This is a genomic window from Danxiaibacter flavus (assembly GCF_041060425.1).
Classification (GTDB): Bacteria; Bacteroidota; Bacteroidia; order Chitinophagales; family Chitinophagaceae; genus Danxiaibacter; species Danxiaibacter flavus.
The window spans coordinates 441,904-499,574 of record NZ_JAULBC010000006.1; the positions used below are offsets into that span (position 1 = coordinate 441,904).

Annotated in this window: 47 protein-coding genes (1 of these 47 running past the window's edge); 16 read left to right on the forward strand and 31 right to left on the reverse strand. The window is 41.4% G+C overall.

What is annotated here, in order from left to right:
- Positions 1-357: 357 nt before the first annotated feature.
- On the reverse strand, positions 358-1,305 hold the full coding sequence (locus QTN47_RS18940) for a quinone oxidoreductase family protein (protein ID WP_369330977.1): 948 nt from the start codon (positions 1,303-1,305) through the stop codon (positions 358-360).
- 127 nt (positions 1,306-1,432) lie between these two features.
- Between QTN47_RS18940 and QTN47_RS18945 the strand changes: the two genes are divergently transcribed.
- Positions 1,433-1,873 carry a winged helix-turn-helix transcriptional regulator gene (locus tag QTN47_RS18945; protein ID WP_369330978.1) on the forward strand — a complete coding sequence of 147 codons (441 nt, stop codon included), beginning with the start codon at positions 1,433-1,435 and terminating at the stop codon, positions 1,871-1,873.
- Positions 1,874-1,940: 67 nt separating this feature from the next.
- Here QTN47_RS18945 and QTN47_RS18950 read toward each other — a convergent pair whose 3' ends face one another.
- The 3 genes from QTN47_RS18950 to QTN47_RS18960 all read right to left on the reverse strand — a co-directional run bounded on the left by QTN47_RS18950 (position 1,941) and on the right by QTN47_RS18960 (position 4,314).
- Positions 1,941-2,855 (reverse strand): helix-turn-helix domain-containing protein, encoded by a 915-nt coding sequence (locus tag QTN47_RS18950; RefSeq protein WP_369330979.1) that lies wholly within the window; start codon positions 2,853-2,855, stop codon positions 1,941-1,943.
- Positions 2,856-2,934: 79 nt separating this feature from the next.
- Positions 2,935-3,681: an SDR family oxidoreductase gene (locus QTN47_RS18955; RefSeq protein WP_369330980.1), complete on the reverse strand. Its 747-nt coding sequence runs from the start codon at positions 3,679-3,681 to the stop codon at positions 2,935-2,937.
- 246 nt (positions 3,682-3,927) lie between these two features.
- Entirely contained in the window at positions 3,928-4,314 is a 387-nt protein-coding gene (locus QTN47_RS18960; protein ID WP_369330981.1) for an ester cyclase, read from the reverse strand.
- Between the two features lie 113 nt (positions 4,315-4,427).
- On the opposite strand from QTN47_RS18960, the gene QTN47_RS18965 reads away from it, so the two are divergent.
- The gene (locus QTN47_RS18965; RefSeq protein ID WP_369330982.1) at positions 4,428-4,787 is read left to right on the forward strand and encodes a winged helix-turn-helix transcriptional regulator; all 360 of its coding nucleotides are present in this window, start codon (positions 4,428-4,430) and stop codon (positions 4,785-4,787) included.
- A 199-nt stretch (positions 4,788-4,986) separates the two neighbouring features.
- On the opposite strand, the gene QTN47_RS18970 is transcribed toward QTN47_RS18965, so the two are convergent.
- The 8 genes from QTN47_RS18970 to QTN47_RS19005 all read right to left on the reverse strand — a co-directional run bounded on the left by QTN47_RS18970 (position 4,987) and on the right by QTN47_RS19005 (position 16,259).
- Positions 4,987-6,234: an amidohydrolase/deacetylase family metallohydrolase gene (locus QTN47_RS18970; RefSeq protein ID WP_369330983.1), complete on the reverse strand. Its 1,248-nt coding sequence runs from the start codon at positions 6,232-6,234 to the stop codon at positions 4,987-4,989.
- 33 nt (positions 6,235-6,267) lie between these two features.
- A complete protein-coding gene (locus QTN47_RS18975; RefSeq protein WP_369330984.1) occupies positions 6,268-8,022 on the reverse strand; it encodes a PQQ-dependent sugar dehydrogenase in 1,755 nt (584 codons plus the stop codon).
- A gap of 118 nt (positions 8,023-8,140) precedes the next feature.
- Positions 8,141-9,358 (reverse strand): amidohydrolase/deacetylase family metallohydrolase, encoded by a 1,218-nt coding sequence (locus tag QTN47_RS18980; protein ID WP_369330985.1) that lies wholly within the window; start codon positions 9,356-9,358, stop codon positions 8,141-8,143.
- Positions 9,359-9,417: 59 nt separating this feature from the next.
- Positions 9,418-10,707, reverse strand: a complete 1,290-nt coding sequence (locus QTN47_RS18985; protein WP_369330986.1) for an amidohydrolase/deacetylase family metallohydrolase — start codon at positions 10,705-10,707, stop codon at positions 9,418-9,420.
- A gap of 120 nt (positions 10,708-10,827) precedes the next feature.
- Positions 10,828-12,459: an aminotransferase class V-fold PLP-dependent enzyme gene (locus QTN47_RS18990; protein WP_369330987.1), complete on the reverse strand. Its 1,632-nt coding sequence runs from the start codon at positions 12,457-12,459 to the stop codon at positions 10,828-10,830.
- Positions 12,460-12,509: 50 nt separating this feature from the next.
- Positions 12,510-14,303 carry a c-type cytochrome gene (locus QTN47_RS18995; protein WP_369330988.1) on the reverse strand — a complete coding sequence of 598 codons (1,794 nt, stop codon included), beginning with the start codon at positions 14,301-14,303 and terminating at the stop codon, positions 12,510-12,512.
- A gap of 244 nt (positions 14,304-14,547) precedes the next feature.
- Entirely contained in the window at positions 14,548-15,768 is a 1,221-nt protein-coding gene (locus QTN47_RS19000) for a selenocysteine synthase (protein WP_369330989.1), read from the reverse strand.
- A gap of 29 nt (positions 15,769-15,797) precedes the next feature.
- A complete protein-coding gene (locus tag QTN47_RS19005; RefSeq protein ID WP_369330990.1) occupies positions 15,798-16,259 on the reverse strand; it encodes a RidA family protein in 462 nt (153 codons plus the stop codon).
- A gap of 798 nt (positions 16,260-17,057) precedes the next feature.
- Here QTN47_RS19005 and QTN47_RS19010 point away from each other — a divergent pair.
- The gene (locus QTN47_RS19010; protein WP_369330991.1) at positions 17,058-17,831 is read left to right on the forward strand and encodes a hypothetical protein; all 774 of its coding nucleotides are present in this window, start codon (positions 17,058-17,060) and stop codon (positions 17,829-17,831) included.
- Positions 17,832-18,040: 209 nt separating this feature from the next.
- Here QTN47_RS19010 and QTN47_RS19015 read toward each other — a convergent pair whose 3' ends face one another.
- Entirely contained in the window at positions 18,041-18,958 is a 918-nt protein-coding gene (locus QTN47_RS19015) for a helix-turn-helix domain-containing protein (RefSeq protein WP_369330992.1), read from the reverse strand.
- Between the two features lie 148 nt (positions 18,959-19,106).
- The gene (locus tag QTN47_RS19020) at positions 19,107-19,844 is read right to left on the reverse strand and encodes an SDR family oxidoreductase (RefSeq protein ID WP_369330993.1); all 738 of its coding nucleotides are present in this window, start codon (positions 19,842-19,844) and stop codon (positions 19,107-19,109) included.
- Between the two features lie 327 nt (positions 19,845-20,171).
- On the opposite strand from QTN47_RS19020, the gene QTN47_RS19025 reads away from it, so the two are divergent.
- A complete protein-coding gene (locus QTN47_RS19025; protein WP_369330994.1) occupies positions 20,172-21,113 on the forward strand; it encodes a pentapeptide repeat-containing protein in 942 nt (313 codons plus the stop codon).
- 201 nt (positions 21,114-21,314) lie between these two features.
- Here the strand turns inward: QTN47_RS19025 and QTN47_RS19030 are convergent, their stop codons facing one another.
- The 4 genes from QTN47_RS19030 to QTN47_RS19045 form a co-directional block, all read right to left on the reverse strand.
- Positions 21,315-21,767: an SRPBCC family protein gene (locus QTN47_RS19030; RefSeq protein WP_369330995.1), complete on the reverse strand. Its 453-nt coding sequence runs from the start codon at positions 21,765-21,767 to the stop codon at positions 21,315-21,317.
- 290 nt (positions 21,768-22,057) lie between these two features.
- On the reverse strand, positions 22,058-22,567 hold the full coding sequence (locus QTN47_RS19035) for a VOC family protein (protein ID WP_369330996.1): 510 nt from the start codon (positions 22,565-22,567) through the stop codon (positions 22,058-22,060).
- A 443-nt stretch (positions 22,568-23,010) separates the two neighbouring features.
- Complete coding sequence (locus QTN47_RS19040; RefSeq protein WP_369330997.1) at positions 23,011-23,190, reverse strand: hypothetical protein; 180 nt, start codon at positions 23,188-23,190, stop codon at positions 23,011-23,013.
- A 262-nt stretch (positions 23,191-23,452) separates the two neighbouring features.
- Positions 23,453-23,605, reverse strand: coding sequence for a hypothetical protein (locus QTN47_RS19045; protein ID WP_369330998.1), 153 nt, complete (start codon positions 23,603-23,605; stop codon positions 23,453-23,455).
- Between the two features lie 287 nt (positions 23,606-23,892).
- On the opposite strand from QTN47_RS19045, the gene QTN47_RS19050 reads away from it, so the two are divergent.
- Both QTN47_RS19050 and QTN47_RS19055 read left to right on the forward strand, forming a co-directional pair.
- A complete protein-coding gene (locus QTN47_RS19050; protein ID WP_369330999.1) occupies positions 23,893-24,486 on the forward strand; it encodes a Crp/Fnr family transcriptional regulator in 594 nt (197 codons plus the stop codon).
- Between the two features lie 92 nt (positions 24,487-24,578).
- Complete coding sequence (locus QTN47_RS19055; RefSeq protein WP_369331000.1) at positions 24,579-25,385, forward strand: alpha/beta hydrolase; 807 nt, start codon at positions 24,579-24,581, stop codon at positions 25,383-25,385.
- Positions 25,386-25,450: 65 nt separating this feature from the next.
- Here the strand turns inward: QTN47_RS19055 and msrA are convergent, their stop codons facing one another.
- Positions 25,451-25,957: a peptide-methionine (S)-S-oxide reductase MsrA gene (msrA, locus tag QTN47_RS19060; RefSeq protein ID WP_369331001.1), complete on the reverse strand. Its 507-nt coding sequence runs from the start codon at positions 25,955-25,957 to the stop codon at positions 25,451-25,453.
- A gap of 257 nt (positions 25,958-26,214) precedes the next feature.
- Here msrA and QTN47_RS19065 point away from each other — a divergent pair, with 257 nt between their 5' ends.
- Positions 26,215-26,787, forward strand: coding sequence for a Crp/Fnr family transcriptional regulator (locus QTN47_RS19065; protein WP_369331002.1), 573 nt, complete (start codon positions 26,215-26,217; stop codon positions 26,785-26,787).
- Between the two features lie 263 nt (positions 26,788-27,050).
- Complete coding sequence (locus tag QTN47_RS19070; RefSeq protein ID WP_369331003.1) at positions 27,051-27,938, forward strand: SDR family oxidoreductase; 888 nt, start codon at positions 27,051-27,053, stop codon at positions 27,936-27,938.
- Positions 27,939-28,034: 96 nt separating this feature from the next.
- Here the strand turns inward: QTN47_RS19070 and QTN47_RS19075 are convergent, their stop codons facing one another.
- Complete coding sequence (locus QTN47_RS19075) at positions 28,035-29,192, reverse strand: glycoside hydrolase family 43 protein (RefSeq protein WP_369331004.1); 1,158 nt, start codon at positions 29,190-29,192, stop codon at positions 28,035-28,037.
- A 195-nt stretch (positions 29,193-29,387) separates the two neighbouring features.
- On the opposite strand from QTN47_RS19075, the gene QTN47_RS19080 reads away from it, so the two are divergent.
- The 3 genes from QTN47_RS19080 to QTN47_RS19090 all read left to right on the forward strand — a co-directional run bounded on the left by QTN47_RS19080 (position 29,388) and on the right by QTN47_RS19090 (position 34,810).
- Positions 29,388-31,175, forward strand: a complete 1,788-nt coding sequence (locus QTN47_RS19080) for an alpha-L-fucosidase (RefSeq protein WP_369331005.1) — start codon at positions 29,388-29,390, stop codon at positions 31,173-31,175.
- Positions 31,176-31,336: 161 nt separating this feature from the next.
- Positions 31,337-32,524, forward strand: a complete 1,188-nt coding sequence (locus QTN47_RS19085; RefSeq protein WP_369331006.1) for a sialidase family protein — start codon at positions 31,337-31,339, stop codon at positions 32,522-32,524.
- A gap of 219 nt (positions 32,525-32,743) precedes the next feature.
- Entirely contained in the window at positions 32,744-34,810 is a 2,067-nt protein-coding gene (locus tag QTN47_RS19090; protein ID WP_369331007.1) for an eCIS core domain-containing protein, read from the forward strand.
- 28 nt (positions 34,811-34,838) lie between these two features.
- On the opposite strand, the gene QTN47_RS19095 is transcribed toward QTN47_RS19090, so the two are convergent.
- Together QTN47_RS19095 and QTN47_RS19100 are read right to left on the reverse strand one after the other, a co-directional pair.
- Entirely contained in the window at positions 34,839-35,261 is a 423-nt protein-coding gene (locus QTN47_RS19095) for a secondary thiamine-phosphate synthase enzyme YjbQ (RefSeq protein WP_369331008.1), read from the reverse strand.
- Positions 35,262-35,412: 151 nt separating this feature from the next.
- A complete protein-coding gene (locus QTN47_RS19100) occupies positions 35,413-36,462 on the reverse strand; it encodes a S66 family peptidase (RefSeq protein WP_369331009.1) in 1,050 nt (349 codons plus the stop codon).
- A gap of 261 nt (positions 36,463-36,723) precedes the next feature.
- On the opposite strand from QTN47_RS19100, the gene QTN47_RS19105 reads away from it, so the two are divergent.
- Positions 36,724-37,122 (forward strand): VOC family protein, encoded by a 399-nt coding sequence (locus QTN47_RS19105; RefSeq protein ID WP_369331010.1) that lies wholly within the window; start codon positions 36,724-36,726, stop codon positions 37,120-37,122.
- A 482-nt stretch (positions 37,123-37,604) separates the two neighbouring features.
- Here the strand turns inward: QTN47_RS19105 and QTN47_RS19110 are convergent, their stop codons facing one another.
- Both QTN47_RS19110 and QTN47_RS19115 read right to left on the reverse strand, forming a co-directional pair.
- Positions 37,605-38,105 carry a GNAT family N-acetyltransferase gene (locus tag QTN47_RS19110; protein WP_369331011.1) on the reverse strand — a complete coding sequence of 167 codons (501 nt, stop codon included), beginning with the start codon at positions 38,103-38,105 and terminating at the stop codon, positions 37,605-37,607.
- 220 nt (positions 38,106-38,325) lie between these two features.
- Entirely contained in the window at positions 38,326-40,764 is a 2,439-nt protein-coding gene (locus QTN47_RS19115) for an ABC transporter permease (RefSeq protein ID WP_369331012.1), read from the reverse strand.
- A gap of 196 nt (positions 40,765-40,960) precedes the next feature.
- On the opposite strand from QTN47_RS19115, the gene QTN47_RS19120 reads away from it, so the two are divergent.
- A complete protein-coding gene (locus QTN47_RS19120; RefSeq protein WP_369331013.1) occupies positions 40,961-41,647 on the forward strand; it encodes a hypothetical protein in 687 nt (228 codons plus the stop codon).
- A 6-nt stretch (positions 41,648-41,653) separates the two neighbouring features.
- On the opposite strand, the gene QTN47_RS19125 is transcribed toward QTN47_RS19120, so the two are convergent.
- On the reverse strand, positions 41,654-42,748 hold the full coding sequence (locus QTN47_RS19125) for an alpha/beta fold hydrolase (protein WP_369331014.1): 1,095 nt from the start codon (positions 42,746-42,748) through the stop codon (positions 41,654-41,656).
- 117 nt (positions 42,749-42,865) lie between these two features.
- On the opposite strand from QTN47_RS19125, the gene QTN47_RS19130 reads away from it, so the two are divergent.
- From QTN47_RS19130 to QTN47_RS19140, 3 genes are all read left to right on the forward strand, one after another.
- On the forward strand, positions 42,866-43,837 hold the full coding sequence (locus QTN47_RS19130) for a 3-keto-disaccharide hydrolase (RefSeq protein ID WP_369331015.1): 972 nt from the start codon (positions 42,866-42,868) through the stop codon (positions 43,835-43,837).
- A gap of 789 nt (positions 43,838-44,626) precedes the next feature.
- A complete protein-coding gene (locus QTN47_RS19135; protein WP_369331016.1) occupies positions 44,627-47,356 on the forward strand; it encodes a hypothetical protein in 2,730 nt (909 codons plus the stop codon).
- 494 nt (positions 47,357-47,850) lie between these two features.
- Positions 47,851-48,672, forward strand: coding sequence for a glycoside hydrolase family 16 protein (locus tag QTN47_RS19140; protein WP_369331017.1), 822 nt, complete (start codon positions 47,851-47,853; stop codon positions 48,670-48,672).
- 268 nt (positions 48,673-48,940) lie between these two features.
- Here QTN47_RS19140 and QTN47_RS19145 read toward each other — a convergent pair whose 3' ends face one another.
- From QTN47_RS19145 to QTN47_RS19170, 6 genes are all read right to left on the reverse strand, one after another.
- Positions 48,941-51,403 (reverse strand): mechanosensitive ion channel domain-containing protein, encoded by a 2,463-nt coding sequence (locus QTN47_RS19145; RefSeq protein ID WP_369331018.1) that lies wholly within the window; start codon positions 51,401-51,403, stop codon positions 48,941-48,943.
- Positions 51,404-51,627: 224 nt separating this feature from the next.
- Complete coding sequence (locus QTN47_RS19150; RefSeq protein ID WP_369331019.1) at positions 51,628-52,476, reverse strand: alpha/beta fold hydrolase; 849 nt, start codon at positions 52,474-52,476, stop codon at positions 51,628-51,630.
- Positions 52,477-52,626: 150 nt separating this feature from the next.
- Entirely contained in the window at positions 52,627-52,884 is a 258-nt protein-coding gene (locus tag QTN47_RS19155) for a hypothetical protein (protein WP_369331020.1), read from the reverse strand.
- A gap of 236 nt (positions 52,885-53,120) precedes the next feature.
- Positions 53,121-55,166 carry a hypothetical protein gene (locus QTN47_RS19160; RefSeq protein ID WP_369331021.1) on the reverse strand — a complete coding sequence of 682 codons (2,046 nt, stop codon included), beginning with the start codon at positions 55,164-55,166 and terminating at the stop codon, positions 53,121-53,123.
- Positions 55,167-55,609: 443 nt separating this feature from the next.
- Entirely contained in the window at positions 55,610-56,923 is a 1,314-nt protein-coding gene (locus QTN47_RS19165) for an OprO/OprP family phosphate-selective porin (protein WP_369331022.1), read from the reverse strand.
- A gap of 105 nt (positions 56,924-57,028) precedes the next feature.
- Positions 57,029-57,671, reverse strand: partial view of a CPBP family intramembrane glutamic endopeptidase gene (locus QTN47_RS19170; RefSeq protein ID WP_369331023.1) — the 3' portion only. It continues 227 nt past the right edge of the window; only the last 643 of its 870 coding nucleotides appear in the window; the start codon falls outside the window, past its right edge; it ends in the stop codon at positions 57,029-57,031.

Here is a 57,671-nt window from a genome sequence, read left to right on the forward strand (position 1 = left end):
CGGGAGGGCCCTGGGTTCGAGTCCCAGCGGGATCACAGAAAAACGCCTTCTTTTCGAATAGAATTGAAGGCGTTTTTATTGGAAGAAGGATCTGCTAGCCCAGTTGGTAGAGCATCCCGATTTAATCGGGAGGGCCCTGGGTTCGAGTCCGAGCGGGTTCACAGAAAAACGCCTTCTTTTCGAATAGAATTGAAGGCGTTTTTATTGCAATTAAGATCTGATAACTCAGCTGGTAGAGCATCCAGATTGTTAATGTATGGGTCCTCGGTTCGAGTTGCAGCTGGACACTTTAACTTAACCAAATTGGCAAAACCTGCGTAAAATGAATGTTTTTCGTGGGTTTTAAGTTCTTTATCATTAGATCTTAAGGACTATCTTGCCAAAGACTGTTTGTGATTCTAATAACCGGTGTGCTTCAACAGCTTCTTCGAATGGTAAAACTTTAGAAACGTATGGTGTTATCTGCCCATCAACAGCCAGATGAAAAATTTGAGACAGACTGGATCTGATGTCATCTGCTGATATAGAGTTCAAACTAAAACAAGTGATGGTTAACGAGCTTTGAAATCGTTTTAAAAATTCCATTCCAAAATCAGCATTGGGGAATCCTGCTGCTACTCCATTAAGTACATATACTCCGTTATCTTTCAAAAGGGCAATATATTGAGCCAATTCAGAACCTGCAACAGGATCGATAATTGCATCAAATTTTTGATCATCGCCTTCCCATTGCGATAAATCTATAAAATTACGAACACCAAGATGTTGTAGTTTCCCTCTTTGTAGGGCTGCAGTAGGGGCTACGCTGACTTCATATTTATTAGCCAATGCTAATTGTACGGTTAATGAGCCGATTCCGCCACCAGCTCCTCTAACATAAACTCTTTCTCCTTCTGATAAACGAGCGCGTTGTAGAGAATAGTAAGCTACCAATGCATTGATGCCTAAAGAAAGAGCCTGATCACTTAATAATTTCTCAGGAACTTCGACCAGTGCGGATTCATTAACAACCACCTGCTCAGCATAACCTCCAAGAGTAGTCATTGCGTAAACACGCTTGCTTATCCATTCTTCTGACACGTTGGCTCCAACTGAATTTACAATTCCTACAATCTCCATTCCAGGAATAAATCCAGCATTATCGAGGCCAGGATATAGCCCTTTACGTAATAGAATGTCTACTCCTCCTACACCACATGATTCAACATTTATCAGAACTTCGTTTTCTTTTGCAACTGGTGCCGGTACTGTAGTTAGTGAAAGCATTTCGGGACCTCCAAACGCTTCAATTTTAATTACTTTCATACTTTTCTATTTAAAATCCAAATGTATAAGTTGTCGAATTTCAGCGCAAGGAAGTTACCTTCAGGTTACCAGTAACTTAGAGGTATTACATATGATTTCATTATCTTTGTATTACTAAAAATTATATATGTCAGTGCCTATAGATTGTAAAAAAAATATCATTGCGATTCATGATACACTTGATGTCATTAATGGAAAATGGAGAATTTCTATTCTTGCTTGCCTGACAATGAAATCTGAACTTCTTTTCACAGAGCTGAAAGCAGAATTAGCTTCTATCTCATCTAAAGTTCTTTCCACGGAGCTACGTTTTTTGGAGGAAAACAAACTTATCAGCCGTGAGGTTTTAAAATTACCAGTAGTTAAGGTTATGTATAAACTAACTCCTTATGGAAGAACATTGGAAAGCCTTGTTTTTTCATTACTGGACTGGGGGCTTACTCATCGTTCCGAAATGACAGGAATAAACGGTTTGGGTATAAACACTAACGAATACATCAACGAATTAAAAGCAAATTTGCCAACACGGACTCCAAAGCCAAAAAATTTCTTTGATGTGGTTTTATAATTAAAGCAGCCATTGCTCTTTCCCCATTTGTCCCAAATGTATAAAAGGTCCTAAGAAACATATCTTATTAATTAAACGACTGCCTGAAAGCCAAAGGAGTTTGACTTGTTTTCTGTTTAAATAACTTACTAAATGAGGAAGAATGTTCAAATCCCAATTCATAGGCAATTTCACTTATCGATAAATCCGTTGTTGAAAGCTTTTCTTTGGCCTTTTCAATGATTTTATGGTGAATATGATCCTGTGTGCTCTTTCCGGTCAGAACTTTAAGTAAGCTGCTAAGGTAATTTGGAGTCAGGTTTAATTTATTGGCCAAATCTTGTACACCAGGAGTACCGTTTTTCAAAAGATAGTCTTCATTGAAATACTCATCTAATATCAGTTCCAATCGGGACAGGATTTTATCATTTGAGATCCGACGTGTCAGAAACTGCCTTTCATAGAAGCGCTCACTATAATTAAGCAATAATTCAATCAGTGATATGATAATGTTATGGCTGAATTTATCGATATTGGACTGACATTCCTGTTGTATCGTTTTAAATACTTCCACTATCATCTGCTCTTCTTTGTGTGAAAGAAAAAGCGCTTCATTTACTGCATAACCGAAAAAAACGCATTTGTTCATTCGTGAGGCCAGGGCCGTTTTCCATAGAAAATCAGGATGGATCAATAAAAGCCAACCTGAAGGATCGGCAGCTGCGTTAGGATCTATTTCTATACGGATTACCTGTTGAGGCCCAACCATAGCAAGTATCCCTTCATTAAAATCATAGCTCTGCTGTCCATAATTGAATTTTTTAGCTACGTTCCGCTTTAGTCCGATTGAATAAAAACCCTGTACCCATCTGATATCAGTGTACTCAAGTGGGTATTTTACGAGACTATAATCTATTAGGCTTACCAATGGATGATCAGGTTTAGATAAACCGCTGAACTCGTGAAATTCAGCTATGCTATTTAACTTAATATCTGCTCGCATTCCATAAATTTTTAAAAAAATGATAATGGAAGCCCGGTTTGAAGGGATCCAAACCAGACTTCCAAAGACATCAAAGGTTCTACCATTCCTGATCTGTAGGAAGTATAAAGATTTCCGAAACATCTACATAATCCGGGGATTCTAAGGCATAAATCATACTATTGGCGATATCTTTCGGACTTAAAAATGTCATCTGACTACGCAGCCCTTCCATATCTTCTTTATATCCATTATCCGAAATAGAGTCAATTAGATTGGTATCAACAGCTCCAGGCTGTATGCTGGTTACGCGGATATTATGCTTCTTCCCAACTTCCATACGCATGATATCCGAAAAGGCTGCCACAAAATGTTTTGTACCACAATAAACCCCTAATCCTTTAAAAAGTTTACGCCCTGCAATAGATGATACATTGATAATGTGTCCACCATGCTTGTCAACCAATTCGGGCAAAACAGCTGCTGTAACATTCAGAACACCATTTATATTAACATTCACCATTGCCTCCCATTCTTCTGTTTTAAACGAATCAATATCTGAAGCCGGCATGATACCTGCATTATTGATCAAAATATCGATAGTTCCGAATTTTTCCTTCAGACGTTCAATTCCAGCTTTTACACTTGCTTTATCTGTTACATCCAATCCAAGAGAAACAGCTTCGCCGCCAGCCCGATGAATTTCATTTTCGATACTCTTAAGCTTATCAACATTTCGTGCAGCCAACCCTGTTTTAACTCCTCTCGCAGCCAACGCTTTTGCAACGCCTTCTCCTATTCCACTGGATGCCCCTGTAATCAAGGCAACTTTTCCTTTTAGTTCCATATACTTTTAATTTGTTTCTGCGAAATTGCAGCAAGCCTCCGGAACTAATTTTGCCAGATCTCCGAACCTTTTTGCCGAATCTTAGATTCTGAAAAATTTCACTAAATATCGGAGCCGATATGCAACACTTATATTAACTCCTTTAACAAAAATAAATTCGGCAAGATTTTTTATCGTTGCCGAATTCCTTACCAATCCAATAGACTACTTATCCTGGATCTATTAAAAATAAAATGCTGGTCCAGATTATCCCTTTAGCTGCTCGGATATTTTGGCCGTATCGATTAAATACCACATCTCAACGAATTTATTGTCTTCTACCTTGTAGGAAGCAAACTCCATAAACTCTATTGTTTTTCCTGTTGGCAGATTTCCAAAGAATTCCCGGGCAGGAGTACCAACATCCCTTAACCTGGCAGCTATTCGATCTTCATTTACAAATAGATCCTCAATATGCCATACATAATCCGGTACTACATCTGTAAGCCACTTAAGCCCTCCAAGGGCATCCTCTTTTCTGCCAGGTACTCCATTGATCAATACCTCATCGTTAATTAATTCAGCAATTGTGGCAAAGTCGCGCGCATTAGCCGCTGTAACATATTGCTCATAAAACGTTTTTAAATCACGCATGTTCTAAATATTTTAAAATTGTCCAGCAAAAATAAACCCATTAGTTACCAAAATATACTATTTTTGTATATTCTAGTAACGAATGGGTAACCAGATTTTAAAAGCCATAAAATATGAGAGACAATAATTTTTGCAATTCGCACTGCCCGTTGACCAGAGCTGTAGGAGCAGTTGGAAATAAATGGAAACCATTGATATTACATGTCATCAGGGAGCGTACCGTTAGGTTTGGACAACTGGATGCCATCATTCCTATTATAACCAGAAAGGTTTTGACTGAGCAGTTAAAAGAATTAGAAGAAGATGAAATCATTAGAAGGGTAGCCTATAATGAATTACCGCGAAGAGTGGAATATTCATTAACTGAAAAAGGATTGGCGTTTTTACCGATATTAGATCAAATGCAAGAATGGAATATTCGTTTTGACTCAAAAATAAAAGACCCGGAGAACACTATTGAATTATTTCGCTGACACAGTTCATGTTACAGTCTCCTATCTGGAATTTCCTGAACTTCCCTAAAAAACAGGCGGTTTTACACTATAACAAGATAACAAATGAATTCTCGGCTTTTTGTTTACTACCCGGCTTCAGTTTCGGCAAACGAATAACACTGAGCAACAGAATAAACAATGAGCGTTTGTATAACGCCCCGTTGTTCAAGAAAAAGAATTAATTCCCCTTCAAAACCACCGGTTCACTTATTCCATTAAGATCATACACAATTTTCCCGGCACGAATAGTCAATTCACATTCAAGTTTTTTATTTCCTTTGATTTTGTCGCCGGCGTAATCAAAGAAACCAAAATTGCCATCGCGCAAATTAAAGATGGCAATATCGGCTTCTGTGCCGACAGATAAATTTCCAAGTTCAGGTCGCTGTATCTCCTGTGCAGGATTCCATGTAGTCGCTTTTATTACCGCTGGGAGGTCCATTCCTATGTTTAGAAACTTCGACATTACATTTAGAAGATCTTTCATTGCTGCATTCATGCTTCCGGTATGCAGATCAGTGCTGATGGAATTCGGATAAAAACCACTTTGGATCGCAGGTATTGCCTGTGAAAACCTGAAACTTATTCCTCCATAACCAACATCGAAAAAGATCCCGTCTTTCTGCGCTTCTATCACAAATGGTTTTACTTTTTTCGTAGCACTATCGACAATGCTTTCACGTGTGCCAAGTTGTGCAAAACAATGCGTGAAGATGTCTCCTTTGCGAAGATGTTTAGAAAATAATTCTTCGATAGATAACGGTGGTTTGGCTCCGCCAAAATCAACCATTACAGGTATATTAGCAAGTCTTCCGGCTTCTGCTGCACGGTCCGCAGCAATCCAGTCATGACCTTCAAAATGGGCAAGTTTTATTCCTATTACATCTTTTTTATTTGCCTTTGCAACGTTCGCCGTTAACTTCGAATCCATATCTGTGGTATTCTGCTCCCAGCTTCCGCCGCGCATTCCTTCACCCACAATATTTAAAAAAGCAAGTACCCTTGTTATTGACTTGTCGATGATATTTTGTTTAAACAAGGGAAAAGTTTTCCATCCTGAACTTCCTGCATCGGCAACTGTAGTAACGCCATTGCGTAAAGTAAACCCATCGGGACGAAGTGCAGCTGTGCCATCCATTAAATACTGGTCTGCATGCGTTCCTTCAAAATTGTGCGTGTGAATATCAATGAGGCCCGGTGTTACAAACAAACCTTTTGCATGTACAACTTGTGTTGCTTTTGATGCATCAATATTTTTTGCGACACCAACAATTTTTCCGTCAGCAATAGCAACATCCATCACTGCATCGAAATTATTTTTCGGATCGATAACATGACCGTCTTTTATTACGATGCTGTAAACCTGACCCCATGAAAGCGTTGCCTGAAAAATTATGATAAAGACGAGAAAAACTTTTCTGTTCATATGATGAGGTTTATTTGTTTTTATTCTTAATCGCTAGTCTGCAGATTTTTTTCGCGCTTTTAAAACATCCTCCCTGGTTATTTCATCCGGATTATTATTGAAATGTTTTCTTATATACGTCAGTACTTGCGCAATATCTTCATCTCTCAAAAAACTATGTTGTGGCATTACGTTATTGTATTCTTTGCCTTTTACTGTGATTCGTGAATTCAGGCCATTTAAAACAACATCAATTAAAATTTTCTTGTCTCCATTAACCCATTCAGAACTGTCCAAAGGGGGAAACCGGCTGCCGTCTCCCTTTCCATTGCGCTGATGACAAAAGACGCAGTAAGAATTATAAACCTGTGAGCCCGGAATGGGCTTGTCTTTATAAAGATTATCTTTTGTTTCATCAGGCATGCGAATGTTTGAATTCAATTTTCTTTTTTCCATTGCAGCAAGCTGATCTTTGCTAAACTTGTTTTTATCTCCTTTATACATGACGCGCCAGATCTTTCCTTTTTGCGAATCAGAAATGTACAGTGAACCATCCGGACCGACAGCAAGACCCATTGGCCTGTAAACTGCATCACTTGTATTTACAATGGGATCAACACCTGCGAAACCATCAGCAAAAACTTCCCACTCACCCGATGGTTGTCCATTTGCAAAAGGAACGAAACAAACAAAATAGCCTGCCTGCGGATAAGGCGATCTGTTGGTAGAGCCGTGAAATGCAATGAATGCGCCATGTTTATAATGTTCCGGAAATTGATCTCCTTCGTAAAAGAGCAGATCATTTGGTGCCCAATGAGCGGGAAAACCCATGATGGGTAATTGCACCGTGCTGTCTCTTGCAGGTATTTTTCCGTCACCTCCATATTCCGGTGCAAGCACGTTTTTCTTTTGTAGTTGATCATAGTAACTGTACGGCCATCCAAAATTGTCTCCGTCTTTCACCTTGATAAATTCTTCCGCAGGTAACACCGCGCTTTGCCAAGAAGTAAATTTATCTGGCCACAACAAATGAAGATCATCTCTTCCATGCATTACGACGTATAAATTTTTATCATCCTTATTCCAATCCATTGCCACCACGCTTCTTATTCCTGTCGCGAATTTTTTCCCATCCTTTTGGGTGAGACCAGCCTTGTTTGCATCAAATTGCCATACGCCGCCGTAATTTTCTAATTGAGGACAAGGGTCAAGACCTTTAAAACCCGGAGTGCCTCCCGGCGTTCTAACCAAATCCTGGCAAGCATTTGACGGTGCACCAAACGGAACATACATGTGTCCCTGGTCATCAAATGAGACAGGCTTAGTGATGTGCCAATGGGAGCCTCTTAAGCTATCATATTCTGTAAGCACCACTTCTGCTTTGCTTTCAGGTATAAGCTTGCCAGGTGTTAATTTGGTTCTGTAAATCACCAACTCAGAACCGTAATATAAATAACCATTGTGTATGCGCATGCAATTGGAAAGACCGCCTTCATTATCATAATCTCCAAAGTGAACGATGGAGTCAGCTTTGCCATCGCCATCAACATCCCGCAACGCGACATTACCTTCACCTCTTTTTGATCGACTCACTTTTACATAGATGTCGCCATTATCATTCACTGCAAGGTGACGTGCAGGACCAAGGCTGTCAACAACTACAACCGCTTCAAATCCGCCAGGAAGAAATAAGCCTCCGTTACCAGGATCACCTTTGGGTAATGACGGTTTTAAATTGCATTGAGTGAACGCGATAAGCGTAAGGAAGTAGAAAATTGCTTCGTATAAAAAAGCTTTCTTGATGTGCATGTTTGTATTCGTTGCTTTTATACTGAATTTTTAGTTCAAATAATATCGGCACGTTTTCAATTGTAGTAATTCGAAATCTTCGTCCTTGTTGTTCAGCGTGTCAATAAAAATCAAACAGCTATTGCCTGAACGGTTTCGCTGCAAGACCATTGAGATCCCAAACAATTTTCCCTGCGCGAGTCGTTAACTCTGCTTCCAGCTTTTTATTTCCTTCGATCTTGTTTCCGCCTGCGTCTACAAAGCCAAACTTTCCATTTTGTATACTTAATACAGCGATGTCTGCAACAGTGCCTTCACCAAGATTTCCAAGTTCTTCATGCCTGATTGCTTTCGCGGAATTCCATGTGGCACGCGTTACAGCATCTTCCAGACTCATGCCAATCGCCATATATTTAGACATAATATTCAACATGCTTTTCATGCCGGCATTCATGCTGAAACGATGCAAGTCACTCCCAAAAGAGTTTGGAGCGAGGCCCTGTTGAAACGCAGGAATTGCCTGGCTAAACCAAAAGCCTGCGCCACCATGACCTAGATCAAACAATACCCCCTTTTTCTGCGCATCCAAAACAAAAGAACGAACCCTGCCTGAACTATCCACGACCGGCATTCGCTCAGTTATCTGTTCATAAGAATGTGTGATGATATCGCCGGGACGCATCTTTTGCAATTGATCATGCAGGCTGTATTGCGGCAGATGGCATTCAACAAATATTGGGGTATTTGATTTATTAGCAGCTTCCAATGCTTTGTCAAACGGCGCCCAATCGGTTCCTGTATAATGACCAATCTTGACGCCTACAATTATATCCTTGTATTTTTCAGCAACAGAGGCAGCAGAATCGGCATTCATATCATTGATGTCTTCTTCAGTTGGTTTGCCACTCATTCCTGAGCCAACAATGTTTACAAATGCGAGAATGCGGGTTTGTGATTTGTCGATGACCTGCTCTTTGAAGAGCGGAAAATTTCTCCATCCTGAAGTGCCTGCATCAACAACAGTAGTTACTCCTGATTTGAAAGTAAAATCATCAGCCGATACACTGTAAATGCCATTGGCAAATTTATCGGGCGTGCTTCCTACAAATACGTGCGTGTGTATGTCTATTAGTCCCGGTACAACATATAATCCTGTTGCATCAATTGTTTTCTTTGATTCCGTTGCGGAAATATTATTGCCAACTTTAGCAATCTTCCCATTGGCAATCGCAATATCTTTTACAGCATTGATATTATTTTTTGGATCGATAACATGACCATTTTTTATGAGAAGATCATATTGCTGCGCATGCAATAAAAACGGAACGAAAAATAAAATGATAAAAATGTTTTTCATGATAAATTTCATTACGACGAAGATTTGATTTTTAAACTCATAATGCTTTGAGCGATCTATCATTTACTTTTTTGTAATTCTTCTTCCCATGCCGGTGCACTAATGCCATTCAAATCCCAAACAATTTTTCCTGCACGGATCGTTAGCTCTGCTTCCAATTTTTGTGTTCCTTTTAATTTAGTTTTTCTCACATCAGGAAATCCAAAATCTCCTTTTCGTAAATTGAACACTGCAACATCTGCATCAGCCCCAATACTTAAATTTCCGAGATCAGGCCTCTTAATGACATTCGCGGGATTCCATGTAGAACGCAGGATCACCTCTTGTAAACTCATACCTAAAGCAAGAAACTTCGACATTACATTACTCATGTCCTTCATGCCACCATTCATACTTTCCGCATGCAAATCTGTGCTGATCGTATTCGGCCAAAATCCCTGCTGCGCAGCAGGGGCAGCTTGTCGCCATGAAAATGCACCACCACCGTGACCTACATCGAAAACAATGCCTCTCTTTTGTGCAGCAAACACAAATGGCTTCACTTTACTATTGCTATCAACGATTGTTTCTCTCACCGTGGGTCCATAGGAAAATGCATGCGTGAAAATATCCCCGGGTCTCAGATGTTGCATAAACAAAGCTTCAATCGAATTTGGTGGCTGATGTTCACCAAAATCAACCATTACAGGGACATCCGCAAGTTTACCCGCTGCAACTGCGCGATCCACCTGCATAAAATCACCCCAGTAATGTGCTGCTTTTATCCCGACAATAATACCAGGAAACAGTTTCTTGATCATGTACGCAGTTTGCTGCGGATTCATATCAGTTGTATCCTGTTCTTCAAAACGACCAACCATACCATTGCCAACAATATTTAAAAATGCCAGCACTCTTGTTTGTGCCTTATCTATCGTTTGCTTCTTGAATTGCCGGAAATTTCGCCAGCCAGAAGAGCCTGCATCAACAACAGTTGTAACGCCAGCTCTGAATGTAAATCCGTCAGGCGGCAAACTCGTCAAACCATTTGCGATATACGCATCCACATCCGTTCCGTTAAAAACATGCACATGCATATCGATGATGCCGGGCGTAACATACAATCCATGTACATCGATCAACTGCTTTGCATTTTTTGCAGCAATATCTTTGGCCACCTGCAATATCTTTCCATTTGCGATTGCTACGTCCATTTGCTCATCGATTTTATTTTTAGGATCGATGACATGTCCGCCTTTCAATAAAATATCAATTTGTTGAGCGTGTAAAATATTTGCACAAAAAAATATCAGGCCGATAACGTGAACTGCTTTTTTTGCAAATTGATATAACGTTTTCTGATGAAGCATTGAAAGAATAATATTTTATACGAGATGACAGGTTCAATTTGGAAAGCTCTGTGAAACTCTGTGTCTCCTCCGGCTGTTTCTCGGTGTAACAAAAAAAGTTACAAGCGTTCTGACTTTTTCTCACGTTGCCAATGGCGGCCCGCCAGGCACCTTTATTTCTTTTGGTTGAATTTTATAACTTGTTCGCTTCGCTGTAAATGTTGCAGTACGATATTCTCCCATATAAATAGAACCCGCGATGGTATCACCCGAAATTGTTCCTGAAAAAATAAACGTGACCGAATCTGCAGGATGGCGATCAACACTTCTCATTTTTACGGATGTATCGCTTTCAATTTCGCCTGTTAATTCTCTTACAGTAAACTCACCTTTATGTGAACCTTTTATCCATTTACCATCTTGTTCAATAAACAGCATATGATTACCCGTGCTGCTGAAAAACTGAACCGCCGTGTCCCAGCTTCCGGTAAGATTTACATTGGGCATTACCATTGTTGTTACTTTTGGTTCACGTTTTTTCGTAAGCACTTCATACACGCGTTCTGCAACAATTTTGTCATTGCCTGGCTGCATTTGTCCGGTTGTTATGTTGATGGATGTTTTTCCTTCTTTTGTTTCACCCCCAACAGCAACACGCGGTTTGTTTCTTCCAAGTTCTTCTGCAATTTCTTCACCAGTGACATTAAACTTTGCCGGATCCCAATAAATATTAAGCACAGGAGATTTGTTTGATAAAGCTGTAGGTTCAAAAACAGAGGTAGTAATGCCATCTATTGCTGAAACCTTTTTAGAGATCGTGTCGAGATAAGAAAGCCATGTTTTCCATTCTGCAGGATGATCTCTTTTTGTCCAGGCTTCAACTGCTGCAAGCATTCCCATCATTTCTTCTCTTCCCACTTTATTATCACGGCAAGGACCATGATGCGGAGAACTCGCCTGCCAGGCAGACATCAAAATATCTTTTCTTCCCAGTACCAATCCTGCACACTGCGGACCACATATGGCTTTACCACCGCTATATACAACAACATCCGCACCATGTTGCAGATGAATGTTTGGAATAGTTAATACTTCTGCTGCTGCGTCTACGAGCAAAGGAACTTTATGTGCCTTCGTAATTTTTGCAACATTCTCTACAGAAAATGGCCGACCCGGTTCAGTTGCTTCATCAGCCATAAGATAGACCATTGCTGTTCTGTCATTCAATGCCCGCTCTAAATCTTCGGGTGTGTCAACCTGTATAATTTTTACACCAATATTTCTTATCGCATGATCGTATACATTTCGTGAGGGTGTTGGTATTACAACCTCTGTTTTATCAAAGCCTTCAAGATTTGGAATGCGGATTAGTTTTTCAGGATTGCCACCTGTAACACAAGCTGCTGTTATGTGTTTCATTCCTGCGGCACAACCTGATGACACCATTGCCCATTCTGCACCTGTCAATTCTGCAAGTCTTTTTCCTACACCATCACCGAGTTCATCGTATTGTATAAAATTTTTTGATGCTGCTTCCATCGCTGCACGCACTTCCGGACGCTCAATTGATCCGCCAATGATGGTAAATGTACCGCGACAGTTGATGATTGGTTCTACACCAATTGACTGAAAAATATTTGTGTTCACGGGATCGCCCGTTGGGGTGAAAAAAATATTTTTTTCTGCGGGTGATGCAAACAAAGATTTGACAGGAGCCAATACTCCGGCGAGCGGAAGCATTGTAAAGCCCTTAATAATATTCCGGCGTTTCATAATGCTGTTTTTTTGCTTGATTAGTTTTTCTTTATTGAACTATAGAACCGCTATTTTTTAGAAGCATTTTCTTTGTTGTTTTGAGACGCAAACGTGAGTTTCCAGATATTACCACCATTATCTCCGTATTCCATAACATACACATCATTTCCAATAAGGATCGCATCTGTTGGCTGATCAAATCCTTCAACAATACGGGTTGTCCTTACAAAATAATTATCGGTCGCTGAATCATACATCAGGTGCAGGTGCAACAAGTCGGCTCCATCTGCCTCCAGTGGGGCCATCAAAGATGAGTTGGCACCTAAACTATATCTTATCACAAAGCCATCTCCGTTAAGATCATTGGGTAAAACCTTTTTCTTGTCGAAGAATAAACCTAATGGACAAGAATGCGCTGTGAAGGTGCTGATCGTTGCACCTGTTTGATCGCCGTCCAAAACTTTTCCTGTGTGACCACGATAAAAATTTGCATCAGGCCCAAGATTCTGAACACCGGGAGTAAACTTTAAACCCGGAGGAATTTTTGGAAATGTTGGATCATTATGAAAATATCTTACTTCCCACGAATGTGATGATCTGTTAATAAAAGGGTCCGTTGCAGGATCCGGTTTCCAGTCTGGAAATTGTTGGGGGTTTTCTAATCCGCCCATCATCCACGGGAATCCGTAATGGTGTCCCTGCCTGATCCAAAACATGTCTTCTGGCATGTCGTAATCACAGGAGTTTGAAACTGCAAAAAGATTTCCTTTTCCATCAATTGCTATGTCATATGCGTTACGAATGCCTTCAGCAAAAATGTAAGGTCGCGCTTGTGTTGTATCCAATGTCAGCAAAAGATTTTCTGTTTCAACAGGAAAACGGAAAATCTTTGAGGTCAGGATATTGTCGCGTTGATTGGGATACAAACCTCCATCGTCCTGTACTTCTCCATGATCTGTTCGTGCACCTGAATTCGCATAAACATATTTCTCATCAGCACTTAATTCAAGCGCATTCCATCCGTGATCGTAAATCGTTTTGTTCGCAGGATAGTTAACGGTATTGAACACAACTTTTATCTGCGAAACTGCAGTGTCCTTAAAGTAAACACGCACCATTCTTCCCGCTGTAGTTTGATGATTTTTATCGGGGACATTGCCACACAGGAAAATTGAATTGCCTAAAAACACCGCACCCTGCAACTGAGTAATGCCATGATCTTTTGATGACAGGATTTCCTGCGACGTTGGCTCCTTGCTTTCAATATTGTTTATTCTGTATACGCCGCCCTCCATCGTTGTGTACCATATTTCTTTTGTTACAGGATTTTGTAAAATGCGAATGCTGTTTGGTGCGGTCTTCATTACATATTTAATGGTAATGTCAGGATGCAGTGCTTGTGGAGCCCTTTCGGCATATTCATCCGTCGTCAATTTTTTAATGTATGAAACAAGGCTCCATCTTTCTTCTTCCGATAAAACATCTTTGAATGCCGGCATTGCACCTTTGCCTGTGCTCATCTTCCAGAACAAAGCGCCATCCGGTTCTTTTTTTATTGCCTGATCTTGAAAGTTGGCGGGTTTTTGATCCAATGAACGTCCTGCTGCTCCGTCGCCTCTGCCTGTCCTTCCATGACAGGACCGGCAGTATAGCATGTACAATTGTTGTCCTTTCAGTTCAATGTCCTGTGTTATTGTGAACGGACTTTTTAATAAAGATGCACTTTCCGGTGCGGTCCATACGGTAGACGGTTTTTCTTTGCTTGGGTTGCACGAGACAACCAATACAAGAAGAAAAACAACAATTGTGTTTTGTAATAAAAGAAGCAGGTTTTTGCAGTAAGCAATCGTTGGCTGTTTCATTTTTTGAAACGTAGTTTTTTATGAGCCGATCACTAGAATGGACAATTGAAAGTTGATAATTGAAAATTAACAATGTATCCAGCAACATGAGTTGATACTTGTCGAACCTGGTATCAAAAGTGATAGTGTTATGTCAACCGTAAAATTGTGGTGAGCTGCTTTTAAAAAATAAGCAACAGCAGTGCATTTGATCATCTTGAATTTTTACTTTTGACTTAACTCTGGTGAGTTGGTAACATAATAATCATACACTCACTTTTGCCAATTCCTCTTTCAATCGCCTGGCAACAATTTTTTCTTCGCCTGATTTCATTACCCACGCGGTCATGCTGATGTGATTGTCTTCATTGCCCACAATCTCAATTGATGGATCTCCGTTCCGCAAATTTTCCTGCAGTTGTTTTGTCGTGATCTTTACTTTAACCGGATCCCATGTTACATGCAGTGTTGGTGTGACGTTTCCCAGCTGTGGCACTTTTACTTCCGTAGTAATTCCGTTGATAGATCTCACTGCGTTTTCAATTGTTGCAATACGTGCTTCCCATTCTTTCCGTTCTTTATCATGATCGTAAGCAAGGTAATGTTCAAGCGCAACATACATGCCAACGATCTCTTCTTTATTCACCTTCATGCCGCGGCCAATCGTTGAACCTCGTGGCGGCATTGACAAACGCGCAGCTGCAATAATATCTTTTTTGCCCATCAGCAAACCTGCACTCTGCGGGCCTCTCAGCGCTTTACCACCGGAGATGGCAACCCAGTGAAAACCCATTTCGTTAAATTTCCACAGATTTGAGATAGGGGGAACATCGGCTGCAATATCGATTGAGGTCGGAATGTTGTGTTTCTTTCCGAGTGCTATCCATTCTTCATGCATGATCTTTCCTTTGTCTGCTTCAATGTTTAAGAAATGCATCAACGCCGTTTTTTCATTGATCGCTTTTTCTACATCGGCGGCAGTTTCGACCTGCACAATTTTGCAACCTGTGTTTGTGAGTGCATGATTGTAACCAATATCATGTGCCTTCTGACAAATTACCTCACTTTTCATCCCAGTACCTTCAAGATGCGGAAGCGCCTCGACTTTCTTTTCATCCATGCCGGTAAGAATTCCCGCGAGTCCAAGTGTCATTGCCGAGAATGCACCTGATGTTACAACGGCAGCTTCGGCTTTTGTCATGGCCGCAATTTTTTCTCCTACTTTATCCTGTAATTCGTCAAGCAAACAAAATTCGTGTGATGTAGAACGAATGGCATCAACAACTTCATCCTGCATTAATGAGCCTGTCATAAAAGTATACGTGCCGGCAGCATTGATGAAAGTTCTTACACCAAGTTCTTTAAACAGGTTTCTTTTCTTAGACTTTGACGCAGCATTGGTTGATTCGAATGGAAGCAAAGTACCTGCTACGGTTCCGACAAACGGAACGAGCGATAGATTTCTGAGTAAATCTCTCCGCTTCATTTTTAAGGTTTGTAAAATGAAACAATAGTTTAGATATAAGCCATGCAATCCATTTCTACCAATGAATTACCGGGAACACCACCTGCGGCTACGGCAACTGTTGTGCGTACAGGAGGATTTTTGCCAAAGCGCCCTTTGAACACTTCATTCATTCCCGCGTAATCTTTTATGTCGTTAAGAAATACACTCACCTTCAATACTTTCTCCATTGAGGAGCCCGCTTTTACCAATTGTTCTTCCATGGATTTCAATACATGATCGGTATGAGATTTTATATCGCCTTCAAAATGTGCGCCCTGTCCCGCTATAAATATGAGATTGCCGAGTTTGGTTGATTGGGAAAATAAAGGAACCTCCTGGTCGTAAACAATTCCGTCTACCTCTTTTTCATCGTTAGAATTCGTTTTTGCTTTTGCAACTAAACTTAAGCCGGAAACACCTACAAGCGAGGCGAAAAGTTTTCTCAAAACAGATCTGCGTTGTGTTTGCATGGTTTAAAAGATTTTGTTCAGATAAGATAAACAAAAAAATTGGTAAATAGGTATGTAAAAAATATTGAATATTTCGGTTGGAAGTGTCTAGAAGATGTTGAGCATCAACTTTGAAGGCTTAACTAAGCGAAGGTTTTTGAACCATATAAGGGACATAAGGGAATATAAGTTTTTCCGCTTCGCGGAACGGCCTGCTCTGCCGGGCCTCCAGACTCCGCAGTCTTACTCTATCGCCTGTGGCGATTAAGTGCAAAGCACAAATTGAAGAAAGCAATGAAATGCCGCCCGTTTGGTTATGTAAAGTCCTGGCAAAATGATTTTCAACAATCCCAACGCCATCACTAACCGCCTCAAATGGCCTTTTTTTATGTCCTATGTCTGCATGCATTCACTGATATCTGGCGTCGACTACACGAACACAACATCGGACCTTCCAAATTTGCAATAACAGGAATGATCAGGAAGATTGTCTATACCGGAAGTGTTAAATATGTTGTTACAAGCATGACAACGAGAACAACAAATCAAGAAGATGAAATCGGGAAAATAAATCGCAGGACCGTCCAGGAAATGTAAGATTCCTGAACTGGCACGGCACGTTTCCAAGGACAGCCTCGCCAAATAAATAAGCTAATATTCGATTGTGAATAGAATGTATAAATATACTGGGAAAATATAAGGCCGAAGAAGTGAAATTTCTCTTTATTTGTGCCTTATCATACGTGATTTTATTTTAAAATTGGTATTAAAGCGGCTAAAGTACTCACTAATACCTTTGATAACTGTAAAAAGATAGCTATGACATCTCAGGGAGAATGTAGATATTGCAAAAAGACGTTTAAGAAGACCAGCATTTCCAGGCATCTAATCGCAGAGCTAAAACAACGAGGACAGCAAAAAAAAGAAAAGGCAGGAAAATCTTTTCTTGTAAAAGTTGAACCGGATAAAAAGTATTATGGAGCCAGTGGATTCTTTTTATTCCTATGGTTAGATGGAGATGACACGATGGACAATATTGATATGTTTTTGAGAGATATATGGCTGGACTGTTGCGGACATCTGAGCGCTTTTTATAAACCCGTACAACGGAACAAAAGTGAGAATCAAGAAATTCATAGCCTAATGGAATTGCTTGAGAGTGGAGATGAAGCATTGCTTGAAAAACTAATGGAAGATAATTCTGGTGAAATTCCCTTTGAAGAAAAAGCAAAAGATATTTTATATAAAGATCTGCAATTGAAATATCAGTATGATTTTGGTACTACTACTTACCTTACCGTTACGGTTGTAGAAGAGTTGGCCTTTGCAGCTGTTGATAATGAAGTACTGCTATCACGTAATGAACCCCTGGAGATACTTTGTAGTGTATGTAGAAAAGAACCTGCTGTGAAAATATGCAGTGCAGACTGGGGCCTTTTTTGCGGCAAATGTGCTAAGAAGCATGCTAAAGAATGTGAAGAATTTGATGACTATGGAAAACTACCTGTTGTTAATTCTCCGCGTATGGGTTGTTGTGGTTATGATGGCGGACGCATTGATACAAAGCGTGACGGCTTTTTCAAAAAAAGGTAATTTGAATTTTCATTTCAAGCATAGCTTGGGCCTGTTGCAAAATAAGAACCTTGGCACAGTCATAATTGCGATGGGCTTTTGCGTTTGCTAACTATACTTGGGCTGATTGATGGAGGAAATGGAATTCAAATTAGCAGTTAATGTTTTCGAAGCCGCATAAGTAAGCATTATTTCCAATTATTTGGTGAAGTTTGCTTCAAGGCTTCGTCTCAATTAAACGCCCTCCTGAACTCCAATGGCGATAAATCCGTTTTCGCTTTAAACAGCTTACTAAAAGATTGAGGATATTCAAATCCCAGTGCATAGGCCACTTCACTTACAGATAAATTAGTGGTAGATAATTTTTCTTTTGCTTTTTCAATTAGCAGGTTGTGGATATGCTGCTGTGCATTGTATCCTGTTTGTGAACGCAGCATGTCACTTAAGTAGCTGGGTGAAAAATTCAATTGTTCTGCAAGATATTGAACAGTCGGAACGCCCTTTGTCAACAATATGTCGTCGTTGAAATATGCCTCTAAAACATCTTCGAGCTTTTGTAGTAATTCATTGTTGACTGCTTTGCGGGTTAGGAATTGACGTTTGTAAAAACGGTTGGCATAATTCAATAATAATTCAAGCTGGGCGATGATCACATCCTGGCTGAAATCGTCAATCCTGCTGTTTAATTCGTCTTCAATAAATTTAAAAACTGATGCGATGGTTGCGCTTTCTGTGTCGGATAAATGCAATGCTTCATTAACTGAATAGGAGAAGAAACTGTGCTGCTTAATCTTTTTGGCTAACGGATAGGAAAGGAGGAAGTCGGGATGAATGATGAGCGTATAACCAGGATCAAGCGTGGTCTCGTCATGACCGCCTATTACTTGGTTGGGCGAAGCAAACAGAAGGCCACCACCATCAAAGTCATAATATCCCTGGCCATATCTAACCCTTCCTTTGAAACTGGTTTTATAGGAGATTTTGTAAAAGCTTAGAATGTGCGGGCGGCGCAATTTTTCGATATCAATTTTGCTGGTGGTATTGTTAATCAGGCTGATCAATGGATGAACTGGTGGCGGTAGCCCGATTTTTTTATGTACGTCAGATATTGAATCTGGTTTATGTGGTGTGTTTTCTTCTTTCTTCATACTTGATTTTTTTTAGCATGCATTCTCCGTGCCACTCTGTGCCTGCTCTGCGAAACTCCGTGTAATTGTATTTTCTATTACATAGGAGAAAAGACAGGAGTAGACACGGAGTTGCACCGGGGTCTGCAAAAATGTAAGAATTGCTAAATTACCATGGAATTTCTCCTGTTTCAGGATTTAATTCTTCGCTAAAATATTTTCCTGTAGGGCCATCATCACCAATCACGGCATATTTAACAACGCGCGTTCCGGCTTCCTCAACGGTGCCCGTTCCACGATGCTCATTAAAATCAGTCTTCGTAAAGCCCGGGTCAACGGAGTTCACTTTGAACGGTGTATCACGTAATTCATATGCTAAAGCTACGGTGTACATATTCAATGCCGATTTTGAAGATTGATATACCGCGCCTTTATAATTGTAATAAATACTTGTCGGGTCACTAGCGAACGTTAATGATCCCTGGCTTGAACTCACGTTAACAATACGTGGCTCCGGTGCCTTTTGCAGTAAATCGATAAATGCCTGCGTAACCCTTACAACGCCAAATACATTGGTTTCATAAACTCTATTAAACTGGTCAATAGTAGCGGTAAGTGCTGTCTGCGGCCTGCCTCCGTTAATTCCCGCGTTATTGATCAGAACATCCAGTACGTCCGTTTTTTTACCGATCTCATTACGTGCTTCATCCACTGATTGCTGTTTACTTACATCGATTTGCACGGCTTCTACGTTGTTTAAGCCTTCAGCTTTTAGTTTTTCTACAGCATCCGAACCATTTTGCAGATCGCGGCTGCCCAAATAAACATAATAGCCTTTGTGAAGCAATTGACGCGCGGTTTCAAAACCGATACTTTTATTTGCTCCTGTTATCAATACTTTTTTCATTGCTTTTGAATTTAATTTCAACAGCAAAGTTCATTGCAGGTATTTCAATGGGTGTGTTCTAACTGAGGAATTTTGTGTTCAAATGCAAGATGTGGCCTCGGGCCGTATCTGGCGAAATTGGCGAATATGTTTTGTATTGCCGGAATCGACGGAAATGCTGTTGATGAACCTTAATTTGCCATAATGCGATGAATACAACTACTGGTTGTCAAATAACAACTAATAGTAGCGTAATAACAACCAGGAAGTTCCGCCGTTTTGCCATTCCCGGAATAAGCCCCAATATCTTTGTGGTGTTGAAAAAATAAAACAAAAAAGATAGTAGACATGGACACAAATACGATCGGCAACAAAATTGCCCAAGCACGAAAGGAAATGAATATGTCTCAGGCGCAACTGGCTCAACATCTGTTTATAAGCCCACAGGCAGTTGGAAAATGGGAGCGTGGAGAGTCAATTCCCGACATTGTTACCCTTAACCGCCTCGCAGAGATTTTAGGTGTTGACCTTAATTATTTCTCAGAAAATTTTCAATCAGTCGACGAAACGTCGACTATTAGGCGCATCGCGGCTAATATTGATGAAGAACAAGATGAACAGGAAGATGTCAATCTTCCAGGTTCATCGGAGCGGCAGCTGTTAACGGATTTCAGCGGGAGTAATCTGGTAACGAGCGACTTTGCCGGCGTTACCGCGCACAACAGGAAATTTAAAGCAAGTTCATTGCGGGGATCCGATTTCGCCGGGGCAGACCTGACCGGCAGCTCGTTCATGAGCAGCGATGTACGCGAAGGCAATTTCGACAGCGCAGATCTGACAGATTGCCTCTTGTCCACCTGTGACCTCACTGATGCGAGCTTTAACAAGACCATCCTTGTGCGCACTGAATTCAATAAGTCAGAGCTGGCTGGTGCAAAATTCACCGATGTAAAACTGATCGACGTGAAGCTGACGATCATCGACCTTAGAAAGACGATCTTTGAAAACTGCACATTTAATGATGTGGATTTTAAATATGCAGATCTGCGCGGAGTTTGCCTTAACGGGCAAACGTTTATCGGCGCCAGGTTTAACAAGTCGGCGCTGAACGAGGCTACATTTAAAGGAGCTACACTCAAAAATGTATCTTTCCGTTCGCCTTATGCGCTGACTAATAAATATTACAAAGCCATCGCAACCATACACTTTGAAGGCGCAATGATGGATAAACTCACATATGCTGCACTTAAAGGCCTGGGGGCCGATTTATCAAAGGTTGCGGTTATATGAAGCAGGCAATAAGAGGCAAGTAAATTTAAGTAGTAGAATTGTAAAAGTTCCGAAGCTCGCCTCTTGCCCTGAATGAGCACAAACAAGGGGCGAATATTCTGCAGAATTACTCGCGCCTTAGTTAGATTGATTATTATTTCGGTGTAAGACGTCCCTCGTTAGATACTGTAAAAATCGTTTATAAAAAATTAGTCGTCCGAATCAGGCATCCGGAATTTCGGGCTCAACTAACTTTGCCAGTTTTTCCAGTGATTCCTGCCAGCCTAAATAGCACATTTCAGCGGGTATGTTGGAAGGGATTCCTTCCTGTGTAATTTTTATTTCTGTACCTGCAACAGTTTTCCTGAGCCACACAGAGGTGGTCATTTCTCCTGGCATATTGGGATCATCAAACGCATCGGTATATTTCAAAAACTCATTGGGTTTGAGTTCCAGGTATTTGCCGCCAAATGAATGGCTGTTGCCTGTTGAAAAATTCTGGAATGACATCTTATGCGAACCGCCTGCTTCTACTTTTATTTCGTGAACGGTGCAGAGAAATCCATACGGAGGCAACCATGACGCGATTGCCGTAGCATCGGTAAATGCGCGATATAATTTTTCCGGAGTTGTTTTAAGCATCCTGTGTAGCGAAACTGCATTGTTGCTGGACATAAGATAGATTTTTGCTCCTACTCGTAAGGCTTTTCGGTGCCGCCCGTTTTTGTAGTGGTCGCTGCTCCACTTTGTGTTGGTTGTTAATTGAGTTCAACACAACAAAGATGATAAGAAGATTGAATTTTTATAGTGGCTGAATACGACAGTTTAAAGGTTAATTACGACTTTGTTGCAAGATCTTTATTCAAGAATTAAGACATTTATTGGACTTAAAGTTATTGATGCTTTAATGTTATCGTATATCGCAGAAAACCTTGTTTTACGGTCACTAAGGATGAAGATACTCTTCACTTTGCCTTTTGCATTTGCTCAATGGCAGTCCATCCCTCCGGTGTGATGCCCATGATCTCGGTAACAACACCCAACGTTTGATAAGTGTCGAAAAACATCATTCGCGCAATCGGGTGGTCAACTGTACTGATGACTTCACAACCCTGTTCACGCAAGTCATTGGTGATCCTCTCGAAATCGCTTACCGGCAATCTAAAAGCGAGGTGCTGAGTCCCTCCTGCGGGATATCGTGCGAGATAATCATGAAACATGCTTTGGCCCGAAAGCGGTTGAACAAGTTCGATAAAGGTGCCTCCGTTATAAGTCTGAGTGGTTAGCCAATCGCCCGCCACCACCTTGCCATAGTAGGTCATATTCAGATCCTGCGCGCTGAAATGTTCCGGTTGAGGAAAGCCTGCAATACCGAGTGTCTTCGAAAGGAACTTGACGGCAGCGTGAATGTCCGGAACCACCCAGCCTATTTGAGCAAATTCAAGTTCAGCGACGATGTTATTAATGTTGTTCATGTTTGTTTATAGTTAGGTTAGTGGAGGCATAAAATTAAAATACATTGGTTTGTCTCACAAGGCTATTTGCGCCAATATGAAGGCTGATTGCGACGGGCGAATGGCAGAAGTTGGGCAACGTCTGGCGCGAATGATGCGCAGGATCACTCGTTTCTATTAAATTTCTAGCCGAACGTATAGGCGTTTCAATTCTATTAGATGGTAGTCTTGTTTTCTGGTTCCGAGCTCTTCAGCGTTAGAAAAGATAAAAGTTTCGATTTTAGTCGAACTATCTTGTTTTCCCGGTCATAAAGCTCTTCAAAACGATTATAGAAGAAATTAGCGTTGTGTGTTAAGTCATTGTGTTTATGTTCATCAAGAAAATCAATTTCCTTCTGAATGTCCAGTAATTCACTATTGCATATCTCAAGTAATCCCTTGTAAATGCCCATCTTACTTTTAAATTAAAACACGAATTTATTTACAACTAACTGATATGATTGTTCGTCGGTATGCATATCAATAACTCGCTCAAACTCTTTTAAGAATAGCCCTGTTCCTTTAAGTTGAGCCTTTATTTTAAGTGCAAATAAATCATCTAAGAATAAATAAATTTCATTGATTTCTGTGTCATTAAAATCCATATTGTATAAAATTTAGTACCGTTTGTAAAGTGATTCTGGCGCGAGTGTTCCGCAGGATCACTCGTGTCTACTAGTTTCAAGCCGATTGTATCGGCGATTCAATGCGATAAACCCTCAAGTTTCAACAACCCACGACCGTTAGTACAATAATGCTTCGCGCTACTATATTTATAGTGCCGCGGCTCCCAAACCAATCCCGATCTTACCGGATTGTTGTGCAGGTAATTTAATCTCTGCGAAAATTTTTCACTTGTGTCCAGTTCTATCGGATGATAGTCATGCTTTCAGAGTATTTTAAACTGTCAGTGATAATTTGTTTGTAGCATTCCCTGCTGAATACATCGATCCAGCCGACAACGGTGAATGTCACAAAATGCGGAACAGCATCTTCGTTTACTTTGAATTTTGAAGACATAAGGTTTAGAGGCTGTGTTTCGCGCAAAAGTATGGATTTATTGTATTGGGGTATATGATATGTAACAGTGAAAGAATTGCCGATACAATCGGCTGGGAATTAGTAGACACGAGTGATTCTTCGGAACACTTGCGCCAGAATTTAAGAACACGTGCCAGCTCGTCTTTTGTAGTGCAAAATCGCCGATACAATCGGCTCGGGATTGGTAGACACGAGTGATCCTTCGGAACACTCGCGCCAGTTCTAATATTTCTTCTATTTTTACGCCCTAACTTCTTACACCATATATGAGCCTGCAATCTCTCTTTGCCGCCTTCAATAAATATCTTCCCTTAACTGATGAAGAAAAAGACGCGTTGAGTGCCTGCACAACCGAACGCCGTCTTCGCCGCAGACAGTTGATTTTGCAGGAAGGAGAAATATGTAAGCATTACACTTTTGTGGTAGATGGATGTTTTAAAAAGTATCATGTAGATACAAAGGGAGTGGAGCATAACCTACAGTTTATCGCCGAGAATGATTGGATCACCGAGGTTGATAGTATTCATAATGTGAAACCAAGCCGCATGTTTATTGAGGCGATAGAACCGGCCACAGTGCTACAAATTGCGCAGGGAGATCTCTATAATTTGCTTTCCCGGTATCAGAAAATGGAACGCATATTTCGGGTGATCATTGAGGATCGTTATGTTGCGCTTGAAAATCGATTATTGCAAACGATCAGCGAGACTGCGGAAGAACGATATCTTTCTTTTATGGAGCAGTATAGCAATTTGTCCTCGCGTTTGCCCAATACACAAATAGCATCTTATCTCGGTATTACGCCTGAATTTCTTAGTAAGATCAGGGGTAATTTGTCTAAAAAGACCGAAAAGTCTTAAACCAGATTAAGTCTTTTTCTTAAACTTCTTTATGGGTGCGGTTGCTCGTTTTAGTTCAATTTTGGTGAAACGAACATTGAAACAGAAAATTTATGGAAGCAATAGCAACACAACGGGCGGATTTCAACCAATTGGGTACTTTATATCCACCTCATGCAGATGTAACAGTTCAGGCTGAGACAATCAATGGTGTTTCTTCTCACTGGTTTATCCCGGAAGGGAAGCAAGACGGAGCAATAGCTATTTATCTTCACGGTGGTGGGTATATCATGGGAGGTATTGATTCACACAAAAATATGCTTGCACATGTCGCGGCTCATCTCGGCATTCGTGTGTTGCTGGTTGAATACCGGCTTGCACCGGAACATCCCTTTCCTTTTGGCGTGGAAGACGCGGTTGTTGTTTACGATTATCTTGTAGAACAACAACAGGAGATTTTTATCATTGGAGACAGTGCTGGTGGAGGTCTCACGGTTGCTGCAATTAAAAGCATGACCGTAAAAAAACGACAGTTGCCTAGAGCCGTAATACTGCTTTCTCCATGGATTTACCTGGAAGCTGATACGCCATCTTACAAAATAAATGCAGCAAACGATCCAGTGCTTAATCAGCAAGGCGTAAAAGAATATGCCGAATTGTACCGTGGTTCACGACCGCTTAAAGAGGTGAGCTACGATGATCAATCATTACAACAATTTCCGCCGGTATTGATTCTTGTTGGGTCGGGTGAAATATTGCTGGATGACAGCAGGGATTTTCATGCGTCGGTCAGCAGCATTCAACCCAATTCAGTATTATCTGTACATAATGATGCAACGCATGTGTGGCTGCTTAGCGATATTCATTCATTCCATGCGAAGTATGCGCTTGCGCAAATGAAGGCTTTTCTGAGTTTGTAGAAATGTCGGTTGTTGGCGCGAATGACGTTATAGAACATTCGCGCCAGTCATGTAAGGTTCTTGTTTTATTTCGATTTCTCGGTTGACAGTTTCCATTCAGGACGAATGTAATGACATGTATAACCGTATGGATTTTTTTGCAGATAATCCTGGTGTTCTTCCTCTGCGTCCCAGAAATCCGTTGCAGGCGCCACTTCTGTAACGATTGGTTTTGACCATACGTGCGCCGCATTCAATTCCTTAATCAGGTCGACGGCTGTGTTCTTTTGTTCTTCACCCAGATAAAAGATGGCCGAACGGTATGAGGTACCGACGTCATTACCCTGCCTGTTAAGCGTTGTAGGATCATGAATCTGAAAGAAGAATTCCAGCAGTTTGCGATAGGATAACTTGTCTGAGTCAAAGGTGATCTTTATGCCTTCCGCATGAGATCCGTGATTCCGGTACGTGGCGTTTGGAACATCGCCGCCGGTATAACCTACACGTGTCTTTGTTACACCTGGAAGTGCACGTATCAGCTCTTCAACACCCCAAAAACATCCTCCGGCTAAAATTGCGGTTTGTATTGCCATATAAAGTTATTTACCTGATTAGTCTGCACTATCTGTGCCAAAGGCTGCAATGCCATTCTTACAATATTCTTTCTGCAGAACACGGAAAATCTGTCATACTTATCATTCACATTCTGGCAAGTTATCATAAAGAAGCTGATCTGTTGCGATTATATTGTATTTTGCCATGACTTTCTATCAGTGCTTGTAGACAGCAATATTTGCTATGTTGTTGTCTTTCAATAAGCCGGGACCGTTAATTTTGAATACCTATGTCCATGTCATTCCAAACATATCTTCGTACGAACACCAGTCTTGCTGATGAAGACATTGATCTGATTTGTTCCGTTGCAATGTCAAGGTCGCTTCATCGCAATGAGTTGTTACTGCAACAGGGCCAGATCTGCCGGCACAAAATATTTGTGGTAGATGGATTACTGCGCAATTATGGAATAGCGGAAGATGGCAGTGAGCATATTCTTCAGTTTTCTCCGCAGCATACCTGGACTTTAGATGTGGAAAGCTATGACCGCCAGACACCGTCGCAATACAATATTGCTGCTGTAGAAAGAAGTGAAGTGCTTCTCTGGACCAAGGCTGATTTTGATGTTCTGCTTTCGGATATACCCGCGTTTAAAATGCTTTCCCAACAATTGATTTCGCACAACATCTACAACAGCAGGCAACGGCTATTGACTGCATTGAGTGCTACGCCGGAAGAAAAATATGAGGATTTTGTTCGCAACTTTCCCGATTTGCTTTCAAGGCTCCCGCTGCACATGATTGCGTCTTACCTGGGCATTTCACTAAAAACACTCACCCGTATCCGGCATGCGCAAATACATCGCTAAAATCAGCTAGTAAAAGAGTTAATATAGTTACACAGGAGACCCATGGAGGAGTCACAGGGTTGCACTGAGATGCATAGGCGTGTCTAAACCTGAATACTTCGAACTTCGTAATTCACACTGACTTCGCTACACAAAATAAGCGTGTCTAAACCTGAGTACTTCGTAATTCGTACTTCATACTTCGTACTTGCAATTATGGTCAAATGACCACCTTTTCGCGTATGTTTTGTTTCAATTTTGTTGTCAATAAAATTATCATGCATATGCGCGTATTTGTTACAGGAGCTTCGGGGTTTGTAGGCTCCGCAATTGTTAAGGAACTTTTACAGGCTGGTCACCGGGTACTTGGAATGGTGCGCTCGGACAGTGCTGCTGAAGAACTGGCCAAAACCGGCGCCGAAGTTTACCGCGGCAACCTGGAAGACCTGGAAAGTATTCAAAAAGGAACGGCAGGTTGCGATGCTGTTATTCATACAGCCTTTAACCATGATTTCAGTCGTTTTAAAGCCAATTGCGAAGATGACCGCAAGGTGATACTTGCTTTAGGTGAAGCGCTTGCAGGTTCTGCTCGTCCGTTGGTCATCACATCAGGTGTTGGGTTGCTAAGCTACGGCAGACCCGTGACCGAAGATGACAAGCCGGCTGGTTCCGATATTATTCCCCGGGCAGCTTCCGAAGAAGCAGCAAATGCCGTTGCTGAAAAAGGTGTAAATTCTTACATCGTCAGGCTTCCGCCAACGGTTCATGGAAAAGGTGATCATGGATTTGTTCCGATCGTAATCGGGATAGCCAAAGAAAAAGGCGAATCTGCTTATATCGGCGAGGGGAGCAACCAATGGGCGGCAGTTCACCGTTTAGATGCTGCTGTGCTTTACCGGTTGATTATTGAAAAGCAACCGGCGCAAAGAATTTTTCATGCCGTAGCGGAAGGCGGTATCCCGTTCAACAAAATTGCAACAGCTATCGGAAAAGGATTGAATTTACCAACAGTAAGCAAAGAAGGAAAAGATGCTGAAGATTATTTTGGCTGGTTTACACATTTCGCTAAAATAGATTGTCCCGCGTCCGGTGAACAAACACGCTGGTCATTGGGCTGGGAGCCCGGACAGCAGGGATTGCTGGAAGATTTAGTTCCGGGAATTTATTTTTAGGAGAGGGCTCAACTTGTTTTTTATCTGTCCTACACCGGTGAGGTGTAGGACAGATAAAAAACTGGCAGCTTCTTCCTCAAACCTTTCTATTTAAAATTATTTCCCTTCACGACTTCCAACGGGCATTTTCTGTGGTGCAGTGGTTGGTCCGTTTACCACGAGCAAACTATCTTTTGTGATTTCCATTTTATCAATAAATACAACCCGTTCATCACCGGTTTTATTGGTGCGTCCGTGATATACACAGTACATTTCACCATCAGGTAATTCCAATACCATATTGTGTCCGGTGCCGGTTACATTCCCGCCACTGTCAATATTCTTTTGCAACACAGGATTATTGGCAGCTTTCACAAAGGGACCCAAAGGGTTTTTTGAAATAGCGTAACCAACCGCGTAATTTTTTCCACCAAAGAAGTTGGCTGAATACATCAGGTAATAAGTGTCATTCTTTTTAATGAGATAAGAACCTTCTGTCCAACGGCGGTTTACTTCTTTTGATGTCACGGAACGGCTTTCCCATTCGGCTTGCTTATCGGTTATTTTAGTTGGTGGTTGCAACAATAAAACAGGTTGCCCAATTACACCGGAAAAGTCGGGTTTTATCTCAACGCCATATACCCAGCTTTCTTCCACTTCATTAAAGATCTTTTCCTTTTTTGCCCAGTCTGCTACATCACTTTTTACAGGATGTTTATAACAACAGCGTGAATAGTATAAATATGTTTTGCCCGACGCGTTATCAAAATATACATTGGCATCGATAATTGGATAACCCGGATCAAATATTGGTCTATCACTAAGTTCAATAAATGGCCCTGTGGGTTTGTCAGCAACCGCAACTCCTATGCGAAAATTCTCTTTTTCATTTGTAGGATTTTGTTTCCAGTTGGCACTAAAAAACATATAATATTTTCCATTGCGCTCGTATACTTCCGGAGCCCAGAAGCTGCTTTCTGTCCATGATTTTTCAGTCGCACCGGTATATACCAGTCCTTCATTTTTCCAATGAACAAGATCATCTGATGAATATGTTCTAAAACCTGTGGCTTCTGAAGTTCCATACATATAATATTTTCCGCTTGATGCGTGCAATATAAAAGGGTCGCCCAATGCCACGTTTAAAGGATTGCAAAAAGTGGTTGAGATTGAATCTGATGCTGCCTTTGGGTTCGCATTTTCTGGTTGAGGATTGTTGCAAGCTGCAAGCAGTATGATCGAGAAGCTGATCAGCATATTCTTAACATAAAACATTAGTCAATAGTTTTTATTGCCTGTCAAGATATGAAATATAAGTTTTGAAAGCTAAGTTGTAGTAACTAATGTAATCTCATATCGAGGTTGCAAAAAATCATTTTTCTGTCGTTTTTTATTTTATTTTCGGATGATCATGTATTCAGATGCATGAGCTGCAAATCATTTTTTATTTCCATCAACGAATTACTTGCTATGAGAATATTTCTGATAACACTTCTTGCTTTTATTTTATCATCCGCACAGGCGCAGCAAGCCATGGAGAATATGTGGGATAAAACTTCTGTTGCTAAAGAACATCGCGATCTGCAATGGTTTAAAGACGCCAGGTTCGGGCTGTTTATACATTGGGGACTCTATTCTCAATTGGCAGGCAGTTGGAAAGGGAAAAGATATTATGGCAGTGGTGAATGGATCATGCATCAGGCTAAAATACCGGTTAAAGAATATGAACAGGTAGCAAAAGAATTTAATCCAACTGACTTCAATGCTGACGCCTGGGCGCAACTGGCCGAAGACGCGGGTATAAAATATATGGTAATAACGGCAAAGCATCACGAAGGTTTTGCAATGTATGATTCAAGGGTGAGTGATTTTACGATAGTTAAAGCATCGCCGTTCAAAAAAGATCCGATGAAAGCACTGGCTGATGCCACGCGGAAAAGAAACATACGGTTTGGATTTTATTATTCGCAATTTGTTGACTGGCACGAAACAAATGGCGGGGGAAATGAATGGGATTTTGACGCAAATAAAAAGAATTACCAATTGTATTATCAACAGAAAGCTATTCCGCAATTGAAGGAGTTGCTGACGCAATATGGCCCGCTGAGTATTGTATGGTTTGATCTTCCTGGCGGACTCTCCAAAGCAGAAACTCAAAGCCTGGTTGATAGTTTACATGCGCTGCAACCACAAAGTCTATTTAGTAGCCGGGTAGGGCAGGGACTGGGTGATTATAAAGATTTTGGTGATTCAGAAGTGCCGCCGGTTCCCATTAAAGGTGCATGGGAGTCCATCTATACGCACAATGATTCCTGGGGTTATATTGAACATGATATGAATTTTAAAACCTCAGGCGAGATCATACAGTTACTGGCAAATGTTGCATCTAAAGGAGGAAACCTGATGCTGAATGTTGGTCCGGATGGCAAAGGAAACATTCCGTATTATTCAAAAAAATACTTAGAAGAAACAGGCAAATGGCTTGTAGTAAATGGTGAAAGTATTTATAGCACTACAGCAGGTTTTATACCGGCGCAACCGTGGGGTGTTACTACCGCAAAGCCAGGTAAGTTATTTTTGCATGTGTTTAATATGCCGCAAAACGGAAAGTTACTGGTGCCCGGCTTCAGGTCTGGCGTTGACAAAGTATATGCGTTGGCAGGCAAAAAACAACTCAGTTTCAAGCGAAGGGAAAACGACATCATAATAGATCTTTCTGCTTCAACCAAAGCTCCGGCTGATACCGTTTTTGTTGTAGAATACACTGATGATAACAAGCAGCCGGCTTATGATATTACTTATCCTGTTACCGTTTCACAGCAATATGAAACAAATAATATTGATGCTGTTTTTGCAAAGACGAATGGCAAGGCAAAAGTAGAAAGCCTCACTTTTAGTCATTATTTCGGTGATTGGAAGCATGCTACATGCGTTACTGAAATGGCTACTGCAAATGATGATGTTACATTTCAAATTCGGGTTGCTGATCCCGGCGATTATAAAATAGTATTAGAATACGCTTGTCCGCAGGGTAGTGCAAACCAGGAAGCAACATTGGAAATAGCCGGCAAAAAATATTTCTTTAAAACATTACGCGCCTCCGAATTTGAAAGTAGTGCGCCTTTGTTATTCATCAAACATCCTGTCGCAATAGCCGGTATTAAGGAAAGTGGAATTTATACCATTACAATCCGGCCAAATCAGGAAGGAAAGGAGTTGTTTAAATTAAAAACGATATTGTTAGAGCCAGCCAAATAACGCTGCTTTGTCCGGTTAGAAATAGCTTTTTGTTTTTCCGGACAAACAAATTATCCGGGCAAAAAAGTCCTTTAAATAATCGGCGATACGTTCGCTTTTAAAATTTGTAATCCTTCAAATATTTCATAGCTTCCTTCATTTAATACCAATCCCAACGAATTATGAGTCGATTGATTGCCACGATTTCCTGTCTTTTATTTTCCTGCCTTGTAATTGCACAAACCAAAATTGAACCGGTACAAACAGTTTTTAGCGGACTGATCTTTCCTCCGCAACCTCAACATACACATGGCAGCAGTATTGTAAGTCTTCCTAACGGAGATGTATTGGCGGCCTGGTTCCAGGGCAGCGGAGAGCGTACGGCGGATGACGTAAAAATAATGGGTGCCCGCCTGAGAAAAGGATCAAAAACATGGTCCGCGCCGTTTGTTATGGCTGATACCTACGGATTGCCAGATTGCAACCCTGTTTTGTTTCTCAACAATCATAACAAGTTATTTCTTGTGTGGATCGCCGTGCAGGCGCATCGTTGGGAATGCTCTGTACTGAAATACCGCACAGCCGTTCGTTACACGGACAGTATCGCGCCCGAGTGGAACTGGCAGGATAATATTTTACTTGCGCCTTCAGATAGCTTCGCTATAGAGACCGCAAATAAATTTAAACAGCTTCAGAAAAATGGACATGGAACTGCATCATATGCACCATCATACGACAACATGATTGTAGAGGCCAGTCACGATTTTGCAAAAAGAAGTACCGGATGGATGACCAGGATAACGCCACTAAAATTATCTACAGGCAGAATCCTGTTGCCGCTGTATTCAGATGGCTTCAATATGTCGTTGGCAGCCATTTCCGATGATGATGGAGATACCTGGCGCGCAAGTCTCCCTATTGTAGGTAGGGGCAATGTTCAGCCTGCTTTTGTACAGGATAAAAATGGTGATCTTGTTGCGTATATGCGGGATAACGGTGATGCACCTTCGCGGGTGCAAGTCAGCAAATCCGTGGATAATGGTCAAAGCTGGTCAGCTGCACAAAAAACAGATATCCCGAATACGGCGAGTGTAGGTTTAATAAAGTTGAATGATAAGCGCTGGGCGTTTGTTGGCAATGATGAATCTGACGGACGATACCGGTTAAGTTTTTTCCTGAGCGATGATGAAGGCCAAACATGGCGATGGAAAAAAACATTGGAGAACGTACCAAAAGATAGTGGTAGCTTTTCATATCCCTGCCTTATTCAATCTGGTGATGGCCTGGTGCACATCAGCTATTCCCATTCACTTGGCAAAGCAGGCGAGTCAATAAAGTATGTTGTGGTAGATCCTGCAAGTATTAAATGAACGGCGATGTAAATTGGAAGTTTACAAATTCTGAGTTTCTGCGGTTGCTGATTATCAGATATTTTGCTGTAGGGTGATGTTTTATTAGAGTGCACCAAAAAATGATTTATCATTTATCCCTTTGAAACATCATCACAATGCTGCATTATAGTCTGTTTACCTTAGCATGCACTTGTTTGCCAATTATTTTTTATATTGAGTATATAAAATCTCTGAAATATGAACACACGTGTTTCTAATGAACAGAGGAATGACAGCAGCATCGCGGTTGCTAATTTCGTTGGACAACGGGAACATGATAACGATGTTACACAATTTGCAGATGGTAGTTTTGAAATGGCCGCTCAGAGACAGGAGCACGATAGTATCAACATGAATGCCCATGCGAAGCAATTGAAGGCATTCAAAGATATGGCAAATAACAGCAGGCCGGTTAAGCAATTGCGTGTTTACCAGGCAATGGCAGATCAGCGCAACCCTCCTGTTGTCCAACCAAAAGAACGCAATACAGGTTTGCCAGACAATTTGCAATCAGGTATAGAAAATCTTTCCGGATTTTCAATGAATGATGTAAAAGTTCATTACAACTCAGACAAACCAGCCCGGTTGAATGCGCTCGCCTATGCGCAGGGAACGGATATTCATATCGGCCCCGGCCAGGAAAAACATTTGCCTCATGAAGCATGGCATGTAGTACAACAAAAGCAGGGACGTGTAAAGCCCACCATGCAAATGAAAGGCAATATGCAGATCAATGATGATGAAGGACTGGAAAAAGAAGCTGATGCAATGGGAGGGAAGGCACTACATACAGTACATTCTATAAACGATCAGGATAAAATATTATCAAATGCAACGGCGGGAAGTTTAGATATTGCTCAACGGGTGAGAGGGGGAATAGAGTACACTGAGCATGGAGGAACAGAACTTCATCAGTGGCAACCTTCTGCTGTAGGTGGCCTTGCTGTACACAATGCAGCACCGCATGCAGTAAGCATTGTAGGTTCTTATGTAACTTTTTACGCTGTACCAATGGGCACTTACGACGTAGCTGATGCAGATAACGGTGATTATATAGCATTGCAGGCGGGTTTGACGAGGCTCGAAAATGACGTGGAGTCTGCCGAATGGATAATTGAACGGCATGGCCATAATTATACGAAGGATAATTTTATACTTAGAGTGGGGCAGGATTGGATCGGGCTTTGGTCGAGAAGAGAAGCGCTCAGACAGGCGATCGTTGCAGAGCAGGGCCTTCATGCCGGTAGTCAGATTGTTTTCCGGGAAGGTAATAGTGCGGCCCATCTCACACAGGCAACCGCCGCACGGGTGTTTGATTATGATCCGCGGGGAACATTGGGTTCAGTTCAAATTACATTGGGATACAAAGGAAGCGCTACTATAGAAAACATAGCATTGAGTAATGTTTCTAAATATTTGGCGGGACGAAGTGATGATGCGGATATACGGCGGGAACGTGTAGGAGGAGCTGGTGTAGGAACCAGGATACTTGATAAATTAACTACTGACAACCAATGGATTAATGCAAGACAGTTACATACATCCCTGATGGCAGATATGACGGCCGTAGAACCGGGCATATTTAGCGATATCTTCACAACCTCACAGTTGGCAACTGTGCAACTAATGGTATTGATGGATACTATGGCCAGACTGGCCACCAATGATGCTGGTTGGGGAGGTCAGTCGAGTGCTAAAAATATACAACGCTATTTCCCAAAATCTGCCCGTGATAGTTATGTGAGAGAGATGCTGGGAAGCGATGTGAGTGATCTGCGCATAGCCACTATTCGAGCCAGACTTAATGCTGCAATTGCGGCCAGTACAGCCAAATTTTTTGCTGCACTGGATGCTATCAAACTGCCGGTGGGTGCATTTCAGGAAGCCAATCCTGCCGATGTTGTAGCTGCTAATTTGCTGCATAGTATTGCTGGTTCAACCGGGGCAACCAGGACGGGCCATGAGAACTCACTCAAAACCGTACTTCTTGGGACGCAACCAAACTTCGTTGCTACTGCTCAGGATATTATTAAAGCGTATACCGATACAACAGTGAATAGCCAGGAGCAGCACAGAGGTAACAACGTGGCCAACGGCTATGAATATCTTGTTTCCGGAAAGGCTCCTCACATTGTTGCCAGAGGTAATGGAGCCGTATTTGAAGATCGGGATGAAGTCGTTGTTGCTGGTGGGGACCTGGGGACCTGGCAGGAAGATAATCCTGTACGGATGGCAATTGCTTCTCTGTTGCGGGGCGCCGAATAAAGGAACGAAAATTAATTTATAACTATTCTCAATCGCCCCATACTGTGATCACGATTTTCCTCGGGCCACCAAAATTTCTATGTTCACAAAGATAAATTCCCTGCCAGGTGCCCAACGCAAGCCGTCCCTGGCGAATTGGGATCAATACGGAGCTGCCAAGGATGGATGATTTCAGGTGAGCAGGCATATCGTCTGGCCCTTCATCATTGTGCCGGTAACCGGGATCATTTTCCGGCACAGCCTTATTGAAATAAGTCTCAAAATCAACTCTTACCGTAGGATCAGCATTTTCATTGATGGTAAGCGATGCACTCGTGTGCCTGATGAATACCTGGCACATGCCGGTTGTTAACTGCGTAATTTGCGGCAGTGCCAGCAATACTTCCTGCGTAATGATATGAAAGCCTCTTTTACGTTCTTTTAAGTGAACCTCTTGCTGAAACATTTTCATGATAGCGAAAGTACATGTAATGTGGCAAAGGAGGTTGAAGAATGTCAGATGAGAACTTGTTTTGCACCTTCAAGGTGTAGGACAAGTTCTCATTCTATTTTGCAAAGGCTATGTGCCCTGCATTTCAAAAGTATAGGGCACATAGCCTTTTTTAACTTACAACCCCACTCTCAATAATTGTAAAACTTTTACGCTCACAGTCAATTTCAGCCTCAACACCATAAGGTATAGTGAATACCGGATCTGTATGGCCAAAATTCATGCGTGATAGAATGGGCATGTCGCTTCGGCCATATTCATCCCCGATAATTTTTCTTAAAGCGTTTTCGTATCCAAGAAATTCTGCTTCGATTTTTTGTCCTCCGGGTATGCCAAAAATAATTCCCCTGGCTTTGTCCCATATTTCCTGGGTACCAAGACTTCTGAGGAAGTATTCGAAAATGTTGCGTGGCAACTGCGTTTCTGCAACTTCAAGGAATAGAAGCGAATCATCCCAGCCGGTTTCGCCGGGCCACAACGCTGTGCCATTGAGTGTGATTAATGTTTGTATGCAACCACCGAAAAGTCTGCCTTTTATCACGCCGCTGCCTTGCAAGAGTTTACGTCCGTCTGACTTTTGAAGCCTGCGTTTTATAAGCTGATTGTCAGGATTGAACCAGTCAAGAAATTCATTGGTCCATACGTCTGAATCTTTTATCTCTCCGATTGCATCGGGCGATAGAACTGCTTTGGTAAAGTATTCTGCTACATAGGGAAATATACCCTGATTTTCTGCAAAATTGGCCATGATGCCCGGGCCGTAAAAAGATGTTATTCCCGCTTTACAGCAACATAAATGCGATACCGTTGTGTCTGAATATCCGACAAAAACTTTAGGGTTAGCTGAAATAATATTCAGATCGAGATAAGGCAACATGCGTATGGAATCATCACCTCCGATTGTTGAAATAATACCTTTGATAGAAGGATCTGCAAAAGCTTCCATTAGATCCTCAGCGCGGGCTTTGGGATTTTTCTTAACCCACTCAAGGTCCTTGAGTGTATGTTTCATCTCAACGACGGTTAATCCGAATTGATTCTCCAACTGCTGTTTACCGGTCTTGTAACGGTAGGGAAGCGCGCCAGCTAAACCCGCTGAAGAGCTTACTGCTGCGATCTTGTCACCGGGCGAAAGCCGCACCGGTTTCATTAGCTTTTGCATTCTCTCAATTATTTATTATTGCTGCTGCAATCTATTATTTTTCTTCATGTGTATTTGTGTTTGCCAGGAAGATGTTCTTACGACAGCTTTTTTGCAGAGTAAGGCGCTTGTATAAAATAGAAAACATGCTTATTTTGACAAGAGGAATAATGTTGTCAGGTTCGGACATCTTTTGACAAGTCAAGAAACATAAACGCGTTTGAAGAGCTCACTCGCTGATAGCCTGCGATGATCTAAACTGCTTAATGAAATAAATAGTAAATGAAAATAAAAGAACTGCGGATCATTCTTACGGTAGACAACCTGGAGGAAATAATTAAGTATTATCGTGATGTAGCCGGCCTTAAGACCTCAAAGGAATGGCACGATCCGGAAGGTAACGGCATTATACTTGAGGCCGGTAAGGCTTCATTGGAACTGATTGATAAAGCTCACGCGGACCGCATTGACGAAATTGAAGTCGGTAAAAGGGTTGCAGGACCTGTCAGGTTGGCATTGAACATTGGAGAAAATATTGAAGATGCTGCCAGGATCTTTATAAACGGCGGCGCGATTAAGCTGGCGGATGTAAAGCAGGCGCCGTGGAGCAAAGTAATGCGGCTGGAAGATCCTTCTGGCATGCAGTTTACATTGTTTGAAACTTCTACCTTATTTGATTGACTCAAATGATCAGCATTGAGTACTAGATAGGTTTTACCGTCAGCTAGATTTGAATACGGGGAGTCGATATGATTGTCGGATAATGGTTATAGATATACTTCCGTCAAACAAATCCCGAAGCCCGCCTGACCGAACGGGCAGGGGATGAAATTATTATCGAAAGATATACATACCTGGATTTAAACCCCGACGGGATGATATAGAAAAGTGTCACCCCGTTTGGGGTTTGAACAAATAGCTTAGGCATTTTCTATAATAATTTCATCTCTCTGGGATGGCCTGAGTCCAGCCTAATCTCCTTAATAAAATTAAGTTTAAGTGACGTGACTTGCGAAAGAACTTGCCTTTTCACATTTAGGTGCATGATATGATTCAATATCATTTACTTGAGAGGCTAAGTAAAAGTAAGCGAGTTGAAAACTGAGTACTTCGTACCTGTCCGGATGCGCATTCGGCGCGGGCGGGCCTCATAAATCGTACTACTAAATCACTTTTTCAAAACACACACTGTTTTCAATGCCTTCATACTGGCCGTAGTTGGGGATAATGGCATAATTATTTTTTGTGTACAGCTGAATAGCTTCCGGTTGTTTTTTGCCCGTCTCCAAAATGCATTTGCGATACCCCAGTTCTTTGGCCCACTCTTCAAGTGCATTCAGAACATCACTGGCGAATCCTTTGCCACGTTTTTCGGGCAGCACATACATTCGTTTTACTTCCATTGTTTCAGCTGCGTATTCTTTAATGGCTCCACAGGCAACGGGGGTGTTTTCTTCATAGCCAACAATGGCATGTTTTATCATGTCAATTTTGTTGAACTGATCATAAAAGGAATGATCGACACCATCCCTTATTGCAAGATCCTTATCGAGTTCGCAAACAAGCTGGATGAAATCTGAATCCGTTGAGTCTGTTCTTTTAATGGTAATCAATGAAGTCGTTTTGGAGTTAAATTGAGTTTTTACTAAACAAATATACTTCATTTGATCAGCGGTTGAGATGGCAGGTTTCAAGCTGTAAACCTCTGTGGCACTCCATGTCTGGTTCTGCCATTTTTCTGTGAAATAATATAATACAGTTACACAGAGACACACGGAGAACACACAGAGCTGCACAGAGAATGGTTTCAGATCTTCTGAAACGAATTGTGATCTGACAATAACGCTGTCCACAGATCTGTTATTGGACGGAAGACACCGGTAATTATTCAGTTCTTAGACTATTTATCGGATTGGCCAATGCAGCTTTTATGGTTTGTAAACTAATTGTTACCAGCGCAATACTCAACGCTGCACAGGATGAAATGATGAATAACCATGCCGGCAGTGTCGCCCTGTATTGAAAATTCTCCATCCACCGGTGCATGAAATAGTAAGACACAGGTATGGCTATCAAAAGCGAAATCATTACAAGCAGCATAAATTCACCCGAAAGTAATTTCCAAAGCACGGCGGTAGAGGCGCCTAACACTTTTCGCACGCCAATCTCTTTGGTACGCTGTTCTGCGGTGAATGAAGCTAGCCCGAATAATCCAAGGCTTGAAATGAAAATAGCCAGTGCGGCAAAAAATCCGGCAAGCTTGCTGATCCTTTCCTCAGATGCAAATTTCTGCGCGTAATCTTCATCAGCAAACTGGTAATCGAACGGGGCAGATGGAACCAGCTTTTTCATGACTGCTTCAATTTTAGGTAACGCTGCACTCATTGCAACAGTTGGCTTCACCTTAATAAACATCCAGCTAACGCCGCCATTGTTGCCTTTGCGGTAGTACAGGATGGGACGGGTTGGTTCATAAGGAGATTCAACTACCATGTCTTTTACCACGCCGATAATTGTATACTTAATTAGTTGTGAATTATCCATCCACCATGTCCAGGTAACTTCTTTCCCAATCGGATCGTCAATACCCATTTCTTTCATTGCAGATTCATTAATGATCAGGCCGGATGAATCGATGTCGCGCTCACGTGAAAAATCCCTGCCTTGCGTTACCTGCCATCCCACGGTTCTGCCATAGTCGCGTGAGATGGCCAATGTGCCGTAATTCTGTTCTTTATCAGGATCGCGTCCCTGCCAGTCAAATCCGCCATTGTTGGAGGCGAGTTCTGTTACCTTGCCCATCGATTCTGCAAAATCGGCAACGACATTTGTACGTAGCAATTCTTCTCTGAACACATCATAATTACCATAGAAATCGTCCGAACGCATGTTGATCATGATGAGGCCGTCGCGCGAATAACCAACTGGCCTGTCTTTGGCATGCTGAACCTGCCGCATAATAATGATGGTGCAATTGATCAATGCGACAGAAATTGCAAACTGAAATACCACCAACACCTTGCGCGGTATTGCCGCTTCAGGTCCGGGTCGCCAGTTGCCTTTTAATGCTTTGAGTGGTTTAAATGAAGAAAGATAGAGCGCCGGATAGCTGCCTGCAATAAAGCCTGTGATGAAAATAAACAAAACACTTGCAGCCCAAAAGAACGGATTGCCCCACGGAATATGCATGTCTTTGCCTGAAAGCTGGTTGAACCAGTTAAGTGATGCCATTGTTAACAGCATCGCAAATACAAAAGCAATCGCAACAATAATTAATGATTCGCTGAAAAACTGCAGGATCAGTTGTTTACGCATAGATCCAATGGCTTTTCGGATGCCTACTTCCTTAGCTCTTTTTTCTGAACGTGCCGTACTCAGGTTCATAAAGTTGATGCAGGCAAGTAATAAAACAAAGGCGCCGATCAGTGATACGAGCCAAACCATGCGCTTTACAGCCGGGTCCCGGTTTCCCCTGCGGTCACTTCCTTCCAGGTGCCATTTGGGCATTGGATCAAGAATAACTTTGGGATTGATTGAAAGCTCCTGCCGGTAATTTTCATCATCTACATTTTTGATGTGCTCGATTTCTACATTTTCAATTCGACTGTTGACTGATTCAAAACTTGTTCCCGGTTTTATTTCAGCGAACAGCTTCATAAAATGATTCATCCAGTCATTGGTCGCTCTTTTTTCAATCCAGTCGTTTTCACTTACCCATAAAATAAACGGGGAGATAAATTTGGTTTTGGTAAGCTCGGTATTCAGGGGCAGATCTTCATATACGCCGGTTACTGTAACGTTTGTTTTATTGTTGATGAGTATTGATTTGCCTATAGGATCAACATTGCCAAAAAGCGCTTCCGATGTTGAAGCGGAGATGAGAATTGAATGCATGTCCCGCAGGCCATTCCTGCTTCCTTTCACCATTTTTAATGTAAACATGTTGGGGGCTTCTTCATCCATATAGCGACCAATGCGGGATACTTTTTTTTCTCCTGCAGAGAGAATTGATACATTGCCTGCAGTTGCTCTTACCAGGCGCTTGAAGTTGTCCTTGTAATTAACGCTTATTTCGTTTGCTAATGGATAGGAGAGGGTTGAGCTTATAAAGGATCCATGATTTTTATCTGTGCCCGTAAAGCTCACTTTTGCGATGCGATTGTAGTTGTCGTGATAAGTGTCGAAGGACAGTTCATCATGCAACCATAAACCGGTAAGTATAGCTACAGCAATGCCAACACTTAATCCTCCAATGTTAATAATGGTGGCTATTCTATTTTTCAGCAGGTTTCTGAGCGCGATCCTGAGATAGTTCTTAATCATCTCCAAAGTTTTAGCGGTGAAAGTTTCGGTTGCAGCTGAAACGCAGGAGCTTAAAAAAAGTTACAAGCCCGTTTAATATTGGAAGCAATTTTTTAAAAAACGCAAATCAAAACCGGCATTAAAATTTGTCTGTTTTGAAAACGAACAGTTCATGTATGAGAAAAAAAATGTAAGTTTCATGTTCAAACTACTTTTTATGAGTAAACGATTGCTGCTGACCCTAAGCATTATTTGTGCGTTGACTGCCTCTGCGCAAAAAAATAAAGAATACCCTGTAAAAGCCGGTGAAGTACCGAACGCTGTGCTACCAGGTGAAGCGAAATATGTGTTACCCGCCTTTAAACAGGGAACTGCAATGTTTAAGAACAAGACTTCCAATTCGCGGTTGTTCAATTACAATTACCTGCTGAATGAGATGCATTTCATTAGTGACAATGGAGATACCCTGGCCGTTGCTGAACCTAATTTGCTGGACTATGTGCGCATTGACTCCCTGTATTTTTATTATGATAATGGCTATGTACAACAAATTGCCAGTCGCAATGAATTTAAGTTTGCGGCAAAACCTGAGATGGTGCAGGTTCTTGATAAAAAGAAAGGTGCATACGACATATCTTCAGGTACATCATCTATTGATTCCTACCAATCAGTAGTTACTGACAATGCCCAGCTTTATAAATTGGAGGTTAGAAAAGATGTGTTGTTTAAAAAAGTTGCGTCATTCTATATAGGCGATAAATACAATCATTTTGTAAAAGCAACAAAAAAGAACTTTAATACTGTGTTTGGTGAGCAAAAAGTATCAGCTTACCTGAAAGATCATAAGGTTAATTTTAATATGGAAGACGATCTCAAAGGTCTGTTTGAATATTGTACTATGTAACCTCGCTTATTTCACAGCCAACGGCCGCACGTCGTTCACTAATGTGAGTAACATTTTGCCAGGTTCTTCCAACGGCACCAGGTGCGCAGAGTTTTCAAACCAGATTCCCTTCTTGGAAGGTGCCTTTACTTTTTCCAGCCATGCGGCTGTTGGTTCGGAAGGTGTGGTATAATCATGTCTTCCCATAAACATAAATACAGGAATAGGGAACTCGTGTACGCTTTTGAAATCCACAGAAAGAAATTCAGGCAATAGCTTCGATAAAGAGAACAGGCTTCCCTGGTCTATGGCTTTCGCATCGGTTTTGCTGTATTCCGGCGACAACAGCGGTGCGTTAAAATAATACATCGATTCGTTTCTGTATGCACTTAGACCGCCATAATATTGCGGCCACTTTCGTGCAATAATAATCCGTTCGCGCGTTACCGGCTGGTTGCCCGGATATGGCGCAATGGATTTCAATTCGGCCAGGGCCTCATCATTCTTAAGTCTTGTTGCTTCTTTTACACCAAACTCGTAGCTGATCCGCTCGTTGTCCATGGTGTTGATGATCTGTCCTATACCTACATAAACATAAAAAAGATCCGGCCTCTTAATGGCAGCTTTCATCGCTACAATTGTACCCCAGCTATGGCCGATAAGAATGACTTTTCGCTTGTGGTATCGCTGTTTAAGAAATTCAGTTAATTCTATTGCGTCGTTTACATATTGATCTATGTTTATAGTCTTGCCCAGGTCTGCAGTATCATTTGTGGCGTATGTTTTACCTGATGCGCGTTGGTCATAGTTAACTACCGTAAAATACTCTTCAACCGGCCGCTGGAACATCCACATAACCGGTGACATTGGTGAAGCTGGTCCGCCATGTACAAACAGGATCACAGGATTGTCTTTATCCTGTCCGCGAACAAATACCCATTGCTTTACGCCTCCTAACGAGGTTTCGTAGTTTTCTTGTATGCCTTTGGGATTAACTATCTTGCCGAGATCTGCAATGATCTTTTTTGCATCTGCATAATGGTCGGAATCATCTGTGTTTTGACCGAAAGAGGATGTTATTGAAATGAAAGTTAGCGTTAAACAAGCCAATATGTATTTCATTCAATAAACTTATTGATTTTACGGAAAAGAATAAAATGTTGCGGCTATAGCGTTTCGCAACTTTGCGGCAATTCTTCAAACACTTATCTTTATTTCTTTCTTCAACAAAATATAGACATGAATAGAAAACGAATTATTGCATGTTTGATATGCAGCGCTGGTCTTGGTCTCGCAACCAACAGTGTTTCTGCGCAGGTATCAGCCATCAAAACCGAAACAGTTAAAGGCGGGGCGCTCATAGGGCGATGGGATATCACCGTTAATGAGAATGGTAAGGATCATCCGTCATGGCTGGAAGTTGAACTTTCCGGTTTCCGCACGTTGGTAGGCAGATTTGTAAGCACCGGTGGAAGTGCAAGGCCCATTTCAAAAGTGAACTATGATAACGGTAAATTCAGCTTTGCCATTCCTCCACAATGGGAGCAGGAAGATCGCGATCTTACACTTGAAGGAAACGTTACAGAGTCTGGTATTAGCGGAACAATTCATACAAGCGAAGGGCAGATCGTCAATTTTACCGGAGTAAAAGCGCCCGATTTGAAAAGGGCATCAGCACCAGCATGGGGCAGTCCTATCAAGCTGTTCAATGGAAAAGATCTGACAGGATGGAAAGCTGTCGGTAAAGAAAATCAATGGATAGTAAAAGATGGCATACTCACAAGCCCTCACTCAGGCGCTAACCTGATTTCTGAACAAACTTTTAACGACTTCAAATTGCATGTAGAATTCCGTTATCAGAAAGGAAGCAATAGCGGCGTTTATTTGAGAGGCCGGTATGAAACACAGATCATTGATAACCCGAAAACCGATCATCCAAACAGTCATTTATTTGGTGGTGTGTACGGTTTTCTTGTGCCAAGCGAAATGGCTGTGGGCAATCCCGGTGAATGGCAGAGCTTTGATATAACATTGGTTGGCCGCATGGTTACAATCGTTGCAAATGGTAAAACCATTATTTGCAACCAGGAGATTCCTGGTATTACCGGCGGCGCATTGGATAGCAGGGAAGGTGATGCAGGCCCCATTTATTTCCAGGGAGATCATGGTCCGATCGAGTTCAGGAACATAACTATTACACCAGCTAAGTAAAATTTTTTTATTTTTTTTGAACCATATAAGGCATATAAGAATATTTAAGGTTCTTGCTTTATGTGGTTCATTTTTTTGCAGGGAAACCTTCTCTTCTGTTTTAAAGAAGCTACCCCAATTTTGCATTTCTATTTCCTTGTATGACTTCTATACAACTAGTGAATAGTCAATGGTCAATGGTGAAGGTCCAATCTGGCTAAGTAAATGTAAAGTCATTTTAGTGCAATTATTATCGCAGGCAAAATTCTTATGTGCTCTTATATGCCTTCTATACAACTAGTGAATAGTGAATGGTCAATGGTGAAGGTCCGGGCTGGCTAAGTAAATGTAAAGTCATTTAAGTGCAATTATTATCGCAGGCAAAATTCTTATGTGCTCTTATATGCCCTCTATACAACTAGTGAATAGTCAATAGTCAACGGTGAAGGTCCGGGTGGGTTAAGTAAATATATTCTCGTATAAGTGTTATTATTATCCTGAGCAAAAGTTCTTATATTTTCTTATATGCCTTATATGGTTTAAAAAACTTCGCTTCGGTCAGCTTTAGGCTTTGCGCTTTAAGCTTTAAGCTTTCGGTTGTTCACATCTTTTCAAATTTTCTCATTCTGTAAGCATTCATCGCTGTTTTGCCGAGATGGTTTCCTGAAAGGCTCTTTCTTCATAAAGCGTCATGTTTAAAATTACAGATTAAATTGCGGTACCTGGCGATCATCGCGTTATATTATAACAAATACTATTTAATCTTTTACATATATTGCAATCTACTGCTTAAATCAACCAGGCCTGACGATGAAACATCTTGCATTGCTTTTATTTCTTTCTCTGGTAACTGTTTTTTGCTTCGGTCAGTTGGACGAACTGAATCAAAGAATATTAAATTGGAACAGTATAAATACAGATCGCCCCAGGGAAAAACTATTCATACATTACGACAAACCATTTTACAGGATCAATGATACAATCTGGCTAAAAGGATACCTGTTAACTGCCAATGAAAATTTGGGGAGTGATAGCAGCCGAATAGCTTATATAGAAATAATCAATGCGCAGGATGAAGTTATTAAACGCGTAAGCACGCCTTGTTACGGTGGTAATTTTTATAGCAACATAACATTGAGCCAGGATGATTTCAAGCAAGGCAATTATTTGTTGCGCGCCTATACAAAATGGATGCGCAACTTCGGTGACGCTCTTTTTTTTGAAAGCCGGTTTAAAATAATAGATCCCTCGTCAGGAGAGTGGGCCATTGCGTTTAAGGAGTTTCAGTTTCAAAATAACCGGCTATCACTTTCCGCCAATTTGAAAAATAGGGAGAATCAAACGCTGTCCAATAAAAGAGTCAATATCCGGCTGAGATCAAATAAGAAGGATCTGTTTCAAACACGAATGACCACCGATTATTCCGGTAATCTTTTTATAGACACTTTGCTGACCAATGTTCCTGAAAAAAAGGATTTGGTTTTCCAGATCTTTGACAAGGGTAATCTGTTGGTGCAGGCACCTGTTAAGTCAAATGACAAACAATATGTTGATCTGCAGTTTTTGCCCGAAGGAGGAACTTTTATTGCAGGCAAAGAACAGAAGCTCGGGTTCAAAGCTTTAAATGTTTATGGCAAGGGAACTGAGGTAAAGGGCGTGATTAAGAATTCAAAAGGGCAGGAGGTAACCAGTTTTGCCTCAGCGTTTAAAGGCATGGGAGTAGTGTCATTCACGCCTGAGCTCAATCAGCTGTACACTGCATTTCTTGAAAATGGCTCTATGTTTTCTTTACCATCTCCACAACCATCGGGAACATTATTGCGTGTAACTGATGACGGAGATAGTCTTGCAATAAAAGTTGATGCGAGTCCGGATCTCGCAGGTAAAAGATTTTTTATTGTTGCTTCTATGCGAGGGTTGATACATGCAAGAGGAAGCTTAAGGCCGCCTTATGAACTTAAAATTGCAAAAAAGGTATTTTCCTCCGGGGTGGTACATATTACATTGTATGATGAAACAGCGAAGCCTGTTAACGAACGTTCTGTATTTGTCTGGCACAATGATGCATTAAAACTGAATCTATCATCACACAAGCCTGCATATGGAATAAAGGATAGTGTTCAGCTAGCATTAAAAGTGACCGATGTGAATAACGGATATATACCCGGACATTTTTCCATGGCAGTAATAGATACGAGCCAGGTGAGTGTGGCTGAGAATATGGAGAACTTATTGAGCTATATGTTGCTGAGCTCAGATTTGAAAGGAACAATAGAGGAACCTTATTATTATATCAAAAATTCAAGGTCAGCAGCCACTGATGCATTAATGTTAACCCAGGGCTGGGTGAGTTATAACTGGGATAACAGTAGCTGGGCCTATCAACATGAAACTGCGTTTGCTGTTACGGGTAAAGTTTCAAACATATTCAATAAACCGTTTAAGAATTCAAGCGTTACGTTGTTTGGAAAAGAGGGATGGCGCGATGCGTTTTTTCTTGATACTGTCACCAACGATGAAGGTGTGTTTACATTTGCAAATTTTCCTGAATTTACAAAAGACAGTGTCAGCCTGGTGATTCGTGCACTCAATAAAAAAGGTAAAGCCTTCAATGTTGGTATTGACCTTGAACCGCCTACTTACCCTTTATACAGCTCCGAAAAAATAGCTTTTTCAGGAGATAATATTTTGTTTGACACAATTGCGAAACAGTATATCAACACCCGTACAAAGATGGTGGAGCAAATGAAGGCTGAAGGGAATTTTTTGCAGGAAGTGGTTGTTACCGCAAAGGCAAGAATTCCCGGGTCCAAAAATCTGAATGAAAACGGAGGTTCTGATGAAACAATCACAGAAAAGATGTTGGATAAAACGCCAAAAGAAACGTTGTTGGATGTGCTTAAGGCAAAGGTGACAGGTTTCCGGCTAGGGACGCCGCCAAAATCTTTCCAGTGGTGTTATCTCATCAATTCAAATGTTGTCCGCTTTATTATTGATGGTGTTGATCTGCATTTCTTTTATCAGCCAACGGCGGCAACGTTTAATGATTACCTTCTTTTCCTGGATTCCTATCTTAAGTATTTTTCTGCGGAAGATATTAAAGGAATTGAAATAATGAACCGGCCCCAATATAATTCAGCTTATAAGGCAAGTTATCTTACACCGGCGGAAAGAATGAACTCAAGCCCGGTAACGGTTGACTTTTCTTTTGTTGAGATCACGACTAAAACGGGACAAGGACCCTTTCTCAAAAAAACACCGGGCATGTATTTGTATAAGCCGCTGGCGCCGGTTTTCGGTAAGCAGTTTTACAGCCCGCGTTATTCATTACCTGAAGAAAAAACGATCTTCCCTGATCTGCGTTCAACGGTATACTGGAATCCTGAAATTATAACCAACGAAAAAGGTGAAGCCAATGTTTCTTTCTATACATCAGAGAGCAAAGGCGGTTATGTTATTGTTTTACAAGGGGTGGGTTTTAATGGTGGCATGGGTGTGCTAAGCATGCCTTTGAATGTTATGGGTGAAATTAAAAAATAGAGAACTGATAATTGAATATCGTCTTGTCAAGTGAGCTTCGTCAGCTTTGGGAGATGTCTGCTGTGGTCGGCATCACGATCCTGGTATATCAGGAAAAGTAATCATGACAGCACTGGTAACAAGATGGCAATGATGTGTAAGTCAGGAACCGCATCTTCACCTCGAGTCAATCATGCGGCATGCACAATCCAAAATGAGATGACAGATACTTATCGCAAAAGCACTGTGTCTTCTTCGGCTGTTTCTCCGTGTAACAAAAAAGTTACACAGAGCAAACACGGAGGTTCACAGAGCGTATGCTTGCATGCAAATCCGTCATTATCACGACAGGAGAGGTCTCACAAATATCGATCTGATCATGAAATTTTTGAGCGCTTGAAATTGACAATTCTTAGAACACGCAATCGATTGATGGATGATTTATCACTGACTTGTTCTAATTTTCAAAAATGCTGCATCTTTCTAACGGATCTATTTTAAAAACGATGTTGAAAATGGCCAGACTAGTTGTTGTTCCCTTAATAGCGTTATGTTTAATGTGCCAGGTATTAAATGCACAGAAAAAAGACAACCGCATTTTTATTCAAACCAATTACAATGAAGCAAAAGATTGGCAACTTGTTTGGCAGGATAATTTTGACGGAATATCAATAGACACAACTAAATGGACAAAAGTTCCCCGCGGTACTGCTGACTGGGACCGGCATATGAGTTATGACGATAAATGCTATGCGCTTAAAGATGGCATGCTGTATTTACGAGGTATAAACAATCCGGACAAAAATAATGACACGAGCCGTTACCTGACGGGAGGCATTTACTCCAAAGGCAAATTTGCTTTTCAATATGGAAAAATTGAGATCCGCGCCAAACTGGAATGTGGCAAGGGTGCGTGGCCTGCGATGTGGATGCTTGCTGAACAGGAAAAGTATGGAAAGTATCCCCGGAATGGCGAAATAGATATAATGGAACACCTGAATTTTGACAGCATTATTTACCAGACAACACACTCTTATTACACACTCGAGCTTAAACAGCCAAATAATCCGCCACATTTTGGTACGGCAAAGTTGGATGTGTCTGGATTTAATACATTTGGCATTAACTGGTATCCTGACAAAATCGTGTTTACATTAAATGGACAGGAAACTTTTACCTATCCGCGTGTGAAGGACGTTGATCCTTCTCAATGGCCATACGACCAACCGTTTTATGTGTTACTGGATATGCAGCTCGGCGGCAACTGGGTTGGATCAATTAACCCCGGTCACTTGCCCGTGCAAATGATTATTGACTGGGTGAAAGTGTATCAATAATTGACAATTTAAAATGTGCGAATGTGCAAATGTGTGAATATGCGAATGTGAAAATATGCGAATGTGGAAAGTATGCGTGCGCGCATTCATTTAAAATTATATTTGGGCGTTGTAGATTATAAGCATTCCTGCAATTCAATTTCATTTTCAATTGTCGATTTTTTCCTATCCATTACAACAGCTATTTACACCTCTGCACGTTTGCACATTCGCTCATTCGCTCATTCGCACATTTTCAATTGTTGACTTTCAATTCTCCATTACTACTTCACTCGGTGTTTCCCGGCGAACGAAAATGCACATCCCGTTGCGGAAACGGTATTACAATTCCTTCTTTTTTGAAGGCAAGATCAATCCGTGAAATAATATCGCTTGTTAAGGCGAAAGAGTCTTTTATATGTTTTACCCAAAATCTTAATTCAAAGTCAACCGCGCTTTCATTAAATCCTCTTGCCAACACAATTGGTTCCGGATATTTAAGTATGCGGTCATCATTATCCATCGTTGTTGCAAGTATTGCATGCACCTTTTCCAGGTCAGAACCATAAGAAACACCAACCGGAATGATCAGCCTTTTTTTGTTTTTAGACATCGTCCAGTTAATAACATGATGGCTGAGAATATCACCATTAGGGATAACAACAGAAGAGCCATCAAACAGCGTAATAATGCTGCTTCTAAAACCGATTGATTTCATTATTCCTATTTGACCATTCAGTTCAACAATGTCACCTACGTTAACCGGTTTTTCAAAAGCGATGATTAATCCACTTACAAGATTATTGACCAGTCCCTGCAAGCCCAGGCCAATACCAACACCTAATGCGCCAATTACGATGGTGATCTTATCAATAGGTAAACCAGTAGCAGCAATGGCGAGAAATAATCCAAGAGAGATGATCAATATCCTTATAAGCAGTAGCCAACTGCCAAGAGATGCACCTTTTTTTTGTTGATCCGTCGTTTCTGTATCAGAAGCAAAGAAAGATACAATACGTGACAAAACCATTGCACAAAACATGATCAACAGAAATATGAAAAGCCCGTATATGCTAAACGTATAATCGCCAAGGGTTCGGTCAGCATTAAGAAAATCATTGAAGGGTGCCACAATCTGTTTATATGCGTAAAAGTTTTTTGCAATGAGTATGAACCAGCCAACAACAAGCAACACATAAAAAAAAGCAGGTACTTTTTTGCCGACTTTATCAAAGTTGAGGTACAGCATTTTTTTATCGGGAGTTGTATAAACCTTAGAGGAAAGATAAAGCGTCTCATTTATTAACCGGACTACCCACAGGAACATAATAGCGATCACAACTCCGATATAGCCCATGATCAGCAAGGTTTTTGAAAAATTGTACCTGCCGTAAATATTAAACAGGGCAGATGCAATCTCCAAAAGAATCACAAAAACAATAAAATAGACGATTCTTTTTTCTTTTAACTCATGAAATTTTCCCTTGAGTAATATATTGATGCAATACACAATACCTGTTAATGATAATCCCAGCATAATCCATCGTTCTGCTCTGGAAGCCTGTAACAAAAAATTGTCTGCACTGGCGAGGATGAATAAGACGATCAGCACAATCCAGAATTTCATCCAGTAACCGGATATGTAATTTTTGAAAATGAAAATGAGACAAACAAGGCTGATCATCCATAAACAAAAACTAAAAATAAAGGGAGGGTCAAGAAAAAAGAACTGGAACAGGCTTATGACGATTATACATGCTGATAAAAATGGGAATTTGATAACAAGGTGCCCGTTGTGCAGCCCCTCTTCGTTGTCGCCGGTTATTATCTTTTGCTTAAGTGTCCGCAGAAATATAGTCACGATCCCAATTAAAAGCAGCAGAACTACTATTCTTCCAATGCTGTCGCCAGTATAAAATTGTAATGTAAGTTTTTCTTTCGCAAAGGAATGATATACAATTTCACTAATAGGCCTGCTGTATAAAACCGGTGACCAAATGTTGCCAAATTCACGTTTAAAGGTTAATAATGACAGGTCTTTTCTGTAAACGCCAACATCTTCAATAAGTCCTTTTAGTTCCAGCACTTCTACATCTACTTTTAGCTGAAGGTCCTGTATTGCAGTTAATGATTTATCTATCGCGCTATCAATAGGGCTCATTTCTTTGGCAAGAACTGATATGTGTTTGACATATTGCACAAAGTGAATAGAATCTCCCGGTACTTCATATAAGCTGCTGTCTGTTGAAAGTGAGTCAATTTTATTTCTGAAAGCTGTTAACTGATTGGCATAATTATCTACACTTATTTTGTGTTTGGACATTAAGTTGAGGAGCTTTGATAAAATGGTTTCTGTAACGGTAAGATTTCGTTGGGTTTGGGAAGTTCCGACATTGCTGAATACACCATCTTTGGTTATTTCGAGTGACTGTTGAACATGGTCAATGTCTTTTTTTATAAGCGGCGTATCCAACCTTTCTTTTATAAAGTTTTTGGCCTGCTGATTCACTTTCTTCATCTCTTCCAGCACTCTGTTCTGTTGGATAACCAGCTTCCCGGACTGGTATTTTTCGGCGTATTTTTTATTGGTTGCCTTTATACCTTCCCTCACAAGGTTAATTCTGTGCTGGAACTTATTGGCTCTTAAAGTGTCCGTTGGCTGTGTTTGAATAATAGAATCCGTCTGCTGGCAAATAGCATTTAAGGTGAAGCCCAGGCATACAAACAATAGCAGTGTTCTTACAGGGAGCATACAATAAAATGGTTATAGCTTTTTAAACAGCGTGGTGAGCGCTATCTGTAAAACTGGTTCTTTTGTACAGGTCTTGGTTGACCTGGTTCTGCTAATATATATAATTAGTTTACAAGGGATAAATAATAAATACCATGCATATGATGAGGATATAGCGTAAAAAAACACGATCGGGAAATCGCGTTTTTAGGGACAATCCGAGCTTATTATTTTAAATCCCTGGGTTAACGATCACTGCCACTAAGAAATTCATTTATCATTTCAACTACAAGCAAAGGAATTTTGCTGTTTGGGTTGGGTGCACAGATCTCGCCTATGTAATCTCCATGACCACCCGGCAGGATGGCTGCCTGGGCGTTTGGTAAAAGTCGTGCCAATTCCAGCGCATGTTCCGGACGGACGACATCTCTATATCCATTTAAAACAAGTGCAGGTGATTGAATAGCGTGTATGAGCGAATTATCAATATCCTTAAAATTTGCCATTCTTGCTACGTCGCGTTCAAACATTGCCTGCAATCCTTTCGGATCCGGATTACTCTTAAGATAAGCATCCTGCAGTGGTTTTGGCATGGCACTCAATTTTACGTTATCAAAGCCATCAAAAAAACCGGGAAGCATGCCTTCGCGTTTAGAGCAGGCAGACATTAATACCAGTTTATTTACCAGCTCCGGATGCCGGATTGCAATTTGCAGGGAGGTAGTGCCGCCGTTACTAAACCCCATAATATCGGCTTTGCTGATTTGAAGTTGTTTGAGTAATGCTGCCACATCATCGGCGTCCTGTTCAAAGCTTAACGGCCGGTCAATATCTTTTGTATGGCCGTGTGCCTGAAGTTCTACCGCAATTATTTTGTGCGTTTTTGCAAGCTCCGGCAATACATGTCCGTATGTGGTTTCAATCGTTGAGCCGCCGCCATGCAGAAGTACTAACGGGTATCCATTGCCGTGGATCTCATAATACATTTGCAGGCCGTTTACAGCAGCATAATGTCCTGTAGCTTTTTCCTGTGCATTCATTTGCGTAAGGCTTATAATGATTACAAGTAAAGTTAAAAAGGATCCGCGTTTCATAACATCTTCATTTGTTGAACAAACCTAATGCGATTAAACTTGTAATTCAGTGTGCCGGTGCGACAGTTTTGCGGGTGCATTGCGTCAACGCAAAATAGCGCGCGACACATTAATGCAAATTTCAAAGAACTTAATAACGGGGAATTGTTTTCAGGATCTTCTTTTTAATACAGGTATATTCATCATGGTTAAACTATCACGATAATCAACATACAATATATCGCCGGGTTTATTAAAGCGATATGTTCTTCCTGTTACAATGCCCGTAGTTGTTAAAGCTGTTCTTCCGGTGTATTCAAGTTTCACTTCTGCTGGTTGCCTGGATTGTTGCAGATTGCCTGCATGGCTGAAATGTCCATCTTTTTGCGCCGCAATAAAGGCTGCGCTTTTGTTTCCACAGTTGCACATGGTTAGGTTTTTAGGTGTTAGGTATCAGGTGTCAGGTATAAGGTTTGAGGTGTAAGGTGTAAGGTTTGAGGTGTAAGGTAGGTTTAAGGTGTAAGGCAGTCAAGTGGTATCGACTTTATAGGTATATAACAGCATACCTTATGCCTCATACCTTATTTCCAAAGCCCGATACCTTACACCTGACACCTGATACCTGATACCTGTCACCTCACACCCTACACCTCATCCCTCATTCCTTATTTCTTCAGGCAAATAATACGTTCGTTATAAACATTATTGCCTGTCCACTGGCTATCATAAATGGTCTTTTCTACTGCACTCAGATAGATCTTTCCACAAGGAGTTGTTGCTCCTGCTGTTGCGAATACATGTGAGCCTGAAGCATTCGAATTGCCTGTCACTGCCGGGCCGCCAAAAGTGCTTACCAGTGCGTAACTCTGAAGATGTGCATCGTATACAGAATAGGTTGCTGTAATAGGCGCGCCTACTGCATAGTGTGTACAATCTCCTAAGTCGTCAACACTCAGGTGTATGTCAGGCGCAGTGTTATCCATTTGAATGTATTTTGTGAATACGCCTGCAACGCCTTCAATTTCCAGTTCAAGCTTCAACAGATCATTTGTTCCGGGAGACCATCTTGCCAGAACGCTTTCAATGTTGTTATGATATTCCTGGTAAGGATAATAACCTGAAGCGTTGATGCTCACATAATGCGTTTGCACATACTGTGGAGCCGGAGCAAGTGCGGTTGTAGCAAATGTGTTTGTTAAATAGTATGAAGCGCTTGTAGCTGTATTGGTGACTTTAATACGGTAGTTGTGGCCGAAGAAAGATGGCCCCTGTATAACAATAACGCCGCCGAAAGGACTGTGGTTGTACACCCCGATCTGGTTTAAAGCGAATTTAGCGCCAGGTATTGTTAAGCCGGTAGCATTGTTTATCTCGTTAACGGTTATGCCGCCTACAATACTCATTAAAGGTTCCAGTTCACCGGTGCCGATTCCTGGTCTGATTTGTACGTATGCGTCAACCCTGTTGCCCCAATATTCAAGTTTATCCGCATCGGTTTTAGAAGGCTCAACATTCCATGAAAGCACCGCACGTATTTTTACAACTTCGGGATTGGCACAGAGTTTTCTGATTGAATTAAAATCATATGGCAGCACAGCTGCATAAGACAATCCTCCCGCAGGAATATCAGAAAGGTCGTGCACGTTGATGGATGTGGTGCCCAGATGATGCCAGTTGCAATCATTGTTCAGGTCAGCCCAGAATGATACATACTCGTAACTGCCATGTGTGCAAAGATCTCCTGAGTAGCCGCTGGGTCTTTTGATTCTAACGGAAGCAACCAGTTGTTCAAGATTATAATCGAGGCCAACAGATTCCAGTTGCTCGTAAGAAACATCCGCTTTTGTTTTGAAAAGTTCGTTCAGAATATCCACCCAGTTGATGCCGTATTGCTTAAAGCTTTCAATATTCTGCGAGATAATGTTAGAGTCTGTTGTGTCCAGTGATGCTTTTACATGTTGCAAGGCAAAACGGCCAACGGACACGGTTCCTTTATACAGGCCTGCAAGCGTACCAATGTCTAGTGGTTGTAAGGCTAGTGTGGATTGTACCTGCTGTAATAATGCATCTCCGCCGGCAAATGTTTTTGCGGCATCTGAAAGTGTCAGGTTGGGCTGAATAATGGCTGTCTCAATTAGTTGGGAAAGATCTAATTTTTCAAAAATAATCTTCCGCCTTGGCTTGATCTGTACGCGATCGTCGAAAGTGTTTCCCCAAATTGAATGGTAGTTGGGTGAGTTGGCTGGTGGAATTTTATTCCATTCAAGAATTGCTCTAACCTTCGGCAATACATGTACGTTACAAAAATTGGTTTTGGGTGTAATGTTGAGTGAGGCAGAATAAGACAGCGGCTTCTCCGGGTTCTGCCTGCAATCTGTACTCGTTGGTATGTCGTGCTGGTTTACGCCAGTGTATCCCTGGTCTTCCCAGCCGGCGCCGTAGTCAAGATAGAAACGTACATACGCATGTGAGCCGTTGGTACATAAATTACCCAGGTACCCGTATTCCTGTTTGGTTGCAAAAATAGCTTCCAGTCTCTTTAGATCAGGCTGATAAGATACTGATTTCAATTCCTCGTAAAAGATGTTTCCGGAATATGCAGCAAGTTTGTCCTTGAATACTTTCACATACTCCAATGTAGAAGGGTGCTCCGAAGCATACAATGCGTTGAAGCCAAGTCTGAGCTCTTGTAACTCTTTTCTGATTTCCATGGTTTAAAGTTTTTTAGCATGCTGTTTTGTAAGTTAACAGCAAGGCGTTTTTTGCCTACTCTTATCAGGATTTTCGGCAAGCTCCTTTGAGTGTATTTATATTTCTGGCTGGTGACTTTGGTTGAAGTCACAGCATTTTCACTGAGTTCATTTCTTTGAAGGATATTTTTGCATCAACGATTTGATTACAAGAGCGGACACATAGAAATTTTAGTAAGCATGTAAGTATAACCGCGGGGGAGAAAAATGTTACCCCTGGTGGAAGAAAGTAAGACGTGTAAGACAGTAAGACGTGTAAGACAGTAAGATGTGTAAGACAGTAAGATAGTAAGACATGTAAGATGTGTGGCCTGGCGCTGTTCTCTGTGCGCCTCCGAGTATTCTCCGTGGACCTCTGTGTAACCGTATTTTTAGATTGTATTGACAATCAGAATAGTCAAGGTTTAATAGATCCATTGAAGTCTCCAGATGAAACTGTTGGTTACTCCAATAAGCCCGTCTTTGTTCAGATTGCTTGCGCCATATCCAAAACTGATGCGCCAGCGTGTTGATGCCCACCAGTTGAGTCCGAGATACATTTTGTCCAGCAATCCGCCCTGTACATCCCTGCCATTCAGGTTAACCTGGGATATGCGCGCTGCAACTTCCCAGGCGCCTCCTTTGCCAACGGGTTTTATTCTTCTTGCGTAAGCTGCTTTTTTATCGTATGGGCGTTGTTCGCCACTTATAACCCAGCTGCCTGTAAAGTAATACCCTTTAAACTGCTGCGTGCCCTTAGGCGTGTTAGCCCATGCATGAACATATTCGCTCAACAAAGAAAAGTTGTCGATGCTCCACAATTGCTCAAAGCCGAAGTTCCATGACCTGGATGCGGGAAAGTCTTTGGTATCTACATAATACGAAGAAACATTCGATTCATTTCTGCCCTTGTATCTAAGAACGCCGTTCTCTGCTTCAAGATATCTTACACTTGCGCCAATGTGCACAAATCTGCGTCCGTTATCTTCATAGATCGGTAGCGCAGTAACGCGCGCGGCAAAAGTGTTCGCACTTTCAGAAAAGCTTTGTCCCTTCATGAACCAGTCGTTGAACAAACCGGCAGATGCTGTCATCCGGTCATTCAAAAATGATTTGTTTAGCCGAAATCCGATGTTACGGTTGACAAAGAAGGGATTAAGTATGCGTTCCGTTTGAGGCAGGTTGGCCGCATCACCTACCATTTCATATACAAAGGGTTCTTTAATTTTTCCAACTGTCAGATCGCCAAGCATACCCACAGGAATAATAAAATACAGGTCGGTAAAATTCCATTTGTTTTGTGTGCCCGGATCATAGTCAAGTCCATTGTGGCCCGCGCTGATAAAATAATGCCATGGCCTTTTAAAATTAATATTTCCGCGTATGGAGATTCGCAATGAACGGAGATCACCCTGGTTCTCCTGTTTGCCAACCTGTTGTTTGCTATCGTTATCCTGTATAAAAGCACTGTAGTCAATAATAGGTGCAAAGCCAAGCTGGTAAGTAAAGTATTTGTTGCCCCCATTGGTCCAGCCCATGTGCCTTGCATGTACAACATCGGGCATAAAATATTTTTTTCCGGTATCGATGAGTACTTGCTTTTGAGAAGAATCAACATTGTCCATGTTTTGGGCGGAAACCTCAAAAACCGAAAAATAAATTATGCAGACCAGGAGAGATATAAAACGGAATGTGAATGGTGTTATTTCACGTGTATAATTGGATAAGGTTTGAATCATGTAAAACAAATAATATGTCCAGGTAATCTCTCTTCTGCCGGCCTGTATCGTAACACAAACTATATTTATTTTTCTTTATTTGCAACAGTCTTTGCCTGAAAGAAACTAACTGCGACGAGGGTTTAGAGTAAGCAATATAATTATTCCCGTGACAAGCAACGTTGCATTTACTCCTGTAAAAAGTATGAATTGATCATACGCATTCAGTGACTTATCTTCCATAAACTTAAATGCATATTGCCCCCAGTTATTTAGTGCGCCGTGTGCCAGGGATACAATCCAGATGCTTTTCGTTCGTAACCAAAGCCAGTTGATAATAAGGCCTGCACCAAATATGCCAAACGGGTGAATTAATACAGTTTGAAATGGAGAGATATCTTTCAAGTAAAGGATTCCGCTAAGCATAAAGGGTATGTGCCAAATCGCCCATATTGCAGCGCCCAAAACGATGCCTTTTTTTACCGGGAATCTTTTAAACAATCTTGGCAGCATCCAAGCGCGCCAGCCAATTTCTTCAAAAAACGCAAGTGTGGATACGATCATCAAGCCAACCGCTGCATTTGTTGCTATTTTAAATACCAATTGTGTGTATGTCAGAACGCCCCAGCCGACTTTTTCCGGTGCGTTATAAAAGCCGTTTTTGTCCGGTGTCAACCATGCCTGCCATGGGAGCCGGCCGTTATGTAAATATGCCGTCAAAGGAATACAAGCGACGTGTATGACTGCGGGAATTAAAAATATGGCAATG

Excerpts from the sequence above, each read along its gene's own strand:
- QTN47_RS19005 (WP_369330990.1), bottom strand. The coding sequence starts at position 16,259 with ATGCAAACACAACGCAGATCTGTTTTGAGAAAACTTTTCGCCTCGCTT.
- QTN47_RS18950 (WP_369330979.1), bottom strand. The coding sequence starts at position 2,855 with ATGCGAGCAGATATTAAGTTAAATAGCATAGCTGAATTTCACGAGTTC.
- QTN47_RS19080 (WP_369331005.1), top strand. The coding sequence starts at position 29,388 with ATGAGAATATTTCTGATAACACTTCTTGCTTTTATTTTATCATCCGCA.
- QTN47_RS18980 (WP_369330985.1), bottom strand. The coding sequence starts at position 9,358 with ATGAAAAACATTTTTATCATTTTATTTTTCGTTCCGTTTTTATTGCAT.
- QTN47_RS19150 (WP_369331019.1), bottom strand. The coding sequence starts at position 52,476 with ATGAAACGCGGATCCTTTTTAACTTTACTTGTAATCATTATAAGCCTT.
- QTN47_RS18975 (WP_369330984.1), bottom strand. The coding sequence starts at position 8,022 with ATGCACATCAAGAAAGCTTTTTTATACGAAGCAATTTTCTACTTCCTT.
- QTN47_RS19020 (WP_369330993.1), bottom strand. The coding sequence starts at position 19,844 with ATGAAAAAAGTATTGATAACAGGAGCAAATAAAAGTATCGGTTTTGAA.
- QTN47_RS19140 (WP_369331017.1), top strand. The coding sequence starts at position 47,851 with ATGGCCAGACTAGTTGTTGTTCCCTTAATAGCGTTATGTTTAATGTGC.
- QTN47_RS19100 (WP_369331009.1), bottom strand. The coding sequence starts at position 36,462 with ATGCAAAAGCTAATGAAACCGGTGCGGCTTTCGCCCGGTGACAAGATC.
- QTN47_RS18940 (WP_369330977.1), bottom strand. The coding sequence starts at position 1,305 with ATGAAAGTAATTAAAATTGAAGCGTTTGGAGGTCCCGAAATGCTTTCA.
- QTN47_RS19145 (WP_369331018.1), bottom strand. The coding sequence starts at position 51,403 with ATGCTCCCTGTAAGAACACTGCTATTGTTTGTATGCCTGGGCTTCACC.
- QTN47_RS18965 (WP_369330982.1), top strand. The coding sequence starts at position 4,428 with ATGAGAGACAATAATTTTTGCAATTCGCACTGCCCGTTGACCAGAGCT.
- QTN47_RS19025 (WP_369330994.1), top strand. The coding sequence starts at position 20,172 with ATGGACACAAATACGATCGGCAACAAAATTGCCCAAGCACGAAAGGAA.
- QTN47_RS19050 (WP_369330999.1), top strand. The coding sequence starts at position 23,893 with ATGAGCCTGCAATCTCTCTTTGCCGCCTTCAATAAATATCTTCCCTTA.
- QTN47_RS19105 (WP_369331010.1), top strand. The coding sequence starts at position 36,724 with ATGAAAATAAAAGAACTGCGGATCATTCTTACGGTAGACAACCTGGAG.
- QTN47_RS19160 (WP_369331021.1), bottom strand. The coding sequence starts at position 55,166 with ATGGAAATCAGAAAAGAGTTACAAGAGCTCAGACTTGGCTTCAACGCA.
- QTN47_RS18945 (WP_369330978.1), top strand. The coding sequence starts at position 1,433 with ATGTCAGTGCCTATAGATTGTAAAAAAAATATCATTGCGATTCATGAT.
- QTN47_RS19095 (WP_369331008.1), bottom strand. The coding sequence starts at position 35,261 with ATGAAAATGTTTCAGCAAGAGGTTCACTTAAAAGAACGTAAAAGAGGC.
- QTN47_RS18960 (WP_369330981.1), bottom strand. The coding sequence starts at position 4,314 with ATGCGTGATTTAAAAACGTTTTATGAGCAATATGTTACAGCGGCTAAT.
- QTN47_RS19015 (WP_369330992.1), bottom strand. The coding sequence starts at position 18,958 with ATGAAGAAAGAAGAAAACACACCACATAAACCAGATTCAATATCTGAC.
- QTN47_RS19030 (WP_369330995.1), bottom strand. The coding sequence starts at position 21,767 with ATGTCCAGCAACAATGCAGTTTCGCTACACAGGATGCTTAAAACAACT.
- QTN47_RS19155 (WP_369331020.1), bottom strand. The coding sequence starts at position 52,884 with ATGTGCAACTGTGGAAACAAAAGCGCAGCCTTTATTGCGGCGCAAAAA.
- QTN47_RS19085 (WP_369331006.1), top strand. The coding sequence starts at position 31,337 with ATGAGTCGATTGATTGCCACGATTTCCTGTCTTTTATTTTCCTGCCTT.
- QTN47_RS19110 (WP_369331011.1), bottom strand. The coding sequence starts at position 38,105 with ATGAAGTATATTTGTTTAGTAAAAACTCAATTTAACTCCAAAACGACT.
- QTN47_RS19065 (WP_369331002.1), top strand. The coding sequence starts at position 26,215 with ATGTCATTCCAAACATATCTTCGTACGAACACCAGTCTTGCTGATGAA.
- QTN47_RS19135 (WP_369331016.1), top strand. The coding sequence starts at position 44,627 with ATGAAACATCTTGCATTGCTTTTATTTCTTTCTCTGGTAACTGTTTTT.
- QTN47_RS19000 (WP_369330989.1), bottom strand. The coding sequence starts at position 15,768 with ATGAAGCGGAGAGATTTACTCAGAAATCTATCGCTCGTTCCGTTTGTC.
- QTN47_RS18985 (WP_369330986.1), bottom strand. The coding sequence starts at position 10,707 with ATGCTTCATCAGAAAACGTTATATCAATTTGCAAAAAAAGCAGTTCAC.
- QTN47_RS18990 (WP_369330987.1), bottom strand. The coding sequence starts at position 12,459 with ATGAAACGCCGGAATATTATTAAGGGCTTTACAATGCTTCCGCTCGCC.
- QTN47_RS19115 (WP_369331012.1), bottom strand. The coding sequence starts at position 40,764 with ATGATTAAGAACTATCTCAGGATCGCGCTCAGAAACCTGCTGAAAAAT.
- QTN47_RS19120 (WP_369331013.1), top strand. The coding sequence starts at position 40,961 with ATGAGTAAACGATTGCTGCTGACCCTAAGCATTATTTGTGCGTTGACT.
- QTN47_RS19075 (WP_369331004.1), bottom strand. The coding sequence starts at position 29,192 with ATGTTTTATGTTAAGAATATGCTGATCAGCTTCTCGATCATACTGCTT.
- QTN47_RS19035 (WP_369330996.1), bottom strand. The coding sequence starts at position 22,567 with ATGAACAACATTAATAACATCGTCGCTGAACTTGAATTTGCTCAAATA.
- QTN47_RS19125 (WP_369331014.1), bottom strand. The coding sequence starts at position 42,748 with ATGAAATACATATTGGCTTGTTTAACGCTAACTTTCATTTCAATAACA.
- QTN47_RS19055 (WP_369331000.1), top strand. The coding sequence starts at position 24,579 with ATGGAAGCAATAGCAACACAACGGGCGGATTTCAACCAATTGGGTACT.
- QTN47_RS19040 (WP_369330997.1), bottom strand. The coding sequence starts at position 23,190 with ATGGATTTTAATGACACAGAAATCAATGAAATTTATTTATTCTTAGAT.
- QTN47_RS18995 (WP_369330988.1), bottom strand. The coding sequence starts at position 14,303 with ATGAAACAGCCAACGATTGCTTACTGCAAAAACCTGCTTCTTTTATTA.
- QTN47_RS19070 (WP_369331003.1), top strand. The coding sequence starts at position 27,051 with ATGCGCGTATTTGTTACAGGAGCTTCGGGGTTTGTAGGCTCCGCAATT.
- QTN47_RS19010 (WP_369330991.1), top strand. The coding sequence starts at position 17,058 with ATGACATCTCAGGGAGAATGTAGATATTGCAAAAAGACGTTTAAGAAG.
- QTN47_RS18955 (WP_369330980.1), bottom strand. The coding sequence starts at position 3,681 with ATGGAACTAAAAGGAAAAGTTGCCTTGATTACAGGGGCATCCAGTGGA.
- QTN47_RS19130 (WP_369331015.1), top strand. The coding sequence starts at position 42,866 with ATGAATAGAAAACGAATTATTGCATGTTTGATATGCAGCGCTGGTCTT.
- QTN47_RS19165 (WP_369331022.1), bottom strand. The coding sequence starts at position 56,923 with ATGATTCAAACCTTATCCAATTATACACGTGAAATAACACCATTCACA.
- QTN47_RS18970 (WP_369330983.1), bottom strand. The coding sequence starts at position 6,234 with ATGAACAGAAAAGTTTTTCTCGTCTTTATCATAATTTTTCAGGCAACG.
- QTN47_RS19090 (WP_369331007.1), top strand. The coding sequence starts at position 32,744 with ATGAACACACGTGTTTCTAATGAACAGAGGAATGACAGCAGCATCGCG.
- msrA (WP_369331001.1), bottom strand. The coding sequence starts at position 25,957 with ATGGCAATACAAACCGCAATTTTAGCCGGAGGATGTTTTTGGGGTGTT.
- QTN47_RS19045 (WP_369330998.1), bottom strand. The coding sequence starts at position 23,605 with ATGTCTTCAAAATTCAAAGTAAACGAAGATGCTGTTCCGCATTTTGTG.